This is a genomic window from Roseburia zhanii, from assembly GCF_014287635.1.
Taxonomy (GTDB): Bacteria; Bacillota; Clostridia; order Lachnospirales; family Lachnospiraceae; genus Roseburia_B; species Roseburia_B zhanii.
The window spans coordinates 1-57,671 of the sequence record NZ_JACOPH010000012.1 but is presented as its reverse complement, the minus strand read 5'-3'; the positions used below and the strand labels follow the sequence as shown (position 1 = coordinate 57,671).

56 protein-coding genes, 2 tRNA genes and 1 pseudogene (1 of these 59 running past the window's edge) are annotated in these 57,671 nt (G+C 40.1%); 41 read left to right on the top strand and 18 right to left on the bottom strand.

The genetic code is table 11. The features are described from left to right. The 3 genes in view from H8S17_RS12300 to H8S17_RS12290 are tightly spaced (at most 26 nt apart) and all read left to right on the top strand, a layout consistent with a single transcriptional unit that may run on beyond the window. Positions 1 to 635 carry the 3' end of an O-acetylhomoserine aminocarboxypropyltransferase/cysteine synthase family protein gene (locus tag H8S17_RS12300; RefSeq protein WP_186867532.1) on the top strand. The gene continues 673 nt to the left of window position 1, outside the view, so 635 of the gene's 1,308 nt are visible here — the last part of the coding sequence; the start codon falls outside the window, past its left edge; the stop codon is at positions 633 to 635. 26 nt (positions 636 to 661) lie between these two features. Further along, positions 662 to 1,444, top strand: coding sequence for a HesA/MoeB/ThiF family protein (locus tag H8S17_RS12295; RefSeq protein WP_186867531.1), 783 nt, complete (start codon positions 662 to 664; stop codon positions 1,442 to 1,444). Between the two features lie 14 nt (positions 1,445 to 1,458). Continuing rightward, a complete protein-coding gene (locus H8S17_RS12290) occupies positions 1,459 to 1,872 on the top strand; it encodes a Mov34/MPN/PAD-1 family protein (protein ID WP_186867530.1) in 414 nt (137 codons plus the stop codon). 433 nt (positions 1,873 to 2,305) lie between these two features. Here the strand turns inward: H8S17_RS12290 and H8S17_RS12285 are convergent. Continuing rightward, a tRNA-Gly gene (locus H8S17_RS12285) sits at positions 2,306 to 2,376 on the bottom strand. Positions 2,377 to 2,388: 12 nt separating this feature from the next. Continuing rightward, positions 2,389 to 2,461: transfer RNA gene (locus H8S17_RS12280), tRNA-Phe, on the bottom strand. Between the two features lie 216 nt (positions 2,462 to 2,677). Between H8S17_RS12280 and H8S17_RS12275 the strand changes: the two genes are divergently transcribed. After that, entirely contained in the window at positions 2,678 to 3,748 is a 1,071-nt protein-coding gene (locus H8S17_RS12275) for a glycosyltransferase (protein WP_186867529.1), read from the top strand. 4 nt (positions 3,749 to 3,752) lie between these two features. On the opposite strand, the gene H8S17_RS12270 is transcribed toward H8S17_RS12275, so the two are convergent. Then, positions 3,753 to 4,508 carry an inositol monophosphatase family protein gene (locus H8S17_RS12270; protein WP_178050916.1) on the bottom strand — a complete coding sequence of 252 codons (756 nt, stop codon included), beginning with the start codon at positions 4,506 to 4,508 and terminating at the stop codon, positions 3,753 to 3,755. 14 nt (positions 4,509 to 4,522) lie between these two features. Then, a complete protein-coding gene (locus H8S17_RS12265; RefSeq protein WP_186867528.1) occupies positions 4,523 to 5,872 on the bottom strand; it encodes an MATE family efflux transporter in 1,350 nt (449 codons plus the stop codon). 270 nt (positions 5,873 to 6,142) lie between these two features. Here H8S17_RS12265 and H8S17_RS12260 point away from each other — a divergent pair, with 270 nt between their 5' ends. From H8S17_RS12260 to H8S17_RS12240, 5 genes and pseudogenes are all read left to right on the top strand, one after another. Beyond that, positions 6,143 to 7,090 (top strand): DMT family transporter, encoded by a 948-nt coding sequence (locus tag H8S17_RS12260; RefSeq protein WP_186867527.1) that lies wholly within the window; start codon positions 6,143 to 6,145, stop codon positions 7,088 to 7,090. Continuing rightward, complete coding sequence (locus tag H8S17_RS12255; protein WP_186867526.1) at positions 7,087 to 8,313, top strand: class I SAM-dependent rRNA methyltransferase; 1,227 nt, start codon at positions 7,087 to 7,089, stop codon at positions 8,311 to 8,313. The genes H8S17_RS12260 and H8S17_RS12255 overlap by 4 nt, the downstream gene beginning before the upstream one ends. Positions 8,314 to 8,435: 122 nt before the next feature. Further along, complete coding sequence (locus H8S17_RS16755; protein ID WP_279287812.1) at positions 8,436 to 8,558, top strand: hypothetical protein; 123 nt, start codon at positions 8,436 to 8,438, stop codon at positions 8,556 to 8,558. 188 nt (positions 8,559 to 8,746) lie between these two features. Then, positions 8,747 to 8,881, top strand: a pseudogene (locus H8S17_RS12245) (MerR family DNA-binding transcriptional regulator); the annotation flags it as partial. 261 nt (positions 8,882 to 9,142) lie between these two features. Continuing rightward, positions 9,143 to 9,397 carry a hypothetical protein gene (locus H8S17_RS12240; RefSeq protein ID WP_186867525.1) on the top strand — a complete coding sequence of 85 codons (255 nt, stop codon included), beginning with the start codon at positions 9,143 to 9,145 and terminating at the stop codon, positions 9,395 to 9,397. Positions 9,398 to 9,530: 133 nt separating this feature from the next. On the opposite strand, the gene H8S17_RS12235 is transcribed toward H8S17_RS12240, so the two are convergent. Then, positions 9,531 to 10,601, bottom strand: coding sequence for a serine/threonine protein kinase (locus H8S17_RS12235; RefSeq protein ID WP_330595758.1), 1,071 nt, complete (start codon positions 10,599 to 10,601; stop codon positions 9,531 to 9,533). 262 nt (positions 10,602 to 10,863) lie between these two features. Here H8S17_RS12235 and H8S17_RS12230 point away from each other — a divergent pair, with 262 nt between their 5' ends. From H8S17_RS12230 to H8S17_RS12205, 6 genes are all read left to right on the top strand, one after another. Then, entirely contained in the window at positions 10,864 to 11,325 is a 462-nt protein-coding gene (locus H8S17_RS12230; RefSeq protein WP_186867524.1) for a hypothetical protein, read from the top strand. Positions 11,326 to 11,360: 35 nt separating this feature from the next. After that, entirely contained in the window at positions 11,361 to 11,846 is a 486-nt protein-coding gene (locus tag H8S17_RS12225; RefSeq protein ID WP_186867523.1) for a hypothetical protein, read from the top strand. Further along, positions 11,830 to 12,816: a DUF4352 domain-containing protein gene (locus H8S17_RS12220; protein ID WP_186867522.1), complete on the top strand. Its 987-nt coding sequence runs from the start codon at positions 11,830 to 11,832 to the stop codon at positions 12,814 to 12,816. Before H8S17_RS12225 ends, H8S17_RS12220 begins: the two co-directional genes overlap by 17 nt. Before the next feature lie 24 nt (positions 12,817 to 12,840). Further along, a complete protein-coding gene (locus tag H8S17_RS12215; protein WP_186867521.1) occupies positions 12,841 to 13,209 on the top strand; it encodes a hypothetical protein in 369 nt (122 codons plus the stop codon). A 143-nt stretch (positions 13,210 to 13,352) separates the two neighbouring features. Then, positions 13,353 to 14,870, top strand: coding sequence for a 23S rRNA (uracil(1939)-C(5))-methyltransferase RlmD (gene rlmD, locus H8S17_RS12210; protein WP_186867520.1), 1,518 nt, complete (start codon positions 13,353 to 13,355; stop codon positions 14,868 to 14,870). A 24-nt stretch (positions 14,871 to 14,894) separates the two neighbouring features. Next, on the top strand, positions 14,895 to 15,140 hold the full coding sequence (locus H8S17_RS12205; RefSeq protein ID WP_055199743.1) for a DUF6061 family protein: 246 nt from the start codon (positions 14,895 to 14,897) through the stop codon (positions 15,138 to 15,140). Between the two features lie 51 nt (positions 15,141 to 15,191). On the opposite strand, the gene H8S17_RS12200 is transcribed toward H8S17_RS12205, so the two are convergent. The 7 genes from H8S17_RS12200 to H8S17_RS12170 all read right to left on the bottom strand — a co-directional run bounded on the left by H8S17_RS12200 (position 15,192) and on the right by H8S17_RS12170 (position 23,291). Next, positions 15,192 to 17,837 carry an ABC transporter permease gene (locus H8S17_RS12200; RefSeq protein ID WP_186867519.1) on the bottom strand — a complete coding sequence of 882 codons (2,646 nt, stop codon included), beginning with the start codon at positions 17,835 to 17,837 and terminating at the stop codon, positions 15,192 to 15,194. A gap of 15 nt (positions 17,838 to 17,852) precedes the next feature. Beyond that, positions 17,853 to 18,524, bottom strand: a complete 672-nt coding sequence (locus H8S17_RS12195) for an ABC transporter ATP-binding protein (RefSeq protein ID WP_117760539.1) — start codon at positions 18,522 to 18,524, stop codon at positions 17,853 to 17,855. Positions 18,525 to 18,659: 135 nt separating this feature from the next. Next, a complete protein-coding gene (locus H8S17_RS12190; RefSeq protein WP_117554469.1) occupies positions 18,660 to 19,559 on the bottom strand; it encodes a sensor histidine kinase in 900 nt (299 codons plus the stop codon). Further along, entirely contained in the window at positions 19,552 to 20,229 is a 678-nt protein-coding gene (locus tag H8S17_RS12185; protein WP_117554470.1) for a response regulator transcription factor, read from the bottom strand. The genes H8S17_RS12190 and H8S17_RS12185 overlap by 8 nt, the downstream gene beginning before the upstream one ends. Positions 20,230 to 20,245: 16 nt before the next feature. Next, on the bottom strand, positions 20,246 to 21,418 hold the full coding sequence (locus tag H8S17_RS12180) for a sigma-70 family RNA polymerase sigma factor (protein ID WP_186867518.1): 1,173 nt from the start codon (positions 21,416 to 21,418) through the stop codon (positions 20,246 to 20,248). A 46-nt stretch (positions 21,419 to 21,464) separates the two neighbouring features. Further along, entirely contained in the window at positions 21,465 to 22,163 is a 699-nt protein-coding gene (locus tag H8S17_RS12175) for a hypothetical protein (RefSeq protein WP_117576312.1), read from the bottom strand. Between the two features lie 18 nt (positions 22,164 to 22,181). Next, positions 22,182 to 23,291: a DUF6076 domain-containing protein gene (locus H8S17_RS12170; protein ID WP_117576311.1), complete on the bottom strand. Its 1,110-nt coding sequence runs from the start codon at positions 23,289 to 23,291 to the stop codon at positions 22,182 to 22,184. 222 nt (positions 23,292 to 23,513) lie between these two features. On the opposite strand from H8S17_RS12170, the gene H8S17_RS12165 reads away from it, so the two are divergent. The 16 genes from H8S17_RS12165 (at position 23,514) to H8S17_RS12090 (ending at position 40,809) form a co-directional block, all read left to right on the top strand. Further along, positions 23,514 to 24,134 (top strand): CHC2 zinc finger domain-containing protein, encoded by a 621-nt coding sequence (locus H8S17_RS12165; protein WP_117576310.1) that lies wholly within the window; start codon positions 23,514 to 23,516, stop codon positions 24,132 to 24,134. Beyond that, on the top strand, positions 24,109 to 25,500 hold the full coding sequence (locus H8S17_RS12160) for a DNA primase family protein (RefSeq protein WP_117576309.1): 1,392 nt from the start codon (positions 24,109 to 24,111) through the stop codon (positions 25,498 to 25,500). The genes H8S17_RS12165 and H8S17_RS12160 overlap by 26 nt, the downstream gene beginning before the upstream one ends. Positions 25,501 to 25,881: 381 nt before the next feature. Further along, positions 25,882 to 27,171 carry a plasmid recombination protein gene (locus H8S17_RS12155; RefSeq protein WP_186867517.1) on the top strand — a complete coding sequence of 430 codons (1,290 nt, stop codon included), beginning with the start codon at positions 25,882 to 25,884 and terminating at the stop codon, positions 27,169 to 27,171. A gap of 15 nt (positions 27,172 to 27,186) precedes the next feature. Next, positions 27,187 to 27,372 (top strand): hypothetical protein, encoded by a 186-nt coding sequence (locus H8S17_RS12150; RefSeq protein ID WP_021683581.1) that lies wholly within the window; start codon positions 27,187 to 27,189, stop codon positions 27,370 to 27,372. Between the two features lie 89 nt (positions 27,373 to 27,461). Continuing rightward, the gene (locus tag H8S17_RS12145) at positions 27,462 to 27,692 is read left to right on the top strand and encodes a helix-turn-helix domain-containing protein (RefSeq protein ID WP_040894231.1); all 231 of its coding nucleotides are present in this window, start codon (positions 27,462 to 27,464) and stop codon (positions 27,690 to 27,692) included. After that, on the top strand, positions 27,673 to 29,631 hold the full coding sequence (locus H8S17_RS12140) for a recombinase family protein (RefSeq protein WP_186867551.1): 1,959 nt from the start codon (positions 27,673 to 27,675) through the stop codon (positions 29,629 to 29,631). Before H8S17_RS12145 ends, H8S17_RS12140 begins: the two co-directional genes overlap by 20 nt. A 209-nt stretch (positions 29,632 to 29,840) precedes the next feature. Then, on the top strand, positions 29,841 to 30,068 hold the full coding sequence (locus H8S17_RS12135; protein WP_117854749.1) for a MerR family transcriptional regulator: 228 nt from the start codon (positions 29,841 to 29,843) through the stop codon (positions 30,066 to 30,068). 175 nt (positions 30,069 to 30,243) lie between these two features. Then, a complete protein-coding gene (locus H8S17_RS12130; protein WP_186867516.1) occupies positions 30,244 to 31,851 on the top strand; it encodes a DNA primase family protein in 1,608 nt (535 codons plus the stop codon). Positions 31,852 to 32,925: 1,074 nt separating this feature from the next. Further along, positions 32,926 to 33,483: a ParA family protein gene (locus H8S17_RS12125; RefSeq protein ID WP_186867515.1), complete on the top strand. Its 558-nt coding sequence runs from the start codon at positions 32,926 to 32,928 to the stop codon at positions 33,481 to 33,483. Between the two features lie 125 nt (positions 33,484 to 33,608). Next, entirely contained in the window at positions 33,609 to 33,863 is a 255-nt protein-coding gene (locus H8S17_RS12120) for a plasmid partition protein ParG (RefSeq protein ID WP_186867514.1), read from the top strand. A gap of 45 nt (positions 33,864 to 33,908) precedes the next feature. Beyond that, on the top strand, positions 33,909 to 35,249 hold the full coding sequence (locus tag H8S17_RS12115; protein WP_186867513.1) for a DNA cytosine methyltransferase: 1,341 nt from the start codon (positions 33,909 to 33,911) through the stop codon (positions 35,247 to 35,249). Then, positions 35,239 to 36,177 (top strand): hypothetical protein, encoded by a 939-nt coding sequence (locus H8S17_RS12110; RefSeq protein ID WP_186867512.1) that lies wholly within the window; start codon positions 35,239 to 35,241, stop codon positions 36,175 to 36,177. Before H8S17_RS12115 ends, H8S17_RS12110 begins: the two co-directional genes overlap by 11 nt. Positions 36,178 to 36,483: 306 nt before the next feature. Then, positions 36,484 to 36,819, top strand: a complete 336-nt coding sequence (locus H8S17_RS12105) for a hypothetical protein (RefSeq protein WP_117854765.1) — start codon at positions 36,484 to 36,486, stop codon at positions 36,817 to 36,819. A gap of 178 nt (positions 36,820 to 36,997) precedes the next feature. Next, positions 36,998 to 38,575 carry a hypothetical protein gene (locus H8S17_RS12100; protein WP_186867511.1) on the top strand — a complete coding sequence of 526 codons (1,578 nt, stop codon included), beginning with the start codon at positions 36,998 to 37,000 and terminating at the stop codon, positions 38,573 to 38,575. A 17-nt stretch (positions 38,576 to 38,592) separates the two neighbouring features. Then, positions 38,593 to 38,886: a hypothetical protein gene (locus H8S17_RS12095; protein WP_055249256.1), complete on the top strand. Its 294-nt coding sequence runs from the start codon at positions 38,593 to 38,595 to the stop codon at positions 38,884 to 38,886. A gap of 189 nt (positions 38,887 to 39,075) precedes the next feature. Continuing rightward, positions 39,076 to 40,809: a recombinase family protein gene (locus tag H8S17_RS12090; RefSeq protein ID WP_186867550.1), complete on the top strand. Its 1,734-nt coding sequence runs from the start codon at positions 39,076 to 39,078 to the stop codon at positions 40,807 to 40,809. A gap of 150 nt (positions 40,810 to 40,959) precedes the next feature. Here the strand turns inward: H8S17_RS12090 and H8S17_RS12085 are convergent, their stop codons facing one another. From H8S17_RS12085 to H8S17_RS12065, 5 genes are all read right to left on the bottom strand, one after another. After that, on the bottom strand, positions 40,960 to 42,237 hold the full coding sequence (locus H8S17_RS12085) for a tyrosine-type recombinase/integrase (RefSeq protein WP_186867510.1): 1,278 nt from the start codon (positions 42,235 to 42,237) through the stop codon (positions 40,960 to 40,962). Positions 42,238 to 42,371: 134 nt separating this feature from the next. After that, a complete protein-coding gene (locus H8S17_RS12080) occupies positions 42,372 to 42,695 on the bottom strand; it encodes a hypothetical protein (protein ID WP_186867509.1) in 324 nt (107 codons plus the stop codon). Between the two features lie 23 nt (positions 42,696 to 42,718). Then, a complete protein-coding gene (locus H8S17_RS12075) occupies positions 42,719 to 43,093 on the bottom strand; it encodes a hypothetical protein (RefSeq protein WP_186867508.1) in 375 nt (124 codons plus the stop codon). 212 nt (positions 43,094 to 43,305) lie between these two features. Then, positions 43,306 to 43,620, bottom strand: coding sequence for a helix-turn-helix domain-containing protein (locus H8S17_RS12070; RefSeq protein WP_186867507.1), 315 nt, complete (start codon positions 43,618 to 43,620; stop codon positions 43,306 to 43,308). Between the two features lie 202 nt (positions 43,621 to 43,822). After that, positions 43,823 to 44,191, bottom strand: a complete 369-nt coding sequence (locus H8S17_RS12065; protein WP_186867506.1) for a helix-turn-helix transcriptional regulator — start codon at positions 44,189 to 44,191, stop codon at positions 43,823 to 43,825. A gap of 321 nt (positions 44,192 to 44,512) precedes the next feature. On the opposite strand from H8S17_RS12065, the gene H8S17_RS12060 reads away from it, so the two are divergent. From H8S17_RS12060 to H8S17_RS12015, 10 genes are all read left to right on the top strand, one after another. Beyond that, on the top strand, positions 44,513 to 44,677 hold the full coding sequence (locus tag H8S17_RS12060) for a hypothetical protein (RefSeq protein ID WP_186867505.1): 165 nt from the start codon (positions 44,513 to 44,515) through the stop codon (positions 44,675 to 44,677). Beyond that, on the top strand, positions 44,668 to 45,060 hold the full coding sequence (locus tag H8S17_RS12055) for an ATP-binding protein (RefSeq protein WP_330595763.1): 393 nt from the start codon (positions 44,668 to 44,670) through the stop codon (positions 45,058 to 45,060). Before H8S17_RS12060 ends, H8S17_RS12055 begins: the two co-directional genes overlap by 10 nt. Before the next feature lie 30 nt (positions 45,061 to 45,090). After that, positions 45,091 to 45,387, top strand: coding sequence for a hypothetical protein (locus H8S17_RS12050; protein ID WP_243238080.1), 297 nt, complete (start codon positions 45,091 to 45,093; stop codon positions 45,385 to 45,387). 12 nt (positions 45,388 to 45,399) lie between these two features. Further along, on the top strand, positions 45,400 to 47,034 hold the full coding sequence (locus tag H8S17_RS12045; protein ID WP_186867504.1) for a recombinase family protein: 1,635 nt from the start codon (positions 45,400 to 45,402) through the stop codon (positions 47,032 to 47,034). A gap of 224 nt (positions 47,035 to 47,258) precedes the next feature. After that, complete coding sequence (locus H8S17_RS12040; protein WP_186867503.1) at positions 47,259 to 47,852, top strand: hypothetical protein; 594 nt, start codon at positions 47,259 to 47,261, stop codon at positions 47,850 to 47,852. A 171-nt stretch (positions 47,853 to 48,023) separates the two neighbouring features. After that, positions 48,024 to 48,980, top strand: coding sequence for a hypothetical protein (locus H8S17_RS12035; RefSeq protein ID WP_186867502.1), 957 nt, complete (start codon positions 48,024 to 48,026; stop codon positions 48,978 to 48,980). A 120-nt stretch (positions 48,981 to 49,100) separates the two neighbouring features. After that, positions 49,101 to 51,572, top strand: a complete 2,472-nt coding sequence (locus H8S17_RS12030; protein ID WP_118591419.1) for an HD domain-containing protein — start codon at positions 49,101 to 49,103, stop codon at positions 51,570 to 51,572. A 563-nt stretch (positions 51,573 to 52,135) separates the two neighbouring features. Beyond that, the gene (locus H8S17_RS12025; protein ID WP_148445552.1) at positions 52,136 to 53,038 is read left to right on the top strand and encodes a hypothetical protein; all 903 of its coding nucleotides are present in this window, start codon (positions 52,136 to 52,138) and stop codon (positions 53,036 to 53,038) included. Then, the gene (locus H8S17_RS12020; protein ID WP_186867501.1) at positions 53,035 to 53,973 is read left to right on the top strand and encodes a DUF1848 domain-containing protein; all 939 of its coding nucleotides are present in this window, start codon (positions 53,035 to 53,037) and stop codon (positions 53,971 to 53,973) included. The genes H8S17_RS12025 and H8S17_RS12020 overlap by 4 nt, the downstream gene beginning before the upstream one ends. A 541-nt stretch (positions 53,974 to 54,514) precedes the next feature. Then, positions 54,515 to 55,435 (top strand): penicillin-binding transpeptidase domain-containing protein, encoded by a 921-nt coding sequence (locus H8S17_RS12015; protein WP_243238079.1) that lies wholly within the window; start codon positions 54,515 to 54,517, stop codon positions 55,433 to 55,435. 461 nt (positions 55,436 to 55,896) lie between these two features. Here the strand turns inward: H8S17_RS12015 and H8S17_RS12010 are convergent. Further along, a partial coding sequence (locus H8S17_RS12010) for a BlaR1 family beta-lactam sensor/signal transducer (RefSeq protein ID WP_186867500.1) occupies positions 55,897 to 57,671 on the bottom strand: 1,775 nt, incomplete at its 5' end.

The window sequence follows — 57,671 nt, the reverse complement described above, 5'->3', positions numbered from 1 at the left end:
GTGGTGTGATCGTGGATAGTGGTAAGTTTGACTGGGAGGCAAGTGGAAAATTTGCATCTTTAACAGAACCAAACCCAAGCTATCATGGCATCAGCTTTACAAAAGCAGTAGGACCGGCAGCATTTGTGACAAAGATCCGTGCAATTTTATTAAGAGATACAGGAGCAACAATCTCTCCATTCCATTCATTTATCTTCCTGCAGGGACTTGAAACACTGTCACTTCGTGTAGAGCGTCATGTAGAAAATGCATTAAAAGTTGTAGAATATTTAAATAAACATCCACAGGTAGAAGCTGTACATCATCCGTCTGTTTCCACAGATCCAATACAGCAGGAATTATATAAGAAATATTTCCCGAATGGCGGTGGTTCCATCTTTACATTTGAGATCAAGGGAGATGATAGAAAAGCAAAAGATTTTATCGACAATCTGGAAATCTTCTCACTGCTTGCAAATGTTGCCGATGTAAAATCTTTAGTTATCCATCCGGCATCTACAACACATTCCCAGTTGAATGAGGAAGAATTGTTAGAGCAGGGAATCAAACCGAATACGATCCGTCTGTCCATCGGTACAGAGCATATCGATGATATCATTCAGGATTTAGAAGAAGCATTTAAGGCAGTAGAGTAAACCTCGTCATCACGAAAGGATAAGGAATGACAGAAGAACAGAAGGCACGCTATGCCAGACATCTGGTATTAAAAGATATTGGCGAAGCAGGGCAGGAAAAATTATTAAACAGCAGTGTGTTGATCATAGGTACAGGAGGATTAGGATCTCCGGTGGCAATGTATCTTGCAGCAGCCGGAGTAGGAACGCTTGGACTTGCAGATGCAGATACGGTAGATTTTTCAAATTTACAACGTCAGATTATCCATCAGACAAAAGATGTTGGGAAGGAAAAAACGGAGTCTGCAAAGGAAACCATACAGGAGATCAATCCCGATGTAAAGGTGAACACCTATCCTTTCTTTGTAGATGAATCAAATATACAGGATATCATTGCGGATTATGATTTTGTAATTGATGCTACAGATAATTTTGAAGCAAAATTTTTAATAAACGATGCTTGTGTTTTAGCGGAAAAACCATTCTGTCATGGCGGTATCCTCCGCCTTGCAGGACAGATCATGACATATGTTCCGGGGCAGGGCGCATGTTACCGCTGTATGTTTAAAGATCCGCCTCCGGAGGGTGCAGTTCCCAATGGCAAACAGGCAGGTGTGCTTGGAGCAGTCGCAGGTACGATCGGGACACTGCAGGCAGTAGAAGCGATCAAGTATCTGGTAGGCTGTGGACAGCTTTTAACAGGAAGGCTTTTATCTTATGATGCACTAAAGATGGAATTTCGGACAGTCACATTGCCAAAAGACACCAGTAAATGTCCTGTATGCGGAAAACATAAGACGATACATAATTTTGTAAAATCAGATAAGTAAGGAAGAAGTATCTTATGACCATTCAGATACCAAAACAGCAGAAAAAAGAGATGCTTTCGTGGCTTTTAGAGGGACTTCCCAATGAAGCCTGCGGACTTTTAGCCGGTGTACGGCAAGATAATGCCATTGCTGTAAAAAAATTTTATGGAATGCATAATGTAGATGAAAGCAGTACACATTTTTCCATGGATGCAAGGGAACAGTTTGCAGTTATGAAAGAGATCCGGGAAAACGGATATATGTTACTTGCAAATGTACATTCGCACCCGGACACGAAAGCGGAACCGTCAGAGGAAGATAAAAGGCTTGCTTACGATAGCGGTATCATTTATCTGATCTGTTCATTTATGGAAAAAGAACCGGTGGTTAAAGCATATCGGATCATAGACCGTAAGCGGGTATCAAAAGTATCGATACAATATGAATAAGTAAAAATAAAACGTCGGAAAGTTGTCCGGCGTTTTTATTATATGATGCGGGTGTCAAACGGTGGCTTCAAGTTTTATAATTGGCAGATTGCACAAATCCGAGTCTATTTTGTTCCGTTGTACGAAAATAAGAAAATCTAAGTCTGCCTGAATTAGGTTGCGACAAAGTTGACGTGTACGTCTTAAATGCCCCGTCCATGGGGCATTAAGACTTTTGCTGCCGTCCATGGCAGCAAAACACTGTATATTAACAGGCAGACTAAGATTTACTAATTTTCTCCCAAAGTCACAAAAACAGGCTCGGCTTTGTGTAATCTGCCAGTCGCTAAGTTGTGAGCCACCGTTTGACACTCACATCTGTATAGGAAATTCCAACGGAATTTCCTATACAGCAAAAAAGAGATTGATGATTTCATCAATCTCTTTTCAGTAGAGCGGGTGATGGGAATCGAACCCACGTATCTAGCTTGGAAGGCTAGTGTTCTACCATTGAACTACACCCGCATGTGATATTAGTGCCCAGTTCCGGAATCGAACCAGAGACACGAGGATTTTCAGTCCTCTGCTCTACCAACTGAGCTAACTGGGCATATCCCTCACAGCAAAACTAATGATACACGAAGATGTTTGAATTGTCAAGAAAATTTCTGCAATTTTTTAAAAAAATTTTTAGGGGGATATTTTGGGAAACATTTTTTGACATTTTTATGGGGAGTATATAATATAGAAGTGTGTAGAATTGTAAAAGTGGTACAGCAATCTGGCAATTCATGGGAATATATCAGGCAGATACGGAGGATAACAAGTGGTTACGATCAGTTTATGTATGATAGTCAAAAATGAAGCAGATATATTACGCAGATGTTTAACATCGGTTGCGGATCTGATGGATGAAATTATTATTGTAGATACGGGTTCCACAGATCATACAAAAGAAGTGGCAGCCGAATTTACAGATAAGATCTATGATTATGTCTGGGAAAATGATTTTGCGGCAGCGAGAAATTTTGCATTTTCTAAGGCAGAAATGGAGTATATCTATTCAGCAGACGCAGACGAAGTTTTAGATGAGGTCAATAGAAATCGTTTTGCAGAATTAAAACAGGTATTGCTGCCGGAAATTGAAATTGTGCAGATGTATTATATCACGCCGCCGGAATATAATACGACAGCAAATTACCAGAAAGAATACCGCCCGAAACTCTATAAAAGGCTGCGGGAATTTGTATGGGTAGATGCGGTACATGAAACAGTGCGTATTGATCCGGTCATTTATGACAGCGAAGTCGAGATACAGCATCTGCCGAAAAATCTGCATAGCAGCAGGGATTTTCATCTGTTCAGGCAGGCATATGAAAGAGAAGGACAGTTATCGGATAAATTACATTCCATGTATGCAAAAGAATTATTTATCAGTGGGACAGAGAAAGATTTTAAAGAAGCGGAAACGATCTTTCAGGCAACCCTGCATACAGCCGGGAACTCTCTTGAAAAGCAAAGAGAGGCAGTCTGCGTTCTTGCCCATATCTATAGGCAGGAAAAACAGACAGATAAGTTCTTTTCAATGGCATTTAAACTGATGCCGGATGCTATATGTGCAGAGATCGCATATGAGATTGGCAGTTATTTTATGGAGCAGGCAGATCATGAAGAAGCGACAGACTGGTTTGAACTTGCAGCACATCAGACAGAAGCAGTCATTGATGTGCGCAGGCGTGGCAGAATGCCATTAGATGGATTAGCAGAATGTTATGGAAAGATGGCAGAAGCCATCGAAGCAGAAACACCATGGGAATTTGAGAAGATACAGTTCTGTCGTGAGCAGGCAGAACAATATCAACAGGAAGCAGATGAGTGGGAACTTCCTGTTTCATAAAAATTTATAAAAGATCTTCTTTAGAAATACCGCTGCCACAGGCAATGATGCCCTGTGGCTTTTGAAATTGTACAGGTGCATGGTCTGTGCCACAGATGTTTCCACCGGCTTCTTTGACGATCAGGGCACCAGCGGCATAGTCCCATGGACTTAAGCGTAATTCAAAGAAAAGTTCTGCCCGTCCGCAGGCAATGTCGCACAGATCGATCGCAGCAGAACCGCTTCTGCGCAGATCTAAGCAGCGTTTGAAATACTGATATGCCATTTCAAAAGCAGGCTGCCAGAGTTCTTCATAATAAGGGGAAGAACCAAAGAGCAGCAGACCATTTTCTAAAGGTTCTTTTGATACATGGATCGGTTTATGGTTCAGATATGCACCTTTGCCGGCAACTGCGGAAAAAAGTTCATTCCGGTATGGGTTATAGACAATGCCAAGATAAGGTTTTCCATCTTTTAACAGACCTGCAGAAATACAGCTGGTGTGGTTTTGTTTGATAAAATTCGTCGTTCCATCGATCGGATCAATGATAAACAGATATCCTTTGTCTGTATAAGTGTGTGCAGATTCTTCTTCACCCATAAAAGAGGCTTCAGGAAGGATGGCAGAGAGTTTTGAAAATAAAATCTTTTGCACCTGTGTGTCATATTCGGTTACAAAATTTGCCGCACCGTCTTTTGTATGGGTGAAGTCTGTGATATTTTCTGCATGTAACAGGATCTCTCCGGTTTCTATTATAGCTTGTTCGATTTGTTCGATCATAGGTAGTTTCCTCCTTAAGAATATTGTGCCAGTTGTTTTCTGCGGACAATGGCATAGCAGATCATATGGACAAAAGCAGTAATGATCCATGTGACCGGATAGGAAATATATAGTGTAAACAGGCTTCTGTGCCATTGAAAGATCGTAAATATCCATACGATCCTAAGACCGCAGGCACCAAGCAGGGACACGACCATAGGCATAAAGGAATATCCGATCCCACGCAGGGCACCGACCATGGTATCCATAATTCCGCACAGACAGTAAGTAGTACAGATCACAGAAAGCCTTAAAAGTCCAAATTGGATGACTTCTGGATCAGAGGAATAAATGGATAAAAGCGGAGTTCCGGCGAAATAAGCACCAAGTCCCATCACAAGACCGACCGTTGTTACCATGGCAAGGCACTGGAATAAAACTTTCCGGATACGGTCTTGTTTTCCGGCACCGAAGTTCTGGCTGATAAAGCTCATGGCTGTCTGGTGGAAGGTATTCATGGAAATATAAACAAATCCTTCGATATTCATAGCTGCGGTATTGCCAGCCATTGCAATGGAACCAAAAGAGTTGACGGAGGACTGGATCAATACATTTGATAAGGAAAATACCATGCCCTGCAGTCCGGCAGGAAGTCCGATACGCATGATCTGCATGGCCTTATCCGGTATCAGCCGGAGTTTATCTAAATGCAGCCGGCAACAGCCATCTAATTGTGTCAGACATTTTAAGATCAGCAGAGAAGAAATACACTGCGAGATCACAGTTGCAGTTGCAACACCGGCAACACCCATCTGAAAACGAATCACAAAAATCAGGTTAAAGATCACATTGATGATACCGGCACAAAACAGATAATATAACGGACGTTTGGTATCACCGATCGCACGTAAGATGGAACTGCCGAAGTTGTATAAGAGCATGAACGGCATTCCTAAAAAGTATATTTTTAAATACAGGGCAGCCTGATCTAACACATCAGCAGGTGTACCCATCCAGACTAAGATCTGTCTGGTTGAAAAAAGACCGATCACAAGCAGAAGGACACCGCATACCAGGCTTAATAAAATTGCAGAATGAACGGTTTCACTGACTTCTTTTTCTTTTTTTGCACCATAAAATCTGGCCGTTAAGACATTTGCCCCTACGGAAAATCCGATAAAGAGGTTCGTCAGAAGATTGATCAGGGCACTTGTAGATCCGACAGCTGCTAAGGCAGTATTGCCGGTAAATCTTCCGACTACGATCGTGTCAGCGGCATTGAATAAAAGCTGTAAAATGCCGGATAACATCAGTGGAATGGAAAATGTAAGTATTTTTTTGAATAATGGGCCATTTAGCATGTCGATTTCATAATTTTTCTTCATTTGTTCTTCCCCTCTTGACGTAAAAAATATCTATTGCTGATTTATTGTGTAAACAGGGAATATTTTCCCCTAAAACAAGTTGATATCTGCTTAAACAGTAATATTATATGCTTTGAATGAGGGAAATTCAAGAGAGGATATGTTACTGTTCACACCTAACAGTGTGACCAGCAACGATTAACACTATGGCGCATCAAACCATTTGACAGATGTTTCCGGTGCGTATAAGATGAAATAAGCTTATCATAGGACATACAAGAGGTGGAGGATATGGAAAAGAAAAACAGAATGCAGTCGACATTTGTCGTGTGGCTTGGTGCACTGATCTGCTGTGCATTATGGGGAAGTGCTTTCCCATGTATTAAGATCGGGTATCAGATGTTTGAAATACCGCAAGATGCAGTAGTGACGCAGATCCTGTTTGCAGGACTGCGGTTTACATTAGCAGGGATCTTAGTTATTTTAATAGGAAGTGTTTTATCCGGGAATCTGTTAAAAATAAACAGACAAAATGCTCCAAAGATCTTAAAATTAAGTCTGTTACAGACAGTATTACAATATCTGTTCTTTTATATCGGACTAGCGAATACGACCGGAGTAAAGGCATCGATTATTGAAGGAGTCAATGTATTTATCGCCATTTTTGTTGCCAGTCTGATCTTCCGGCAGGAAAAGCTGACCATGGGCAAATTAGCAGGCTGTCTGATCGGGTTTGCGGGAGTTGTGCTTGTGAATCTGAATGGAAACGGGCTGGACATGTCATTTCATCTAAATGGCGAAGGATTTATCTTTTTATCGACAGTTGCCTATGCTTTTTCATCCGTTTATTTGAAACGGTATTCTAAAACAGAGAATCCGGTACTCTTAAGTGGCTGGCAGTTTATATCTGGCGGTCTGGTGATGACCATTATGGGACTGTTGATGGGAGGAAAGATCACAAAAGTGACAGCAACAGGAATAGCCATGCTGTTTTATCTGGCATGTATTTCAGCAGTAGCATATTCCTTGTGGGGAATTTTGTTAAAATACAATCCGGTGTCAAGAGTGGCAGTATTTGGTTTTATGAATCCGGTATTTGGCGTGATCCTGTCTGCATTTTTGTTAGGGGAACGTGAACAGGCATCAGGAATAAAAAGCATCATTGCATTGATCCTTGTCAGTATCGGAATTTATATCACAGCAAAAGTAAAAGAAGAAAAAGTGGAGGAAACGAAATGACAACCGTAACACTGAAAAAGGGAGAAGGACGTACCATTAAAGCAGGTGGAGCGTGGATTTTTGATAATGAAATAGAAAGTATCAAAGGAACATTTAAGAATGGCAGTCTGGTAAAAGTAGAGGATTTTGACGGATATCCCATGGGAAGCGGATATATCAATCAGAATTCCAAAATAAGAGTCCGCATGATGACAAGAAAAGCAGATCAGGAAATTGATGATGCATTTCTTATGATGCGTGTTAAGAATGCATGGGAGTATAGAAAAACCTGTGTTGATACATCTTCCTGCAGGGTTATTTTTGGAGAAGCAGATTTCCTTCCGGGGCTTACTGTGGATAAATATGAAGATGTTCTTGTTGTGGAATGTCTGACACTTGGAATGGAGCAGTTTAAGGAAAAGATAGCTGCGATGTTAAGAGAAGTCCTTGCAAAAGATGGCATACAGATCAGACTTGTCTTTGAGAGAAGTGATGCAAGGGAAAGAGAAAAAGAAGGTCTGTCAAGATACAAGGGAATTCTCTGGAATTGTGACGCCATGACAGAAGAAGAGGCTCTTTTCTATGCCAGACATGTGCATATTGTAGAAAACGGTGTGAAATATGAAGTCGATGTCATTGATGGGCAGAAAACAGGATTTTTCCTAGACCAGAAATATAACAGACTTGCGATGCAGAAAATCTGTAAAGGAAAAAAAGTATTAGACTGCTTTACCCATATGGGAACTTTTGCACTGAATGCGGGAATCGCAGGGGCAGCAGAAGTTATGGGACTTGATATTTCAGAATATGCCATAGAACAGGCAACTGCAAATGCAAAGAGAAATGACCTTTCGGACACTGTAAAATTCAGGATGGCAAATGTGTTAGATGAACTGCCAAAACTCTATGAAGCTGGTAAGAGTTATGATGTGGTGATCCTTGATCCACCGGCTTTTACAAAATCCAGACAGGCAACAAAAAATGCCATCAAAGGTTACCGGGAAATCAATATGAAGGGGTTAAAATTAGTTTCTGACGGCGGATATCTTGCAACCTGTTCATGCTCACATTTTATGACAGAGGAGCTTCTTAAGAAAACGGTGAAAGAAGCTGCAAAAGCAGTGCATAAAAGACTTCGTCAGGTGGAGTTCCGGACACAGTCAGCCGATCATCCGATACTTTGGGCGGCGGATGAGAGTTATTATCTGAAGTTTATTATTTTTCAGGTTGTTGAGGAAAAGTAAGGACCAGAAAGTGGCGGAAATGCTTTTAAGCAGGTTTTCTTTTGGAACATATAAAAAACATATTACAAGATGATAACTTCAATCGTGCCAAACTCGACACAATGAAAACTAGGGAAGTTTTTATGAATTACGAATGCAAAATAACGGTATTGGAGACGAAGGTGTTTCCGGAAAATGAAGAAGAGAAAGAATGGCTGGAAAAACAGAACTTCCAGAATACAGCTGATGATGCTTATACCGGTTAACAACTTAGAATTTACAGTATTCCTGAACTCAACACAAATCCTTATCCGTGTTGTTCAGTTGTTCTTTTTTTGCTGGTATCATAAAACCATCAAATAAAGGAGAAAACTTTAAGTAACTGAATAAGCTGTCAAATGTGATAATATGTATTTAAATATACTCACGGAGGTATACTATGGATACATCAGATATCACCAATTACAAGCCAAAAGATTTTGCTGAATTGCTAGGTGTTTCTGTCAAAACGTTACAGCGTTGGGATAGAGAAGGAACTCTAAAAGCAAATCGTACTCCAACTGATAGGCGTTATTACACTTACGACCAATGAAATATGGGTAAATCCGTAATTATTATGTTTATGATGTGGGTGTCAAAAGGTTATAAATGGATATGAGTTTCAAGTTAATTTTAATGAAATAAAGATGCAGCTAATCGAATTAAATCAGTTTTATACATAAATTTTACAATCTTTTACATAATCATGATAGAAAGAAAGACTACAGACAGCTAAACTATAAGCACAGATACGAAAGATGGATTTGATAGCATAAAGATCCTTATAGTAAAGAAAGCGGGGAATGTGGTCATGCGTGAATTATGGAAGTTTGTAAATAAGAGAATTGAAGCAGATACAACGAAACAGAAAATATTTCTGATCCTAAATACGGTCATATGGTCAACAGCCACATTTTTAGCAGGAATTTTGATCGGACTGTTTTTTAAACTGTTAGGAAGGAATGTGTTATTAGGTGCATTGCTTACAGCGTGCTATGCAGGTGTATTTGTAGGATTTATGGGTGGATGTATTTTCCTTATGAGAAATACCACAGTACACAGATAATAAAAGAATAAATGCTCAAACTTTAAAGACAGCAGGTCAGATCGATCTGCTGTCTTTTTGCTGGAATATAGTACAGATAAAATTTACCACCTTAGCGGGGGCAACGGAGAAGGCCCTATCTATGGTATAATCTTTATACAGGAAAGAAAACTGCTTCAATGATGTACATTATAAAAATTAAACTGAAAAAAACAGCAATATTTAATATGGCAATTCCAATGTAGCGGACAAGCCGGTATTTATGCTTACATAGTGGAATGATCCGTTGTATATCAAGATAATTAAAACAGCAAAATACCATAAACAGCATTATGATATACATAGTAATTCGTTCAACCCAAAGGCGTGCACCATAAGTATTTTTTAATTCTGTAGAGAAACTTATGTAAGTGATCAGAATGTAACCTAAGGAAGCAGCAAGCATTTTCCATGGTGTTTTTGTACGAAAACCGGGCAGGATGTATTTCCTGAGAGGGTGTGGCAGGATATTTCGTGGTTCTGCCGGAACTAACAGGGACAATTCCTCACGCAGTTGTTGTATATTGCGAAAACGTTCTGCAGGTTTGATCTGTGTGCATTTGTGGATAATGGAGTCTGTATTCGAAGAAGTGTAATCAATGGATGAAAGCATTTCTTTAAACAGGATTCCAAGTGAATAAATATCGGTCTGTGGAGAAGATGAGCCAAATCCATATTGCTCCGGTGCAGCATAGCCCTGAGTCCCAAGTAGAACAGTATCTTCCACTGACTGGTCAGAGAAATATTTTGCAGCATTAAAATCAAGTAACATAGCACGGTTATAGTTTGTAATGATCACATTAGAGGGTTTGATATCTCTGTGAATGATCGCGGGATGCTGTGAATGCAGTTTTTCAAGGATACTGCACAGATCTAACATATAATGTAAGATATCGGATACGGACAAATCTTTTTGTTCTATTTTATCCTGTAATGAAGAACCGGAAATATATTCTTCAATGACGATAAGCTGAGCGGAATCTTCTATATAATCAATGATCTTTGGCGTACCGAGGATCGGTTTCGTATACAGACATTTATAAATATCAATATTGAACACATCAAGGATTTTTTTGATATAGATTTTTTTAGTTTCCTGATGCTGGACTAAATATATTTTATGGGGTTCATCTATGGCTGCTATAGTCTTGTAATAAGAGATAGCAAGACGGTGGGAAAGATCCACGTAATCATTCCTTTCATAATAAAGTATGGTTGTATTATATGAAATGAGAGTCAAAAGGTATTTTGCCTCTCATTTGATACACGAATTGTTCCGTTGCTACGCAACTTTCACAATTCTACACACATTCGGAATCCGTTGATTTCCAAGGGAAATCACTACTTCCTCATGTGTGAGCAGGTCAATAAGTCAGAACTCTTATCCTGCAAGCAGGAACGATTTCTGACTTTTGCCCCTTGTATCATTATATCAGATGGAGAGTATTATGCGCGAAAAAAATACAAAAGAGTTAGTAGATATTTTAGGAAAAACACATTTAACAGATTTTAACAGCTATTGTAATGAAAATAAAGAAAGCATGAATCTGGATGCAGATGCATTTCCGGTATACATAAAAAATCTGTTAGCAGAAAAGGGGATCACACAGCAGGCTGTATTTTTAAATGCTGACATTCCTGAACGATATGGCTATAAATTATTATCGGGAGAAAAGCATACCAGACAAAGAGATATCATTCTAAGGATCTGTTATGCGGCAGAGATGTCCTTAGGTGAAACGCAAAGAGCTTTAAGAAAATATGAAATGCCAGTCTTATATGCAAAGATTCCAAGAGATGCATTGCTGATGATCATATTCAATGAAAGACCCGGAAGTATTTTAGATGTCAATAACCTGTTAAATCAAAACGGAATGGAGCCTTTAAGGACAAGCGGGCTGCAGAACTAGAAGGTAAAATTACCACTGTTATGGGGAGAAGCAAAATGAGTATGATATGCTATAATGCTTTCAATCGTCTGAAAACAAAAAAATTAGATTTTTTGATCATAAACGCTTTTATGCCGATCGTTTTAGGTGGTCTGATCTATTATCTGATCTCACCGGATGTCATTTTTGTAAAAAAAATAGATGTATTTTTAGGTTGGGACAGGCACACAAATAGCATCATGGAAAGTTCGGTTATGATGAAGTTTGTCCGCAATTATCTGTTAGATATGATGTGGGCATATGCGTTGGTTTTTACATTGTTTTTTATTATGGGTAATAAGACAGCAGAGTTGTTAAAAATACTCACGATTACAACTGTTTTTTCAGCAGGGATAGAAATTCTGCAGCTGACACCATTTGTCAGGGGGACATTTGATATCTTAGATATTATTGCTGAATTTTTTGCTGGGATAGCTGCTGGTTTTATTATAAAATATAATTTCCACAAGGAGGAGAAAAGGAGATATGAAACGAATATCTAAAATATCCGCTGTAGCTGCATGTCTTTTGCTGTTTGCTGTGATGGCAATGGGAAGTGGATCGTCATCTGACAGCAGTTCATCGGCAAAAGCAGGTGAAGCAGGGCAGGATACCACGACAGAGCAGGGAACAGCAGCAGAACAGGATAGCGCAACAGAGGAAGCAGAGGTAAAAACAGAATATCATGTCGGTGATATTTTAAAAGATGGTGATGTGCAGATTGTTTATGCTGCAAGTGGTGAATATCAGGAAGAAAATGAGTATATGAAGCCGGAAGAAGGAAAAAAATGCATTTTTTTAAAGTTAGCTTTTGAAAATCAGGGAACTTCTGATCAGTCCATTTCATCACTGAATTTTGAATGTTATGCAGATGGTTATAACGCCGATACCCATTATACAGAGAATGATTTTTCAGCAACGTTATCGCCGGGAAGAACAACTGAGGGTATGTTAGTTTTTGAAGTACCACAGGATGCGCAGAATATTGAAGTGGAATATGAAACAAATTTTATCACAGAAGAAAAATTGAAATTTATCTATGATGGAGATAAGGATTCAGGATATGTGGCCAAAGCAGATACAGGAGCATCTGAAAATGCATATGCAGTAGGGGATATCGTGGAATCACAGAACTTAAATATTACATATCTGTCATGTGAAAACGACACAAGTTATAGTGAATTTTCAGAGCCGGCAGCCGGTATGCATTATGTTACTCTGACATTTGAGTTTGAAAATAAAGGTGACAGTGATGAAATGGTAAGCATGTATGATTTTGACTGTTATGCAGATGGCAAAAACTGTGAGCAGGCATATTTTAGAGATGATAATTTAACTGCCACACTCTCAGCGGGCAGAAAAGCACAGGGAACAGTCACGTTTACGGTGCCAGATGATGCATCTACAGTAGAAGCTGAATTTGTATCTAATATCTGGACATCAGACAGAGTTGTATTTACAGTCAGTGAATGATAAATTTTTCAGGAGGATTTTAAAATGAAGGTATGGAAGTTGATTTCGGGTATTTTATCAATGGTTCTTTTTCTGGTCGTAGCATTTCAGTCCTGCGCAGCAGGAGTAGCGAACACACTTGCAGAGAATGGAGAGGTTTCTGGTTCTGCAGGTATTTTGGTAGCAATTCTGATGCTTGCGGGAGGAATCGTTTCTGTTGCAACAAGAAAATCAGAGAAAAATGGTGGAAATATTGCATTGATCGTTCTGTTTGGTCTGGCTGCATTGTTAGGATTTGCTAATTATGGCAGCTATTCAGATTTAGCGATCTGGTCAGGCTGGTGCTTGTTAAACGCAGTTCTTGCAGTAGTTGCGATGCTCACAGGAAAAAAGAAAACAGATGTAGAATCATAGAGAGTACAAAAAATGTCTAAATGGAGCACTAAAAGCGAATTGGAGTAGAAACCATTTCTAATTTTCAAATTGTAAAGATAGAACCTGTTTGTTATACTACAAAGTATAATAAACAGGTTTTTGATATATAGTGAGGAGATCAGATGGACGCTAAGAAGAAACTTTCAGAAAAATATAAATGGAATGATGATAAAAGGGAAGACAAGGGAAAAGATACTAAGAAAAAGAATGATGTGAAAAAAAGCAATGTCTGTCCCTATGCGAAAAAATGTGGGAGCTGTCATTTTCAAGGGGTATCTTATGAAGAACAGCTTGCAAAGAAGCAGAAAGAGCTAAAACAGTTGTTGGGTGGATTTGGAAAAGTTTCAAAGATCATTGGTATGGAAAATCCATATCATTACCGGAATAAAGTACATGCAGTGTTTGGCAGACTGCGGAATGGTACGATTGTATCAGGAGTTTACCAGGCTGGTACGCATAAGATCGTGGATATTGAATCCTGTCAGATCGAAGATGAGATTTCTTCAAAGATTATCCGGGATATCCATGGACTGCTGCGTTCATTTAAGATCAAAACTTATGATGAAGATACGGGATACGGATTGCTTCGTCATGTATTGATCCGCAGAGGTTTTACAAGCGGACAGGTGATGGTCGTATTAGTACTTGGTTCACCTATCCTGCCATCAAAAAATAATTTTATAAAAGCAATCCGTAAACTGCATCCGGAAATTACAACGGTGGTCATCAATGTCAATGACAAAAAGACAAGCATGGTATTAGGTGAGCGGAATATTACAGTATACGGAAAAGGGTATATTGAAGATGAACTCTGCGGCTGCACGTTTCGGATATCACCGAGTTCTTTCTATCAAGTAAATCCTGTGCAGACAGAGATCCTTTACCAGACAGCCATGCAGTTTGCAGGACTTTCCGGCAAGGAACGGGTGGTAGATGCCTATTCCGGCATTGGAACGATTGGAATTGTGGCAGCGAAGGCGGCAAAAGAAGTAATCTGTGTGGAACAAAACAAAGATGCAGTAAGGGATGCAGTCACAAATGCAAAAAGAAATGAAGTCAGAAACATCTCTTTTTATCAGAAAGATGCTGGTGAATTTTTAGTTGAAATGGCAGAACAGAATGAAAAAGCAGATGTCGTATTCATGGATCCACCAAGAAACGGAAGCGATGAAGCATTTTTATCGTCAGTTGTGACAATGACACCGGATAAAGTTGTTTATGTTTCGTGTAATCCGGTGACGTTGGCAAGGGATTTGAAGTACTTAGTGAAGCGGGGGTATGAGGTGAGAAAGATACAGGGAGTGGATATGTTTCCGTTTACGGAGCATGTGGAGACGGTTGTCTTGCTTTCCAAGGGTGAGGTCGACTCGAAAAAGATTCGGGTTGAGTTCTCTTTGGAAGATATGGATATGTCGGAGTTCCAAGATGGAGCAACCTACACCCAGATTAAGGACTATGTGCTGGAGCATAGCGGGTTAAAGGTATCCAACCTGTATATCTCACAAATTAAGCGAAAATGTGGGATTGGGGTTGGTAAGAACTATAATTTGCCGAAGTCCGAGGATTCCAGACAGCCCCAGTGTCCACCGGAAAAAGAGAAAGCAATCCGAGAAGCATTCAAATATTTTGGGATGATCTAACATCCAGCAAAGTGGAGGTTTCTTATGGATAGGTTGATTTCTTGTGAGTTCAACATGGATAATGCCTGTGTGGAACTGAAATTCTTAGATGGCAGTATGATTGCTATTGATACAATAGCCGTGGAGAATGAGGTTGCTGACAATATGTATCAGCGGTCAGAGCTGGACTATCTAATCTACAATGACCCGATTGGATATGCAGACTTGATATTGAACGGAAACCCCGAAATTTATCTAAAAACTGTAACTGAATGTAAACCCTTAGATTAAAACTCAGCCCTCTGCCTTTTCATTGGCAGAGGGCCGTTTTTTGCTTAACAGTTATTGAGCATCCCTTAATTGCTCTACAACACTGCATTTCGCTGCGTTGTCATACATCATGCAAGGAATCAGCCACCCCAGCAGAAGAAATACCGGAATTGTCAGCAGGACAGGCAGAATGGTGAATCGATACTCAAAGAACCAGAACATACTGCCCAGCATTTTTCCCGCAAGAGGTCCCACCGCCAGCGACAGAATAAAGGCCGCCGCTACAGAAGACATTGCGTAAAACAACCCCTCGTAGATCAGCATGGTTTTGAGCTGCCGGTTTGTCATTCCTACAGCCTGAAGCACAGCAAATTCACGGCGGCGGGAAAGAATACCGGTCATCATGGCGTTGAAGAAATTTAAGAGTCCCACCAGCCCAATGATAGCACAGAGGATACCACCTACCAGAAGGAACATCTGCCGGAACTGAGCAAACTCAGAGCGAGCCGTGGCCTTGCTTTCATACATCAAGGGTGAAAACTCACCGGCAGTAAGCTTCGATAGATATTGCTCTGCTTCGGCCTCGTCAACTTCGTCCGCTGTGTCGAACAGGTAGAGCATCGGAATGGCCGCACCACCGCTGTCCCTCTGTGCGGTATCCACAGACAAAACCGCCTCATATCCAATACCATCATAACGATAACTCATGGAAAACGGAAGCTCTACCAAGGCGCAGACCGTGTACTCTACATCTCTGGCTCCATACAGTTTTTCCTGAAGGTACTCCTCCGGTGTATCTTCGGTGCAGAGTTCCCCGGTGCGGCTGTCGATATATTTCACATCGTCCGTATAGGTAGCGGTAATCGTGTCTCCCACCTTGGGGTAGTATTCAGGATTGGGCAGATTGCCGTAGTCATCTAAGGAAACCGCAATGGCAATAGCGTTATTGTTTGGCTCCAGCATAGGAGAAATATCTCCGTCGAATACTTGCAGCTTGTCAAACAGGCTGTTATCCAAAGCCTCAATTCTGGTCTTTCCCATCACCATATTGCCCCGGTGCTCCATGCGGCTCATATGGCTGTCCACCTGCTCGGCGCTTTCGAACCATGCATAGTCCTGCCGCAGAGCATCCTCCGTCATCCAAAGATATACGGGTTTTCGCACAGCATATCCCGTGCCGGAAAGACTGGACTTTGTGTTTGCTGCGATCTCTTCGATCTGTTCCGGCGTGATGAATTCATCTGCCGGGTTGTAATGGAAATAGTCGGGCGTGCTGACGATAAAATCGGCGCAGGTCATGAAGGATACATACTTCTCCATGCTGAAGCCGCCCACAAAGGCACACAGTGCATTGAACAGCGTCACCGACAGTGCCAGAGACACCACCACCAGCACCGTCTTTTTTTTGTTTCGTCCCAGATTGGCAAAGGCCATCTGATGGAGCTTCGCTCCCCGGGTGCTGCGCTGTTTTTTCTTGGTCTGCATCGCATCTGTATATTTGGTAGCCTCCACCGGAGAAACCCTGGCTGCCATTTTCCCGGGCTTGGAGCAGGACAAAAGCACCGTCAGCAGGGCAAACAGCACGGAGCCAACAAAGATCACAGGCGAAGTGCTGATGGTGGTGATGCCTGCATCCAACTGGGTGGAGCGCAAGACAACAGGCACCAGAACAGCGCCAATGCCATAGCCCAACAGCAGCCCCGCCGGAATGCCGATCAGACAAAGCAGAAGTGCCTGCTGGCGAATGATGCGTTTGAGCTGCCGGGGCGTTGTGCCAATGGTTTTCAGAAGCCCGTAAAACCGGATATCCCCCGCAACAGAGATCTGGAAAATGTTATAGATGATAAGATACCCGGTGAAAATCACCAGCAGCAAAAAAGCTGCTATGGCGATCACAAGTTCCGGATCGAGCTGCGACTCCAGCTGGGATGAGGTATATCCCCAGTTGACGCCGATCCGGACGCTGTTGGGATCGGTATAGCTGTCCCATGTGTAGCCGAGATCGGTATCCACCTGCTCCATCTGCCCTTGAATGTTTGTACTGGAAGCCATCATGACATTCAGGTCAGTGCGGAAGGGCTGTAAACCTGTTTTCACTGCCTGCGCTTCGATATCATCTGCGTAATCACGGCTGATGTTGATGTAATGAACAGGCATTAGTTCATCATAGTCCCAATAGCCCACCAGCGTAAAGGTATCTGTTACAGTAAAGGCGGTTTGATCCTTGTCCGTGATGGAATAGGAAATCGTGACCTCTGCGCCCAGTTCCGGCGTCACGCCAAGCAGCTGCAACGCTGCCGTATCCATGGTCACCTCTTTGCCGCTTTCAGGCATCCGTCCGGTAGTAGGGGTGGCATAGCTCCATTTGGTGCAGTTGGCATCCATGTAGCTGATCTCTGCCGGCGTTTTGGAAAAGACACCATCCGCAGTGATGCCGATCACCTTCCGTGCCCCCGCAGACTTTACCTTCGGGTGGGCGGCGATACGTTCCGCCTGCTCGGGGGAAACATCCTTAAAGGTGCCGTGTGCATAGCCGCCTACCTGCCGAAACTGGTAGGTTTCATAGCTGGCGTTCAACGACAAGACAATGGTGAACATGGACGTAAATAGCAGCGTTGTTAGCGCAATGGCAAAAATGGCGATCAGATTGCGGCGGCGGTTCGCATAAAGAGATTTTAAGCTGAGCTTCCGAATACATTTTCTGTTTTTGACATTCATCGTAACCACCTCCCGTTAGTTCTGGGAGACGATCCGACCATCTTCGATACGGATAATGCGGTCTGCCATCTGTGCAATTTCTTCGTTGTGAGTGATCATTACGATTGTCTGGGCGAACTTTTGACTGGTGACTTTCAAAAGGCTCAATACATCCTGACTGGTTTTGGAATCCAGATTACCTGTCGGTTCATCTGCCAGAATGATAGCGGGTGCTGCCGCCAGCGCACGGGCAATGGCTACTCGCTGCTGTTGACCGCCTGAGAGCTGATTGGGCAGGGCATCCAGACGCTCATCCAGCCCAAGGGTCTGCACGATCTGCTGTACGAAATCCTTGTTGACCTTGCCACCGTCCAGCTCAATGGGTAGAACGATATTTTCATACACATTCAGCACCGGAACAAGATTATATGCTTGGAACACAAAGCCGATTTTCCTGCGACGGAAGATGGTCAGCGCTTCCTCCTTCAGGGAGAAAATATCCTGTCCGTCCACCATGACCGTGCCACTTGTAGGGCGATCCAGCCCGCCCAGCATGTGCAGCAGCGTGGATTTGCCGGAGCCGGATGTGCCGACAATTGCAACAAATTCGCCCTTCTTTACACTTAAATCAACTCCATCCAACGCATGAACTGCGTTATTGCCGGAGCCATAAATCTTTTTCAGGTCTTTTGCCTGTAAAACATCCATAAATGAGTACCTCCATGAAAAAATCTGTATGTATGAAAGGAAATCATCCTTTGATACATACAGATTATCGCATAGGAATCTTTCCACATTCTTTCCGGCGGAAAATGAAATCTAACAGTTTTGATAGAATTGTTGTTATTTCGGCAGAAATATGGAAAACGTACTTCCTTTTCCCGGAACGGAAGCAATCTTGATATAACCTCCCTCGCCGGATATGATCTGTCGGGCAAGGTATAAGCCGATGCCGACCCCTTCCTGCTCCTGAACCGCCTTTGAGCGGTAAAAGCGAGCAAATATCTTCGCTTGCTCAGTTTCCGGTATGCCTGAACCGGTATCCGATATATCGATCCTTGCAAACATTTCGTAACTTACGGCAGAAATCCTGATTGTGCCATGCTCTGTATATTTGATGGCATTGTCTACGATATTCGCCAGCGCTTCCGCTGTCCATTTGAAGTCGAATACAGCAAAAGCATCGGTATCCTGCAGTCGCAAAGACAATCCTTTTTCAGAAGCCTTGGCGGCATATTGTTCTACTACGCTTTCAAGCAGCGGCTGCAGCGCTGCTTGCTGAGGGGAGAGTGAAATGATCCCGTTTTCCAGTCTGGAAAGCTTTACGAGAGAATCGATCAGAAATCGCAGCTTTTCCGATTGTTTGTACAGCGCCTCCACATTTGCCTTCGCCGATGCAGGCAGAGTTTCCTCCATCAGAAGCTCGCTGTATAACAGCAGGTTTGCAATCGGCGTTTTCGTCTGGTGGGAAATGTCCGCAATCAAGGTTTTGATTTTGTCTTTTTCCTGCGCTATGTTTTGAGAAGATGCTTCTGCGGCGGAAAGATAGTGCGCAAACTTTGTTTCCAATGCAGACAGCTGGCTTTCATCAAAATTGGTTTCAGAAAAGGAGCCGGTCATGGCAGCGTCCAGCATCCTTTCGATTTCTTCCATCGTTTTTCTGGTCTTTCTCCGCTCCCATAACACAACAGCTGCCGCCGCCAGAAAACACAGCAGTATGATCACAATACCGGTTTTATTCATCTTTTGTCACCCAGCTATAACCGATTCCATAGACGGTTTTAATGTATTTCTGTGCACCAAGCTTATCCCTCAGACGCTTGATCGTAACAGACAAAGCATTTTCATCCACATATTCTGCGCCATCTGTCCAGATCCGGTCGACAAGGTCTCCACGGGTCATGGTTCGACCACGATTTTCAACAAGCAGACGCAGTAATTTTTGTTCTGTTTTACTCAATTCCACTTTGGAATCTCCCACATAAAAGGTCATAGCCTCAAAGTCAAAGTGAAATAGATCCATATGGAACGGCGCATTTTTATGGTTTGACGCTTGCTTTCGCAGTTGGGTATTCACCCTTGCCCGCAAAACCGAAAGAGAAAAGGGCTTGGTAATGTAATCATCAGCGCCCCTCTCCAGTCCGTCTACGATGTCCAGATCGGTGTCATTGGCAGTCAGCAGAATAACAGGAATATAGGGTGTGTTTTCCTTGACCTCCCGGAGCAACTCGAGCCCGCTGCCATCCGGCAGATTGATATCCAGCAGGATCAGGGATACACCGCCGCAAAGAAGCTGTTCCTTCGCCGCTTTTAGGTCTTGGCAGGAAATGATCTGACGGTCATCTGCTTTCAGTGCTTTACTTAAACCCTGATTCAACCCTATATCATCTTCAATAATCAATAATTGTTCCATGTATCTCACTCCCTCGTTATTCAAAGGCCACCATTATTTCCTTGGGTAATTTTTCGTTCTCACAGTTCAGAAGATAGGCGATTGCTCTGCTTGCAAATTTGTTTGTTTTCACTGTATCCCAATCGGCAAGCAAAATGACCTCTGCCTTGCCGTTCTCAAAATCTAATGATATTTCGCCCCATTCGCCGTCGCAGTCTGCCTGATATTCGTAGATTGCGGCGGCGATTTTCTTTTTTCGCTTAATCTTGGATTTCTGTTTTAGCCGGACTGCATGGATTGCGCCCTCGGCAACCAACAATTCCGTCAACTTGTCCACTGCTTTTCGGTAGGCTCGTTCTGCACCGCTGGCTGTACTGCCCTCAAACATAACCGCCAGTTCTTCAAAGGTGGGGCGGTCTTTCCATGAACTGACACGCCCACAGGTCATGCAAATTGCTAACCGTTTTTCGAGCAAGGTCTGTTCCCGATAATTCAGTTTCTCAAATGCCCGCTGCACCTTTTCTGCCTGTATGCCGTTCCAGAGGATATCGGTATAGTTCCAGCTATCGTCAAGGGCTACATCCTCGCCTGTTTCTTCGCCGTTCTCGTCTGTGACATAGAAAGGCTGCTGATTGCGGATTCCACGGACAACTTTCAGATATTCTTCCGCAAGGGCAAGATCGCAGTTGTATTTCTTGGAAAATTCGTTGACCGCATCCTTGGTATTGTGGTACAGCCAAGCCATTGACCGCACCATTTTGTAATTGGTCAGAGAGGACACCGACCATTTTTCTTCGCCCATGCGAAAACGGAGCATAGCATCCCGGATGAACGGGAAAATGTATGTAGCATACTCTGCACCCTTGGCAAGGTCATAGTCCATCAGCTTTTGGAGCATTTGCTCCCGGCAGGAGAGCTTTATATCTATAAATCGGTCTGTGTCGTACAGATCGCCGCCATCCACACCGAGAAAGTCTTTGATGCGCTTGTTAAGCTGCGGCTCGTAGTGGTGTAGGAAGAATGAGAAATATATCAAATTCTTTTCCTGCAAGGCAGACAGGATATATTCGTTCAGATTGCCCACCGCTGGAGGCTCCGGTTCCAGTTGAAAGATGCGCTCTGCCGCATAAGGAATGATGCCGTCACCGTGCGGATTGACAGCGTGTTTTGGTATGTATCCGGTCATGTCCCATGAAAAATCACTCAGCATAGCGCACCTCCCTTCTAACAAATGCTTTCTGAATAGTAGCCTGATTTTAATTCTCAGATTGTGTTTCTTTTGCTTCTACTTTTACAATCATACATAGGCTTTGAACTGCATTAAAGAGACGGATACAATCCATCTCGTCAATTTCAAAATCCGATCTTCCATGTAATAGCCAATGCCTATTTATCGTTTCAGGTTCATCGGCAGAGAAATCGCTTTTTTGATACAGATTTCGGATGAAGTTGTTATAAGAAATCCATACATGTTTTTGAATTGTACTTCCTGTTGACGGGAAGGTATCGACCTTCTTTTGACAAACTTTCATCATCCTTACATCTTGTTTGTCATCGCTAAATTCTGACAGAATACCCTCGATAACCGAGAGAAGCGATGTTGCACAAACAGCATACAATTTATTTTGAAATGCTTGCCAGCACTGGTCTGTGAGATTTTTCAGTCCTTCTTTAATGGGAGATGCTTTGATTCCGTTCACCATATCTTTGGTTTTCTGAAAATCTTCTGTTGTAAAAAACCATTTCAAAAATGCATTGATATCATCCAATTTGTTCGTGTTTGCTATTGTTTTGACTGCGTAAATATTTAATTCTGCGGGTAAAGTCCACCCTTCTGTTGATAGCTTGCTCACAACAACATCTAATTCTTTATCAAATTCCTGTACACTTTCTTCAGCCTTCTTTGAAATAGCTTTTTGAATAGCCTCCATTTGTTCTTTCGTTAATTCTAACATTCGTATAACCCTCCGAGTTTAAGTGTTCCTATAATTTAGACTCTCATTTAGCAAAGCAGCTTGTCCCATTTCCTTTTCGTAATCGCCCTTGGCATAGGCTACATTGCTCAATGCCCGGAGCATCTTATCTTTTGCCAGCTTCTTCATAACCTCCGCAAGATCAGCGTCCAGAGTACCACGCTTCACATAGCGGTTTATGGTATTCAGCCGTTTCTCATAAATCTGCTTCAGCGGATGATCGTCCGCAAGTTCTCGCTGTTCTCTACCTTTCAGATTACCGATCTGACGGCAAGTGCGGTGCAGCTTGTCCCCCGGTGCATAGCCACCGCAGTATTTGGTGTGCCTTGCGTTGGTGGTGAGGAACCACTTGCCGCAGATTTTGCATTTTTTCGGGGCATGACCAACACATAAGCCCTCAAAAAGATCAGACCGGAACATCCCTACAAAGGATACATAGTGCATCCGCTTGACCAGCTTCGCAACTTTTTCGCCGGGACGGATGACCGATATATACTGAACGGAATTATTCAAAGTAGACATCCAGGCATTGCCCTCCATGATAGAGAACTCCGGCGGAAAATAGTCGCCGAACATTTTTGCAAAACCCTCTGCGGTGCGGTCTGCTTCGTTTCCGTCCGATTGTTCTGCAAAATCAAGCATGGCCGTTTGGTATTCCCCAAGGGAGTATGCCAGATGCCCGAAAACTGCGGTATAGCGTTGGAGCATCATCGCATCGGTAAAGTTCTGGATTTCTTCAAATTGCAAAGAATTGGTTGCGGCTTTTATGGCAAACTCCACATATTTCAGCGCATTGTCCACAGTAAAGACTTTTTCAATCCGTTCTCTGTGCTTTGAGATATTCATATAGGAGAACGGCGGTGTTTGACTGAGAATATCAAGCATCGTCAGAGCAGCTTCCTTTGCAATAGGACAGAGTGCAGAAGCATCCTGTCCGGCGTTTAATATTCCAAGCAGCAGATTGATTTTCTCGCATTGCTCGTTTATTTTTGCAATGGTATTCACAGGAACATTCAGTGCATCACAGGCAAGCGTACCGACAGGAAATGTTTTGCTCTCATATATGACCGTATCCTGCCAGAAATCCAATGTCATCAATTCTTGATTCATGCTTGCCCTCCTGTCCTGTTTTTTCATTTTTCTAATTATATCATGTAAATGTGAAGAAATCTACGTCCTCAGATAAGTTGTCCTGTTTTTTGAAACAGGATTGTCCTGTCATTAGCCTGTTTTTTGAAAAATCCGTCATAACCATAATAGAAGGAGCGAAGCACCTGCCAATCACGGCGGGTGCTTCGTGCTTTCCAGAATATTATGAACGGAGGGTTTTCTATGACAATCTATGAAACCATCAAGGCGGCAATCAGCGTCAAGCAAGCCGCCGAACACTACGGGCTGAAAGTGAGCCACAATGGCATGGCTTGCTGCCCGTTCCACAACGACAGGCATCCGAGCTTGAAGCTGAATGAGGACTATTTTTTCTGCTTCGGCTGCGGAGCCAAGGGGGACGTAATCGACCTTGTGGCAAGGCTGTTCGATCTGAGCAGTTATGAAGCAGCGCAAAAGCTGGCTGCGGACTTTGGACTTGACCCAAAACCGCCCACTGCCGCAGCTATGATCAAGCCGAAGCGTCCCTATATCCGTCAGTTACGGGAGGATGAAATGCTGTGTTTTCGGGTGCTGACGGATTATCTGCATCTGCTGGAAGATTGGAAAGTACGATACGAACCCAAGACACCGGAAGATGCTCTGGATGACCGTTTTGTGGAAGCCTGCCAGATGCACTGCTATATCGAATATATGGCAGATGTGCTGACGGTGGGTGATCTGGAAGAACGGGTGGCATTGGTGGACAAGCTGATGCAGGACGGCAAAATTGCTTTTCTGCAAGAGTACATCACACGAAAGAAAAAGGAGGTGGCGCACCATGGCGAAGAACCGGAAAACGCCTGATATGAATTTGCCTGTCTGGTTTGACGGGCAGAACATCAACGAAGCTCTGTTTTGTGAAGAATTTCTGCAGGAGCGCAGAATCATCTTCGCAAACGGAGCTTTTTTCACGCCCAATGGTCGAGTGACGGACGATCTCCCTCTGCGTGGGGAGATTTACGACAAGCTGAAATTCTGTGCCGTAAACAATATCCCCCGGAAGATCACCAACATTCTGGAAGTGCTGAAACTGGAAGCGCAAGTGCCGGACTTTCCACCGGAGCAGGATCGGATTCATTTGTCCAACGGTACGCTACTGCTGAACGGCACATTTACCGAGGGCAGACCGACTATCGTGCGAAACCGTCTGCCTGTTGTTTACAATCCTCATGCACCTACACCTGTGACCTGGCTAAAATTTCTGGATGGGGTGCTCCATGCGGAGGACATCCCCACTTTGCAGGAGTTTATCGGCTACTGTCTGATTCCTTCCAACAAGGGGCAGCGCATGATGGTGATTAAAGGCAACGGCGGCGAGGGCAAATCCCAAATCGGTGCGGTGCTGTCCGCTATATTCGGCACGAATATGAAAGACGGCAGCATCGGAAAAATTTCCGAAAACCGCTTCGCCCGTGCTGATCTGGAACACATCCTGCTGTGCGTGGATGATGATATGCGGATGGAAGCTCTGCGCCAGACCAACTATGTAAAATCCATCGTGACTGCACAGGGCAAAATGGACTTGGAACGCAAGGGCAAGCAGAGTTATCAGGGCTGGATGTTTGCTCGGCTGCTTGCATTCAGCAACGGCGATCTGCAAGCTTTGTATGACCGCAGCGACGGTTTTTACCGCAGACAACTTGTGCTGACCACCAAAGAAAAGCCCATGGACAGAGCCGATGATCCTGACCTTGCAGAGAAGATGAAAGCTGAAGCCGAGGGTATCTTCCTGTGGGCATTTGAAGGCTTACAGCGGCTTGTTGCCAACAACTTTAAGTTTACGGAGAGTGACCGTATCCGGGAAAACCGGGAAGCGGTCAAGCGTGACAACAACAATATCTTTGATTTCATGGATTCCGAGGGATACATCCAGCGTAAAGCGGATGCGTCCATCAGCTCCAAGGATTTCTATGAAATCTACCGGATGTGGTGCGAAGAAAATTCCCTTGCACCGCTGAAAGCCCGCAGCTTCAGCGACGCCATGATTGCCAATGCCGGGAGATTCAATCTGGAACATTGCAACAACATCACCAACTCTGCCGGACGGCGGGTGTGGGGATTTATGGGTGTGGAAGCTGTGGCAAGACCTCATATAAATGGGTTTTACGGAGATTCGCCGTGTACGTACGTACCGGAGGACATTCCGGAGGAATGGCGGCAGGTCGAGTAAATCCCATTGCTGGTACGTATGTACGCAGCAAAAGAGCGTGAAACGCTCGTTATAGAAACAGCACACATCCTCTCGTTCGGGCTGTTTCTATGTTCACAGGCTTTTGAAAAAGTGTCTGTGGACACCGGCTGCAAGAGGAAGTTGACACAGAACAGCTTCATGCAGACGGGGCTGACCATAGGAAAAGGCGCAGACATTTTCGCCTTGGTCAGCAGAGGTCACCGCAGTGACCGCATTCCCCCTCGGGAGAGCCCTCGGAGAGCCCACGGCACTTTGCAGCCAGTATGGATGAAAGTGTCATAGTGGGTTATTACACTTTGAAAAAGTGCTTCTCCGTAGCTCCCCGCTGTCTGCAAATCCCAAAGAAAGGGCAAAAATTCAATGGCAAGAAATGATGGAATAGATCGTACCGTAGCCCGGAATCAGGACTTGGAAACGCCTGCGGATGTGGCGAAGGTACAGGAACACAATGAGCGTGAAAAGGACAGCTACAGCAATCAGGACATCGTGCCGGAACGCACTTCTCTGAACGTCCATTTCAAAGCACCCACGGACGATTATGTAAAAATGTTTGAGCAGATGGAACAGGATGGTGTGATCTCCACCAGAGGTCTGAAACCCGATGCCGTCAAATACGGCGAGCTGGTTTTCGATGTGAACTCCGCTTACTTCTACAACCGCGGCGGCTATGAATTTGCAAAACAATTTTATGCCGATGCCTATAAAGCCGCTGCGGAGATCGTAGGTGGTGAGCAGTATATCCTCTCCGCTGTGATGCACGCCGATGAGCGCAACCGAGCAATGTCCGAAGCTTTGGGCGAAGATGTGTACCACTACCACCTTCATGTGGTTTATATCCCGGTGGTGGAAAAGCAGATACTTTGGTCGAAGCGATGCAAGGATGAAGCCCTCCGGGGAACCGTTAAGGAGGTCATCACACAGGTCAGCCGCAGTAAGAAATGGGAGTCCAAGCCGGTGCTTGACGAGGACGGTAATCCAATGTTGAACGCAAGAGGAAAAAAGATTTTGAGGTCATCCTACAGTGTGTTGCAGGATGACTTTTTTCATTTCATGCGAGTTGCCGGATATACCGATCTGGAGCGTGGAGAACGTGGAAGCACCGAGGAACATCTGACTGTGACCCAGTTCAAGGTGCAGGCAGAACAGCAGCGGCTGGAAGCTGTGACCGGGCAGGTGGCACAGGCAGAACAGAATTTGGAGGATGCCAAAGCTGACACAGCAAAACAGAAAAAGAAACTGGAATCTTTGCAAAAGGAAACCAAGGCGGCAAAGACCATTGCGCTGACAGTGCAGGACATTGAAGTAATGGGCAAAAAAGCCACATTCGGAAACAATATCACACTGACACCGGATGAATGCCGCACACTCAAAGATTATGCTGTCAGTAGCTTTGCGGAAAAGGCAGAGAAGATCAAGTACAAGCAGAAATTCGAGCAAGCGGAGAAAAGTGCAAAAACATGGAAGCAGCGGTACGATGCGCTGCATGAACAATATCAAGAGCTGAAAAAGAAAGCCCAACCCTTTCTGGATGCACTGGAAATCGCATCCGAAAAGGTTCGGGCTTTTATCAATTCTATCCTCATCAGAGGAAAGCAAACACAGGAACACGAACACCCTGCCCGGAAGCGTGGACAGGATATGGAACTTTGATGGAGGAATCGCCTATTGAAGAAATATTATGAGGAAGCGAAATATAATGCGGCATTTGACCGCTGTGTGGATGTTATGAGCCAGATGCTCCAGAAATATGGACATCAGGTTTTGGATAAATTGGAACAGGACGCACCGCAGGGAGTGGAGCATTCCGAGGAAAGTAATCAAGCGCAGCTTCTGACGGATAAGGCTGCGTAAAATTTGCAATGTACACGTTGCGTATTCGTTGCGGCTATGCTATAATGATTACGCAACGTGTACTTTTTGCTTTTATGGAGAAAAGACGGATGGATTGTAAAAACAGAATTATTAAGTTGCGTGAAAGCACAGGACTGAACCGGAAAGATTTTTGCAAGCTCGTCCATATCCCTTATCGGACTATGACCGAGTGGGAATTGGACAACCGCCATGCACCGGATTATGTGCTGTGGCTTTTGGAGTATTATATCCGCAACGAAGGACTTGTGGTAAAAGAAATGAATGAGGGAGGTGGAGATTCTGAAAAAGAAACAACTTAAATGCTATCTTTATACAAGAGTGTCCACCTCTATGCAGGTTGACGGGTACAGTTTGGATGCCCAGCGTGACAAGCTGCGGAAGTATGCGGCATACGAGGATATGATTATTGCCGGGGAGTATTCTGACGAAGGCTTTTCCGGCAAGAACATCCAAGGGCGGCAGGACTTCCAACGGATGCTGAACGATATCCAGGACGGCAAAGATGATGTTTCTTATGTGCTGGTCTTTAAGCTGTCCCGATTTGGCAGAAATGCGGCGGATGTTCTGAACTCTTTGCAGCTCATGCAGGATTTCGGTGTTAATCTGATCTGCGTGGAGGATGGCATCGACAGCTCCAAGGATGCCGGAAAGCTGATGATCTCTGTGCTGTCTGCGGTGGCAGAGATTGAGCGAGAAAATATCCGCACACAGACAATGGCAGGACGGGAGCAAAAGGCTCGTGAAGGCAAATGGAACGGCGGTTTCGCTCCCTATGGATACAAACTGGAAAACGGAAACCTTGTCATTGCAGAGGATGAAGTGGAAGTAATTCGTGTCATTTATGACCGCTACATTCACACTAATGAGGGTGTTGCAGGAGTTGCAAAATATCTGAACCGCAATGGTTATGTAAAGAAACTAAGACAGAATAACACCATTCCGGGATTTTCAAGAGATTTTGTGAAAAATGTATTGTACAATCCTGTTTATATGGGAAAGATTGCTTACGGCAGACGAAGAACTGAAAAGAAACAGGGTACAAGAAACGAGATGCACGTGGTTGAGCAGTCGGAGTTTCCGGTTTATGAAGGACAGCACGAAGCTATCATTTCTGAAGAGGATTGGTATCTGGCACAGGAAAAGCGCAAGATCAATTCCTTTAAGCGGGAAAAGGTCAACAATCCAGACCACGCACACATCCTGTCCGGTATCTTGAAATGCCCATGCTGCGGCAAGAGTATGTACGGCAATATCGCCAAGGCACACAGCAAGGACAAGAAAACACGGTATTATTACTACTGCAAAAATACGGTTACACCCACAGGGCATGAGTGTAGCTTCCGGCTCAATATCGAGCAGACGGAAATCAATAAATTTGTGGCAAAGATCATTTCCGCTATGGTCAATAATCCCCGATTTGTAGAAGCAATTCAAGCGAAAATCGGAACGGCGGTTGATACAGAGGATATGGAAAAGCAGATCGCCGTTCTGCAAGGACAGCTAAAGCAAGCCTTTGGAACGAAAAGCCGCTTGGAGCGTCAGATGGATACCTTGGACATCAACGATGCCCACTATGACAGAAAAATTTTGGATTTGCAGCGCCGATATGATGAACAGTATGATACGATAGAGGAAATCGAAGTTCAGATTGGCGAATTGCAAAGTCAGATACGCAGCATCCAGCAGGAGAAAATCTCCGGCGATAACATTTATCGGCTCTTACTGGCATTTGATGAAGTCTACCATTCCGCAACGGAAGCAGAACAGAAAGAGTTTATGAAAGCCTTTATCGAGCGAATTGAGATGTTCCCGGAAAAGAGAAAAGACGGAAGCTGGATAAAGAAGATTGTATTCAATTTCCCTGTGCCTATTGATGGCGAGGAAGTGAAAGAACTTCCCTTGGAAACTGAAACAACAGTCGAGACGGTTTGCCTTTTGGGTAGGAAAATAGTCAACGATAAGAATGTTGAGTATGCTCATGTTGATTATGAACCAAAAGATGCAGAGTATCTGAAAAGTGCTAAGGGTTCAGCGTCATACAGAGAAATCAAAAAGTGGATTAAGGAACAACATGATGTTTCTGTATCAAATCTATACATTGCTCAAGTAAAAGACAAATTAGGCTTTGGGAAGCGTGAAAATTATAATAAAGGTGCTGACGGTCATAGAGTACCGAACTGTCCAGCTGAGAAAGAAAAATTGATTCTGGAAGCGTTCAAGCATTTTAGAATGATATAAGAAAAAATCAGAATGAGAGAAAGTGGAGAACATCTGCTTTCTCTTTTTTTTGATGTTCTGAAAAAAAATTTTTTGAGCTGGATGCGTTGCTAGGCAACACGTTAAAAGTAAATGACACATAATTGGGTAGGAAAAGTATTGCAATTAGAAATTCAGTGTGCTAGACTTTTATTAAACCGTAAGAAATACAGTAAAATGGAGGAATAAAGATGGCAAAGCAAAAAGGTTGGACAAATTCAATTCCTGTTCAGGAAAGAACATTTCTTACCCAGAGAGAGCTTAGTAGATATACTGGCATCAGCTATGATTTAGTTAGAAAATATGTCAAGGGTGGGGAATTTGAAGATTATATTACAGTAGGAAAACAGAATAAAGTTATGGTTGATAGAATTGCTTTTGAAAATTTCCTTAAAGCAAAGAAACACATTGAAAAATAAAATTACATAAAAAATAGCAACTGTGAGTGGCATCACTGTTGCTATCAAGGAAGTTACCAAGAACTTCTTTCATTTATTATTTATGCTCATATATTAGCATATTTTCTTGGTGACTTCAAGAGAAAAACAGAAGATTCATGAAAACATGAAATCATGAGAAAGGACGTGTTGATATATGACATACGAAAATTTAATTTTAGAAGCAACAGATGATATTTTGGATAATTTTGTAGGTACATCGTTTGTGCCGAGTGTGGTTTCAGAGGATGTTATTAACGCTTGTAATAATGAAATCATTATGGAAAACACAACTCGTGTACATACGGGTTTTACGAAGTATAAACAGTTGACTACCTTAACAACGGTACAGGTTGCAAGGATTTTGTTGAAATTAGAAGAAGTAAAACAGATTGATACAGGAACTGATGTGCACAACAATGATAAATTGTTATTAGGTGTGTATCAGAAAAGCGGTGATGACAGAGGAACATATATCACAGGAAATACAGATTTGCGACGTTTAGCACGTAATTATAAACCGTCAATGACTACAAAGGAATTCAATGAAGTGTGTAGCATGTTGCATGATACAGCACCAATTGTTAAACGTTGTGAAGAAAAAAATCTTGTTGCTGTTAATAATGGTATTTTTCATTATGATACAAAAGTGTTGGAATCATTTACACCAGACTTGGTATTTTTGACTAAAATACCTGTTGATTATAATCATGCTGCTCAGAATATTGTTATTCATAATCCGATTGATGGTACAGACTGGGATATTGAGAGCTGGATGATTGATATGTTTGATAATGATACAGAAGTATCGGAATGCTGTTGGGAGTCAATCGGAGCTTGTATTAGACCATTGCAAGGATGGGATAAATGTGCATTCTTCTATGGAGAAGCCGGAAACGGTGGTAAAGGTACAATTTGTTCTTTGATTCGTAATTTGCTGGGTAGAGGTGCAGTTTCGTTGCCTTTATCTGATATGGACAAGCGTTTTAGTTTAGAACCAGTATTACATGCAACAGCGATTATTACAGATGAAAACAAGGTAAATGAATATCTGGACGATGTGAGCAATCTTAAAGCACTGATTACCAATGATGTATTATCAATCGAAGCAAAGTTCCAGATGCCTGTGAGTTTCAGATACAAAGGATTTATGATACAGTGCTTGAACGGTATGCCGAAAGTAAGAGATAAATCCGATTCATTTTACAGAAGACAGTTGTTCTTGCCGTTCTTTAAGTGTTTTACAGGGAAAGAACGTAAGTATATCAAGAATGATTATCTGAAGCGTAAAGAGGTTCTTGAATATGTATTATACAGAGTGTTGAACATGAATTATACAACATTGAGCGAACCTGCAAAGGCTAAAGAGCTGTTAAGAGAATACAAAGAATTCAATGACCCTATTAGACGTTTCTTGTCTGAAATGTTGCCAGAATTGAAATTGAATAGAATTCCAATGACAATGTTGTATGATTTATATAATGCATGGTATTGTAAACAGAACAATAATAAGCCTGATGGAACAAATCAGAATACTTTTACCAGACAGGTAAAACAAGTCATTAGTGATTATACAGCGGAGTCAGGGTTTGTGTTTGCAAATGATACAAAGATTAACTTTGATAAAGACAATTTGGAACCATTGTTAAAAGATTATAAATTGTATCACTGGATTGATGGAAGATATTCAGAAGCGGATAATTTTGGCGTTAGAGTAGACCCTGCAAAGAGTGGAAAATATAAAAGCGTAATTATGCGTAAGTAATACATAGAATTCATGTGCGAAGGAAGTAACGAGCAATCGTTACTTTTTTTGTGCATGAATTTCACTGGGGGTTGGGGGTGTAGCCACCAAAAAAAGAAAATGAAAGCGTGATACAGTTCATGTTGAACATAAAAATGGTTCCCCTTTGGTTCCTCAAGATGCGTCATTGAGCATAGATAGTATCAAAATGATACAAAGCGAAAATGGCTCATTTTGACTTGACAAAGATAATATCAAAATGATGCTAAGTACAGCAAAAAATGCTCGAAAATCGTGTTTTTGGGTGATTTTTTGTAAAAAGGGGAACCAAAGGGGAACCAAGGGGGAACCGCTGAATCCGTTGGTAGACAACGACTTTAGCAAAAAGTTCCCTTTTACAAAAAAACAGGGGGAACCAAAAGGGAACCGCTGAATCCATTGCTGGATAACACATTTATACAAAAAGTTCCCTAAGTTCCCTTTTTTTTAATAATACATACGTGAGAAACATATAACATGCTTTTCTTTGTATGTCCATTATTATTTTTATTTTTTTTTGTGGGAGGGTGAAAAAATTTCTATATAAGAGTTCAGAAAAAGGGGAACTTCAGGAACTTTTCCGTAAATCCGTTGGTGGGTAACGGATTTGAAGTTCCCCCCAGGGGGAACCAAAATTATTGATTTTAACTTATGAATTTCGATAAATCTGTTGCTGGACAACAGATTTGAAAAAGTTCCCTTTTGGTTCCCCTTTTCGGGAACCGTTATTTCCATACCGGGAACATTTTCAACACTGTATGATTCTATCATCCATTCATTTCTATATGTAATCAGCAGAACAATTCAAAACATATCGTTTAACACGCCGTATGACCTCACCACGCGTATAAAATCATGAATCTGTAAAACTATTCGATTTTCTAAAAAATCTTCACTACGGGCTTATTTTCAATTAAATACGGCATATTGAAACATGATAGCAATTTTAAATGTGTATTTGGGTAGGAAAAAAACAGCTTGAAATTCACTGCGTTATCATGATATAATGTTTTCATGAAAACATGAAACAATGAAATCATGAAAGGAGCATGAATCATGAAGAACATATTGATTATCAACCGTAAGGGCGGTGTTGGTAAGACATTGGTTGCAGATGAGCTTGCTTTTGCTTTGGATGTCAAGAATGTTCCGTATTGCTTTTATGACCTTGACGGTCAGGGCGGTACACTGCATGAACCTGTTGAAATGGATAATGCGGATATATCAATTATTGATACACCGGGTTCATTACAAGGTGAAATGGGTGAATGGGTCAAGGATGCGGATGTGGTTATTGTTCCGATGCGTCCAAGTGTAACGGATATGCCAGCTACGGAAACAACGATTGACCTTGTAAAGCGTAATGCACCAGATACACCTATTGTGTATGTGGTTAATGGTACAAATAGATTTAAAGCTACAAAGGAATTTATGGAATTTTTCAAAGAAGAACATAAAGATGAACCAATCTATTGTCTGCCACAAAGTGAAGCGTTTGTACAGTCAAGGCTTGCAAATCAGTCGGTGGTTGCATATAATCCAAGGCTTCCAGCTGCATTGGCTACAAGCGTGCTGACACATGGCGTATGGAAAATCTTAAAATTGAAATTCTAATGAAATCATGATAAAATGAAATCATGAAAATTGAATTAGCAGTAGTAGCCGACTTTGTGGGATATGTGGGTAACTCGTAGAGTTATCCATATTTTCCACAAAGTTCAGAAAGGAGATTTTAAGATATGACTGAAAATAGATTTAAAGCTCGTCAGCAAAAGCGAGCTGTTGAGGAAGAATCACGTCTGGAACAGGCAAAGGGTGGAACTACATCTGTATCTGGAAAAAATCATGGAAATCAGAAAATGGTTCCTGTCCAGTTCTATATGACAAATGATATGAAGAAAAGATTGAAAATGTATTGTCTGTCTAATGATACAAAGATGACAGATGTTTTGAATAAAATGACAGATGAATTTTTGAAATCACAAGGATTTTAATGAATTCATGAAATCATGAAATTGTAAAAACAAGGAGAAAATGATATGGTTAGAAAGAAAAAATACACAGTTGGGAGTGTGTGTTCAGGTATTGAAGCCGCATCTGTTGCTTGGAAACCACTGGGATATAAATTTGAGTGGCTTTCAGAGATAGCAGATTTCCCATCAAAAGTATTAAATCATAAATATCCAGATGTAAAAAATATAGGAGATATGGTTGAGATTCCAAATAAGATAAGAAATGGTGAAATTGTGGCTCCAGATATAATTTGCGGTGGCACCCCATGTCAGGCATACAGCTACGCAGGCTGGAAAAATGGTTTAAATGATAATAGAGGAAATCTTACATTAAAATTTGTTGATATTATAGAAGCAAATGATGAAGTAAGAGCAAAAGCAGGGTTGTCAAAGACAATTGTATTTTGGGAGAATGTTGAAGGCGTTTTAACTGATAAAACTAATGCTTTTGGTTGCTTTATTTCATCATTAGCGGGCTTACCTGCCGTTATGAAAAATAATGGTAGGTGGCCTGCGGCTGGGATGCTTAGGGGTCCAGAGCGAAATGTAGCTTGGCGAGTATTGGATGCAAAATATTTTGGACTTCCACAGCAGAGACGAAGATTATATGTCATGGCAGGTGGAAAAGATTTTCAGCCTGAGAATGTATTATTTGAAGAACATAAAAATAAATCATTACCAGAATTTCCGGATTATCCTTTGACATTTCAAAAAGATGGGCATTTTTTTGAGATTTTTCGTGGTTATACAGATTGTTTGTATTCATCATATGGTACGAAATGGAATGGAAATGCGGCTGCAAATAATGGTTCGTTATTTGTTGTTCAAGATGATAGACTTAGAAGATTGTCTCCGTTGGAATGTGAACGTTTAATGGGATTTCCTGATAATTATACCCAAATTACAGGTGCAAGACGAACCAATAGGTATCAAGCAACGGGAAATTCTTGGGCTGTTCCGGTTATTAAGTGGTTAGGAAAAAGATTAATGAATCCTGCCTGCATTCTTTCACAGAATCCAATTCCTATGAAAAGTGACAATGATATGGAATATCATGATTTTAGCAAAGGAATAATTCAGTTGAATAGTACAGAGTGGTTGAATTGTTCAAGTAAGCCTGAAAAATGTATTTTTGGTGATATGTCGGAAATTGTATCAGCTGATGCTCCAAAAGAAATTTACATTTCGCCCGTTGGATGTTATGGTATTCTTAGACGAAGTAGAGAACGAAATCTTGCAGTTAACGAGCGTTTGGAAATCATTTTGGATAGAATTGCTAGAGAAATGTCGGTTGATGATATTGAAAAATATTCATTACGTCAACAACGTGGAAAATACAGTTTAGGAGGCAAAAAAAGTGAGTTATGATTTTGAAAATAAAACAGTAAATAGGAATATAAGAACATCTAATTTATTTAGAATTGATAAAATGGAAGACTATTATCTTGCTGTTAGATTTAAATATCAAGGCTATATTTGGAATGGTGCAGTTCCAATAAAAGCGAAATATCAAGGTGTAGATATTCCGCTTACAAAAGATGATGTTTTTGAGTGGACGCAATCTTGTTATGAAGCATTAGACCCAGGGAAATATGGTGTTTGGCAAGCACAACAGACAGCATTTTGGGATACTACAAATGCAGAAGATACACATCTTGTTTTTGATGCGTTGAATGGAACAGAACCTATTACAAAATGGCTGTGTCGTAAATGTGGACCTGTTCCAAAAGTTAATCCGCAGGCTGGTGCAAGAATTAAGAAATTAAAAGAGTATGGGTATCATATTGCAACAGTAAAAATGGAATGTAGTGCTTGCGGACGAAAACAGTATTTTGATTTGCTGATACGATTACCAAGGCATCCTGCTGATAATCAAAAACGTTTTTCAATTTCAGTAGCATTGAGAAATAAAATTTTGAGTACATTACCTTTAAAGGATGCTTGTTTTGAAACAGTATTGCAACCTAATGAAGCAATAATCGACCATAAATTTCCTTCATCAAGATGGGTGAATGGTGAAACAATTAATGAAACGGATATGCCGGTAGAGGACATTCAGAAAAAGTTTCAACTTTTGACTAATCAAACTAATTTACAAAAAGAGCGTTATTGTCAGCGTTGTGTGACAGAGGGCGTAAGAGGTGATTTTTTTGGAATTGAATGGTACTATGAGGGTGACAAAAATTGGAACGGAACGTCAAAAGCTGATGAAAATGGTTGCATTGGGTGTCCATGGTATGATTTACATAAATGGAAAGAAGAATTTAACAAACATTTGAAAGATGAAGAAAGATGAAGAAAGATGAAGATGTATGATATTAAAAAATTAGACTATCTTCATGGAGTGAAATCTGTTATATTTACATTGAACAATTAAATAAAAAAGTTCACGAGAGAATGTCCGATATGAAAAAATATCTACGCAGTACGGTGTAGAAAACCGAATTGTTTACGGACGCACAGCTTCTGGCAGAAGCGTATTCTGAAATAAAAATACGTGAGAGACGCAGCGGTGAGCAGATGATGGAAACTTATTGTTTCTTGATTCTGTTCACCGTTTTTTATTACAAATTTTTTTGATAGAAAGTTGAGGTAAATTTTTATGAACAAACGTAGTAAAAAAGAAAATGAATTATTAAATTATCTGAGTGAAGATGAAAGAAAAGTTTATGAAGAATTTGAAGCAAAGCTGAAAGCAAAAAGAGATGTTGCTGTAAAAAGACAGAAGAAAGAAATCAACTTCTGGAAAGAAATTGATGAACGTGAGGAAGAAGTTTATCAGCACATTCTTGAAAATCGCAAAGCGAGAAATGCAGAGCAGAAAACAGAACCTGTTCAGACACAAATTTCACATCAGGAAGAATCTGTTCCAGTTGAAAATGTAGTTGAACAGGAGAGAGAAAATGTTACAAATCCATTCTACGGACAGAATCAGTAAAGAACATTTTTTCAAGCCCCGCAGGGTCGGGGTAAGTCCAGAAAGGGGCAGACAGCCCCTTTTGGCGAAAGAAAACCTTTGATGCGAAGCGTCAAAGGTTGTATTGAGCAACCTTGGCAGAGGCAAGGTTGGAAACAAATACGGATGCGGATATATTACAGGAAAGGAGATGGACGAGATGGCTGAAACAATGACAGTATCATCATCGCAGGGTCATACAGCAGAATGGCACGACCAGCGACTGACTACACCGGCAAATGCAGATGTTGAATTGAGTTCAAGAAATGAGTTTTGGATTGGCGATATGAATTCAACAGATGCGGATAAATTTAATGAAATTTTTCAAGATTCAGTGGATGATTTTAACGCAAAGCAAACAAGACCATCACGAAAAATGGGTGCGGAATCTACAAGCCCAGAACGACAGAAAAGTTATTATGATGGTGTTGTGGATGGAACATTTTGCTATGGAAAAGGAAAGCAAAAAGAAACACCGATTCAAGAGGTTGTTTTACAGATTGGAAATAAAGATGACAATGGTGTGACAGATAAAGATTTTGATATGGAACATTGGAAAACATTGAAAAAATCTGGACATGAAAAAGAAGCATCGGAGTATGCGATTTCACATTTGAATAAAAGTGAAAATACAGAAAGAACAAAAAGAATTCTTCATAAAGCAGTTGAAAGAATTGCAACATTAGACCCTGAACATTTAATTGTCATTCGTGCGACATATCATGGAGATGAACCATGTGGAACAGGTCATGGTCATCTTGCATACGTGTTAAGAGCAACAGGATATGAAAAGGGTATGGAATCAAGAGTTGCAAGTGTGAAAGCACTTGAACAGATGGGATTTAAAAAGACAAAAGAATCTGAATATGGAATTGTACAGTTGCATGAAAGATTCAAAGAAATCATTGAAGAAGAAATGATAAATGATGCACTTGAATATGGCTATGAAGCAATTCAAAGAACACCTGATTCTGGTGAGCATAGAAAGCGTTCAGATGTTTCAGAATTTAGAGAAATGGCTGCGGAAAGACAGGATTTGAAAGAATTACAAATGGAAGTCAATGATGCAGTTGCAGATAATCAATTAAGAGAATTTGCTCTGGAACAGAGAGAAAATAGTGTCAAACGACAGAAAGCATTGAATGATGAAAAATCAAAAGAAATCAATGACAGAGATGAACAAGTTCGCAAAAAAGAAATGGCATTTTCTGAGAAAAATTCTGAATTGATTCTTAGAGAATCGAATGTTCTTATTAAGGAATCAGAAATTGATGAGCGTGAAGAAAAATTGAAAAAGAAGCAGGAGCAGGACGAAAAAGATTTTCAGATGAAAGAAGATAAGATGGAAGCTCAACAACGTGTTATTTCACAACGTGAAAAAAGCGTTTCTGAAAGAGAAAATTCAGTTGATGTAAAAGAAAATGAGGTTGCTCAAAAATCAGCAGAATATGGTAAAAAATTAGTTCTTCTTGATTCTTTGATTGATGATGTACAATCTTATAAATCCCCTGTTTCTGTTGCAAAGAATGTTTTGGAAATTTTGAAAGAATCAATGAATGAAAAAGGTAAAAGAGTTACAAGTGATATGATTGGTGTTCTGACAAGAAATACAGATATGCTGAATAGAAAATATCAGGCAAAAATTAACGAAACAAGAGTGAAACGTGAACAGATTCAGCAGGGTACATATTTTGATATGTCTGATGAACAAGATGAACGTGGAGATAGAAGTTTGTAAGAGAATGAGGCGTTTACATGAATGAAAATACAAAAAAATATTTGTATGTCTATGGTGATTTAGATTATCAAATCAGAGATAGAATTGATGTGTTGAAAAAAGCATTAGAGGATGTAAGAAATACTCTTGGAGAAATTTGTGAGGATGAAATCGAATGTGGTCATGTAGAGACAGGCAAGGACTGGCTGGACTATCATAAAAAATACAGCAAGGCAAAAGAAGAGATGGAAGAATTGTTGAGAACGGTTCAGTCTGGAAGACTAAAAGATTACATGGAAGAATTATGGAAAGTTCCAGACATTGATTTATAGTAATGGTCGCTCCCTGTACAGGGAGCGTGAATTGAAATGACATTGATTGATTTATAAATAAAATGGCATCTGGGAAATCAGGTGTCTTTTTCTTTGCTTTCAATCATGTAGAAAAATGTTGAAAGAAATGTATCATTGATATATAATAGAAACACGATATTGACTAAAACTAAGAAAGTGGGTAGGAAAATGGCGAAAAGGAAGTTGAATTGCTATATATATACGAGAGTATCAACAGAATTACAGCTTGATGGATATTCGTTAGAAGCTCAAAAGGAACGACTACGGAAAGAAGCAAGTCATCGAGGAATGAGAATTGTTGGTGAATATTCAGATGAGGGAAAATCAGGTAAAAACGTTGCTGGAAGACCGGAATTTCGTAAGATGCTTGCTGATATTAAATCTGGCAAAGATAATGTTGATTATGTACTTGTATTCAAGCTCAGTCGATTCGGTAGAAATACGGCTGATACACTGAACAGTCTGCAATATATGGAAGATTACGGAGTGAATCTGTTGTGTGTTGAAGACAATATAGATTCTGCTGGTGCATCTGGAAAACTGATGATTTCAGTGTTAGCGGCGGTTGCTGAAATCGAGCGTGAAAATATCAAAGAGCAGACAATGGCTGGAAGACAGCAAAAGGCACGTGACGGCTTGTGGAACGGTGGTTTTGCTCCATACGGTTACAAATTGGTTAATGTAGATGGTCAGAAATCAAAGATGCTGGTTGTTGATGAAGAAGAAGCAAAGCTGATTCGATTGATTTATGAAAAGTATTTACAGGGTATGGGCGTAAATGCGGTTGCAAAATGGCTTAATGAGAATGGATACACAAAGACTGTGAGACAGAATGGAACTGTTCCTAACATATCAGCTCATTTTGTAACGAATGTGCTTGATAATCCTGTCTATTGCGGAAAGATTTCGTATGGACGTAGGAGAACTGAAAAGATTGACGGTACTAGAAATGAGTTCCATGTGGTTAAGCAGGACAAGGAATCATACAAGCTGTATCAGGGGCAACACGAAGCAATCATTGATGAAGATACATGGTACAGAGTGCAAGTGAAACGTAAGAAGAATGCTTTCAAGAGAGAGAAGACACATTCATTATTGCATGAACATATCTTGTCAGGAATTATAAAATGTCCTGTGTGTGGTTCGTCAATGTATGGTGTGGTAAATCGTAAGAAAAAGAAGGGTTCTGACGAATTCTACACTGATATGTGGTATTATCTTTGTAAGAATCGAAAAATGGTCTCAGGGCATCTATGTGACTATAAGAAGCATATTAAACAAGATGAAATCAATGCAGAGGTCATACAGCTTGTAAAGTATGTTTTTTGTGGCGAAAACGATATGAAAGACCAGATTCTTAAAAAGCTGGGTTCTGATGATTCTTTGAGTGAATTATTACAAGAAAAAGAACGTCTTACGAAAGAACATGAGAAGCTGGATTCTAAGAAATCAAAGCAGTTACGCAGAATCAATGAGTTGGATATTGATGATGAATTATACGATGATTTGATGAAGACATACAGAGCTGGTGTGCAGGAAATCAATGAACAGATTGCTATAATAGAGAATCAGATGTATCAGAATGATTTGAGTATTGAAAATGCTCAGGGTGAAAATCTGTCGGCTGAGGTCTATAAAAGAATTATTGATGAAATGTTAGACCACATAGACGATATGCCAGACAGTGATAAAAAGCTGATGATGAATCTGTTGATTGAGAAAGTGGAAATTTATGAAGAGAAGCAGAAAGACGGTCGTTGGGTGAAATCAGTACAGTTCAAGATTCCATTAAATGTTGATGGAAAGCTTGTTGACACAATGTTTTTTGATGATGAAGATACAGAAAATTCCCTATCCAATGAGAAACATGTTGAGACAGTCTGTTTATTATCACGTAAATAAGCGGTTTTACAGGCTTTTATGAGTGGAGTTCAGTCTATTTGCCACCCATTTGCCACCCTAATTCTGAAAAACATCATTGAACACAAGAAAAGCACTGAACCCGTTGAACTATTGCCGGATTCAGTGCTTTTTCAGGTCTTTATGTAGTTGTTATGATGTTTTTGCCTGTGTCACCTGTTCAAACAGATCAACAGAGCGTTCAACCATCTTTTCAGTATCATGCACATAGGTCTGCAAGGTGGTTTCAATGTTGGTGTGTCCCAACCGGGTCTGTATGTCCTTCACATCCGCACCGTTTTCAATCAGCAGTGTGGCGTGGGTATGCCTTAGTGAATGATAATCAAAGGCAAGCAGTAGTTCTTTATGGATGACCCTTGAACAGAATTTGAAGGAATCAGTTGAAGTATATTGACCGTTTTCTGCAATGCAGACCATGCGAACCCGTGGCAAAGGCGAATTGATACACTTCTGAATTGGAACTATGCGCTTCATATCATTGCCTTTTTCATCCTTTTCAACCTTGATGACATGGATGGTGTAGTATTCACCGTACTTCATTTCATTTTTTGCCTGTCTGACCTTTTCTGCTTTCAATGCCCGGTACAGGGTTTCACCAAACTTCACGGTTCTGTTTGATGTTACAGTTTTGGTTGTTCCAAAATACCATGATGACTGCAGTTCTTTCTTACCCTTCTTTTCAACAACCTTCCTTACATCTGCCCCAAAGTTACGCTTTACAATCTGTTTGTTGACGCTGATGGTGCGGTTATCGAGGTCTATATCATCCCAAGTTAGGGCAAAAGTTTCAGAGATACGCAAACCAGTATAAAAACCAATCATAAGCGGAATATGATAACGGGAATCAGACGGGAAACGGTCAATGATTCGCTGCCATTCGTCCAAGGTCAAAATAATGCGTTCCCTTGGTGCTTTTTCAACCTTGGGGAATTTGACATACTGCATAGGATTTGAAGTGATGTAGTGCATTGGTTCAACAGCATAGTTTAGTGCTGCACTGAATACGGACAAAATGCCGATCATGTGACTTTTAGAATTGCCGTTCATTTTCAGTTCAACGGCATATTCCTGTAATATTGCCGGGGTGATCGCTTTCAGTCTATATACACCGAACTTTGGAATCAAATGCCCTTGAATGATTCTTAAATAACCGACTTGTGTATTATATTTCAGGTTGGTTTTGCAGTACAGATCAAACCATTGGTTCAGGTAGTCTGCAACCGTAATTTCATTAGGTTCAAAAACTGACCCGACATTATTGTATTCATTCAGAGCCTTGGCAAGTGCTGCTTCTGCTTCTTTCTTAGTGCGAAAACCACCCTTTTCCTTCCTTTTACGTTTTCCGTCAACTTTCCCAAGGTCAAAATAATATGACCATGTTGTACCTCTTTTTCGTGTTCCACCGTTCATAATATCATCCTTTCTGTAATTGAATTTATAGGTAATGGATGATATAATTAGGATTGCATAGCCTATATCATCCTATTCCTTGGTATAGAGTTATAGGAACCCTGACCGCTGCAACGGTTGGGGTTCATTTTTGTTCAGTTTTTACAATGTAATTTGATGTATTTTTCCCAATCTGAAACGTGTGTAATAAAATTTTCAACGTCACCTTCTATGGTTTTTGAAGTATATAACCCCTTCAAAATCTGCATCCAATGTTTTCTTCCTTGAAGTTTTATTTTACCCACAGGATAGGTTGCATAAAATACGGAAATACAACCGTTACTCATACGCTCTAAAAAGATATTAGAGTTTTCATCAGGTGATAAATAATCATACAGTGCATTGAAAAATAGTTCTTCTTGTTCATTTAATGTGAATTTTTTACCTGTATCAGATTGGGTTGATATAGAGTAATTCATTTTCATTCACCTTTTTTGTTCAGTTATAATTCAATGTGTGAAGGTGCTGCCGTATTGGTTGCATATTGAAGTGCAATGAACTGTTTATATTCTTTTGCAGTTCCCCAAAAAGCAAGCATCCCTTTGTCATATTCTACAACCAAGTAATACTTGTTGATTCCTGACTTTCCTGTTGTCCGGGCAGTACCGTGATACTTCTGCATGAAATTCTTTTCTTCCATTGCTGAAAATGACTTGATTCTGTTCATTGGAAGTGTAACCGTAGTTTCAGGCTTGATTCTTCTGATCTCAAACACATCACCTTTCACTTCAATTCTGCAAGGGTAATCAGTCGCAAACCCTTCAATTCCTTCATAGTGCATTACTGGTGTACCTGATTCCTTTTTCTTTCCAAACATATACTTTTACCTTCCTTTCTTGGTGTGTGGTTACGGTTACGGTTACGGTTGATGTTCTTATTCTTATATTTTTACTTTTTTATTTTTAATTTAGTATATGTAAAAAAAAATCTATATAAGAAAACTTAACTGTAACCGTAACAACTGTAACTTTGCCGTAAAATCAACGCTTTAGAACCGTAACTCAATGCGTAACCAACCGTAACGAACCGTTACTTTTTGTATTTTTGGTCTGATGATAAATCATCAAGAAATTGTATAAGTTCTGATTTTCCAAGTTCATTCAACTGGTGGTATTGGTTCAGTAATTCAGAATCACTGACTGATATTTCAGCACTAGTCAGCCATTCCATGCTGACATTCAACGCAACTGCTAAGTGATAGAGTGCATCAGGTTCAGGTGTGTGAACACCGTTTTTGTATTGGCTAATACTTGCCTTGTCAAGTCCTGACCGATTTGCTATATCAATCCACCTTAAACCACTTTGTTCCTTGGCTTGGATAAATCGTTGTTGAAATATTCCCATTATTTACCAACTTTCAAAAATATTGGCAAACGAACAAATGTTTGCCAATATTATTGTATCGCTACTTTAGTACGTGTGGCTGACGGGAGATGATCGCATGGACTATAAAGCACTTATTATAAAAATGCTTGAAAAAGCAGATGATAGGAAATTAAAACTAATCTACTGCTACATAAAAGCACTTCTTGGACTAGGTTGATGCCTAGTCCTTTTTGTCATGCAGCATAATCACCATTTTTTCTAATACTTCCCAATCCGATTCATCTAATGCAGAAAGCATTGAAATGAATCTTTTCTTAAAAGAATCATCTTCACTGGATTGTATCGAACCGACAAACGAAGCAATTTGTTCATCCCTTGTCTGTTTTATGAACATTTCACCCTGACCTGTTCGCAACCAATCTTCATTGACATTAAATTCGCGGCAGATAGAACGCATGATTGCGTCACTTGGAAGTGTTCGCCCCATTTCATACATAGCAATAGTATTTCTTTGAACACCTAACTTGTCAGCAAATTTTTGTTGTGTTAAATCAAGTTCTTTTCTTATTTTCTTGATGCGGTCTTTCAATATGTATTCACCCCTTTCTTGTTACTAATTATACAGTTAAAACCCCTTAACGTCAATAGAAAAAGTCAGTTATTTAGCAAAAAGTCACCTACTTAGTAAAAAACGCTTGACAATGCTAATTAGCTGACAATAATCGTCAGTGTAATAGCAAAGCAAGCAGGAACACAGGCAGTTTACTGAAAGGTTCAACAGCCGTGGAACAGATAGGGAACACCCCAAGAGTGGAAGCGAGAAACAATAAGCCTATTGAAGTGAGATGACACAGCACTTTGTTGTTACGACTGAAATGGTTAATTCAAAAATTTGTAGAAAGGGGTAGAAATGGATACTGGACTAATCATCACAAAATTATCGGTAAATCTATGTAATAACAACGTAGAAAAAATTAGTGAACTTTACAATTTATTAGGGGAAAAAGATAAAGCAAAGATAAAAACTGATTTAAAAACAATGTTGGCTGATAGTTATGTACTTCAATCGGCATAGCAGCCGCAAAAAAACGATACAGCACTTACTTTATAAAGTGTCATGATTTGATACAGCAACTTAAGAAAGCCAAACTGGAAAACCGTCTGGAAGCCAGACTGCGACACTTTTTTAAATATAAGCTGTTGATCATTGATGAACTGGGTTATCTGCCAATTGAAAAAAATGATGCAAAACTGTTCTTCCAACTAATAGATCTACGATACGAAAAACGAAGCACCATTTTGACAACAAATATAAATTTTAATTCGTTGGATGATGTATTTTATGATCCGGTCATTGCAAATGCAATTCTGGATCGGATCCTGCATCATGCACATGTAATAAACATCACTGGGAAATCGTACCGCTTAAGGGAATATATGATACAGGACGATGAATGAGCAAACTTGTACATTCTTAAATGATCAAAAATGTACATTTTGATATTGACATTTATACGGATGAAAGAAGAGCAGGAAAGCACAGAGACAGACCTGATAAAACTGCTCTATGAAAGGGCAGAGGAACGCTACCGGACACTGGAGGTCAGGGATGAGGAGTTCCGGGCAGAGGAGATCAAAAACATCCTTGCAGAGAAAAAGAAACTGGAAACATTTGATGAAAATTTATATAGAAAAATAATCGCACGCATCTGGGTGCATGGTGGAAACATGGCAGAAGTGGAGCTTATCAATGGGAGCCGTGTCACAGCCGGGTACAAGGATTAGGAGGGAGAGCAGATGGCAGAAACAGCAAAAAAGATCAGCATGATACCTGCCAAGGTGCAGTATGACCGGAATGTGAAACTGTCAGAGAAGAAAATGAAGGTCGCTGCCTACTGCCGTGTCAGTACGGAACTGGAAGAGCAGGACAGCAGCTATGAGGCACAGGTGGAGTATTATATTAGCAAGATATCGGAAAATGAAAACTGGAAAAATGCCGGCATCTATGCGGATGACGGAAAGAGCGGAACAAACACAAAAAAAAGGGCAGACTTTAATGCCATGATACAGGATGCCCTTGCAGGAAAGATTGACATGATCCTTACAAAGTCGGTCAGCAGGTTTGCGAGGAACACGGTAGACTCGCTGGTGACCATCCGAAAACTCAAGGAAAAGAATGTGGCGGTGGTGTTCGAGAAAGAGGGGATCAATACACTGGAGGGAACCGGTGAAATTCTCATCACCATCTTAAGCAGCCTGGCACAGGAGGAGAGCCGCAACATCAGCGGGAACATCCGATGGGGAGTCGTGAGGAAATTTGAAAAAGGCAAGGTCATCGTAAACTGCACAAAGTTCATGGGATACACCAAAAACGAGGATGGTGACCTAGTCATCGTACCCGAAGAGGCAGAGATCGTAAAGCTGATCTTCTGGCTTTATCTGGAAGGCTACAGTACCGGGAAGATTGCAAAGCATCTGGAGGAGCAGGGAATCAAAACGGCCACAGGGCAGGACAAATGGCATTCCACGGTAATAGACAAAATGCTCCGCAATGAAAAATACATGGGAGATGCATTACTGCAGAAAACCTATACGGTGGATTTCATGACAAAAAAGAAAGTCAAGAACACTGGAATCGTACCGCAGTATTATGTGGAAGATGACCATGAGGCAATCATTCCGAAAGAGCTGTTCTACAGGGTACAGGAAGAGATGATGCGGAGGGCATCCTTATGCAAGGCGGCTGTCACCCGGAAGAAGAACCAGAAAAGCAGGTATTCCTCCACCTATGCACTGACCGGCACGCTGATCTGCGGAAAATGCGGACAGGAGTACAGGAGAGTCACCTGGGCGAGAAACGGGAAAAATAAAGTTGTCTGGAGATGCAGCAATCGGCTGACCAACGGAGTGAAGAAATGCGGGGAATCCGAGACACTCGAAGAGAACGCATTAAACAGGGCGGTGATGGAAGCCATCCACAGGATCACAAGTGATGATATGGAATTTATGGAAGATTTCCGGCAGAACATCATCCATGTCATCGGGAGCTACAGCACCGCAAAAGAGTCCGGAGAATACGAAGAAAAGATAAAAGAAAAGCAGGATGAGATGGTGGCACTGATTGCAGAGAATGCAAAGACCGGCTCTTACACACCGGAGTTTGATGAACGCTACCGCACCATAGCAGAGGAAATCAATGCCTTAAAAGAGGCACAGAAAACAGCCAGAAACGAGAAACAGATGTCTGACAGCTATGAACAGAGAATCCAAGATATCGACCATTACTTAAGCACAAGCACCTGCCAGATACCGGAGTTCGACAATGACCTTGTCAGACGGCTGATCTCGACCATCAAAGTGGAATCCAGCGAGAAGCTGCTGATACAGTTCCAGTCAGGCATTGTCATGGAAAAGGAGATTCGATATGAGTAAGGCTGCGGCAGGAATGGCAGCAAGTAAATAGGAAACGTTGTTCCTGCCAGTTTATGGTAAGAATAAAATGCCCGATGATCCGGGCGTTTTATTGTTGGCATAAAAATAGGAAACAAGTGCAGAACAATAGGAATAGAAAATATATCACGAAAAATGAGTAAAAGAAAGTGGATATAGAAAAAGCAAAAAGCACATGAGGTGTGCGGAGAGGAGGAGAAAAGCGTATGAATTATGAGCAACTGATAGAAGAACTGAGGGAGGAAATGTTACAGCTTGTAAACACGAAATGTGATGCACTGCTCCAGATGTACCAGAGTGGGGAGTTGCGGACAGATATGAAAGATACAATCCGGGAAAGCAGTCTTATCACAGTGTCCCCGGCAGAACTGAAAGGGAAAAAATCGCTGGCAGTCCAGTTCGCGCGGGGAGAATGGATAGAAACACCTACATGGAGAAAGGTGGCACAAAAGATTTTGCAGGCCTGTAATGAACAGCCGGATATCCATGAGCGTTTTATGGAAATGTGTGGAAAAGTAGCCGGACGCTGGAGGACGATCCTTGGAAGTTCACCGGAAGAAATGGATGTACCGATAAAGGTGGATGAGGAACTTTATTTTGAGGGAAAATTTGACACCGAAGCGATGTTAAACATGTTAGAGAAAAAGGTGCTGGAACCGGCAGGGGTTGATTACAGCAGCATTAAAATCCGGTATATGGCAAAAGTGCAGGAAACAGCAAAAAACTTAGAGCATGTGCCAGAGCAGGATGCTTTGGAGCATGAGGAGCAGGAACAGCATGCACCGGTGCAGACAATGTAAAAAATGGACGGAATCAAGACTCCGAGTCTATAACAGGTTTGGAGTTTTTCTTATGTTCCTTTTCCAAATGTAAAAATTGATTGTATAAAAGAAATGGGTAAGTTATAATATAGGTGTGGTCAGATGCCTTTTTGGGGATGACTATATCTGTCACAAAAAGGAGGAAGGCCAGTGAATACAGAATTGAAAAATGCAGTGAAAGCAACAGATTCAAAAGCACAGTATGATACGAGTGCAAAGCGTCTGTTAGGACAGAAGAGCATACTGGCACATATACTGGTAAAAACAGTTGATGAGTTTAAGGGCATGAATCCCAAGGATGTGGTTGACTGCATTGAGGGAACACCACATATCAGTACGGTACCGGTAGAGCCTGGACTTACAAATGCAGCCAGCGAAAAAAATGGTGAGAGACTGGTCGGTTTCAACACAGAAAATGAAGAAATCAACGAAGGTCTGGTAAGATTTGATATCGTTTTCTATGTGCGCATGAGAGATGGATTGTCACAGATCATCATAAATGTAGAAGCACAGAAAGACGAGCCGACGGGATACGAAATCTTAAACCGGGCAATCTTTTATGTGAGCAGACTGATCTCATCACAAAAAGAACGTGATTTTGAGAATTCCAGCTACGATGACATTAAGCGTGTATATTCGATCTGGGTATGTATGAACATGGAAGAGAGCAGCATGAGCCATGTGCATCTCACAAAAGAAGATTTGATCGGTTCCTATCAATGGAAGGGAAATCTTGATCTGCTGAATATCATAATGCTTGGACTGGCAAAGAATCTGCCGGAACATGATGAGACATATGAACTGCACCGTCTGTTAGGAGCGTTGCTGTCACAGGAACTTACAATAGATGAAAAACTAAACATAATTGGAAATGAATACGATATTCCTATTGAGGAGAACTTCAGGAAGGATGTGAGCGTTATGTGTAACTTGAGTCAGGGAATTGAAGAAAAGGGTATTGCGATTGGACGTGCGGAAGGTGAAGCAGGACTTATTATAAAAATGTATAAGAATGGTTTTACAGCAGAGCAGATAGCCTCAGCCACAGATAAGGATATAGAAGAAGTGAAAGCGATTATTGCAGGGAAGGAACCTGCACTTGCATAAAGTTATGTAAGAAAAAGAGAGCCTTTGAGTTTAAATAACTTGGAGGCTCCTGTTATATTAGGAATATTGAAATTAGATGGATATTTGGAATTAGGTAATAACTAATAGAGAGTGATTAAGATGATAGAAAAAGTACAGGAAAGCCATTTATATATGTGGTTAAAGGAAAAAGATAGTAAATTTTTAAGTAAGTTAGATGAAACTATAGAATATGCTAATACGATATTACCGCAAATTAATAATGTTTTTGCAAGTTATACAGTTCATGGTGTAAGACATTCTATAAATGTGATGGAATATATGTATGCACTTGTTGTGGATATAAATAAATTAAGTGAATTAGAAGTAGCATTACTTATATATAGTGCATTGTTGCATGATATTGGAATGATTGCAAATGTGGACGAAATTAAGGAAATCAAAGCAGACCATGCGATATTGGGTGAAAGAAAATATAGTAAAGTACTTGAGAAATATGGGGATGAAATGACCGCTTTGCAAGAGTGCGTAAGGCCGGTACATGGTAAACGTGCGAGAGATTATATTGAGACAAAGATGGATGAAAGGTTATTTTTGATTCCAGAATCAACAAATATTTCATTTAAATCTGAACTTGCACAAATATGCATGTCGCATAATGAAGATTTTGAATGGATAAAAAAGAACTTGCATAATGATGAAAAAAAGGGACATTTTGATCTTAATGCACAGTATATCTCTGTGCTACTTAGAATATCTGACTATTTGGATATTGATGAGCAAAGAGCACCATTATATTTATATAAATATTTGAACCCAAAGGAATTTAGTGATTTAGAATGGAAACAACATTTTGTGATAGAGAACTATGATAAAATAAGAAGAAACCCTAAAACAAATGAATTAGAAATTTTCTTTCAGGGTACAAGTCAGGACCCATCTGTTCATAGAAAACTTTTAAAATACTTTGATGCTATTAATGGAGAATTAAAAAATGCTGTAGATTTATGTGAAAGTTTTGTAGACGAGAAATATCTATTACCATTAAAAACAAATGTAGTAAACCAAATTCAATCGAAGGGTTTTAGTTTTTCTGATTTAAGACTTTCTTTGGATTATAATGCAGTGACCAATTTATTGATGGGAGAGCATATTTATGGTGATAGAAAATATGGGTTAAGAGAATTAATACAAAATTCAATTGATGCATGTAAGACTATGGAAGAATCGGCCACTAAAATGGAAAAATTTAGATATCAAAATTATCAGCCATATATTTCAGTGATTTTGGACAAAGATCGAAAAAAAGTTATGGTTATGGACAATGGTAGTGGTATGTCTATAGATATTTTGAAAAAGTATTTTCTGAATGTTGGTGTATCTTATTATGCGTCAGATGATTATAGGCTACAAGATAGAGAATATTCGCCAATAGGGCATTATGGAATAGGTTTTTTGGCATGTTTTATGCTATCCGATAAAGTGGAGGTTAATACAGTTTATTATAATGAACAGAAAATGAATCGAATTTCATTTGAAAGAAACAGTGAGTACATATGCCTTACTTATGAAGATACTGTAAGACAGCAGGGAACAGAAATAATTTTAGATTATGACCAATGTTTAAGTGTGTTCAATAATAATATAGAAAGATTGGTATCTTTTATAGAAAATAATTTTTTGGATTGTGGAATACCGATTAAAATATCAACAATGGAAAAAGGTGTATCAATGCCATTGGAATGTAATATTAAGAGGATTGAAACAATAATTGCAGAAAACATATGTCTTTCAGAATACTTAAGTGGTATAGAGGCATTCATTGATTGTAGCTATAAACAAATAAATTTTGCAAAATATTTAAGTGACATAAATGGGTACGAGAGTTATTGCTATAATGAAGAGGAGTATTCGGTGGATGAAGAAAATATATCCATTAAAAACTTTGTTAAAGATGGGAAAATTACATTCTTGAAAATTCCGATTATTACAGAAGATGAAGAAAGTGAATTCCTTAAAGCCTATGATGTTTTAGAAGATTACCAAGAAGCACTTGATAAGATAGGAAATTATGAAGCTATAAATATATGGGGAGATGAAGATGAGTTTGAAGATTACGATTTTATAATAGAAGAGTCAAGTGAGAGCATTATTGGTGGATATACATTAGGCGGATTTAGAAATCAGTTTCATCATGGCTCTTTAACACCAGTAAAGCCAGAAATTATAAAAAAAGGGGTTGTCACAGGAGAATCAAATGCTGTTTTGCCTTATAATGAGGAAAATACATTTAAAGGAAGATTTAGTTGGGAAAATACTGATACATGCTATGTTAAGAATGTTTTACTATCAGGATTAAGGATTAAGATACCATATCTTGTTGATGGAGTAATATTAAAGGGAGCCGTTATTAATATTTTTAATCGAGAATTTATCCCGAATGTTTCTAGAAATAATATAAGTGCATCGCAACAGGAAAAATTATCTTATGCAATAGGAAAAGCAATTCATTTATGGATTAGAGATCATGCTGAATTATCTACAGAGCAAAAAGCTTTGTTAGATGTTTTTATTGAGACAAAATATAAAGAGACAAATTATTGTTTAAGATAGTAAATGGTTGGAATAATGCCTCCAAGTCCACAACAGATTTGGAGGTTTTCTTCTGCCCATTTTTATCGGGAAGTAATTTCCCCAATAAACAATTTATGGTACAATATCTTAGAAGTTATCATCAAGGGATGAGTAGTGGACCATAGAGAAAGAGCAGAGTAATCGTAAGCTGGTCTGGCTTACATCTAAAATACAATGCAATCTTTTGCTATGCAGGGGCATAAGAGAGAGCATCATGTCAATTTTTTGCAGCCTCGTCACAGAGGATTGCAACATTTTTCGCTCCCAGAGTAAAGTGAAAACTCTGGAAAGTGCATCTCAATTACCCTATCGACACATGTGGAGACGGTGTGCCTTCTGTCAAGAAAAGCCCAATAAATCAAAGGATTTCGCCATTTTTGGAGTAAAATAGATGTGTGTTTCTGTTTTCGTAGAGTGATGATATAATCGGAGATTTACCCCAGGGGATAGGCTTTGGAGAACGGGAAGTATACATTTTGGCGAAAGGATACTTTTTGACAGAAGAAAAATATAAAAGATAAATTTTATAGGGGAACTCAGGGATGATTACAATAAAGAATTATATTTCAATGATATATGATGATTTCAGAGAGTATATAGACCAAAACGTTAATTTATGTATGCTGAAAACATTAAATTATCAAGCTGGACAAAAGCCGGATTATTCAGACATACATATTCAACAATTATATTTGTTACGGTATGTTTTTTCATATGCCTTTGAATATAAAAGTATGTTTGATACATTATTTGCACGAGAAAAATTTAAAGATAGCATAGAGGTGGCATCCATCGGATGTGGAAATATGATAGATTATTGGGGATTGGTTGAAGCACTTGGTGAGATTGGAAGTGGAGAATGTTATATTAAATATAGGGGCATTGATACTATTGATTGGAATTATAAAATAGAAGCAAGAGAAAAAGATGAAGTCAAGTTTACAAAAGTCAATGCTGCAACTATTTTTCAAAAAACAAGTACGCTAATATCCAATGTATATATTTTCCCTAAATCTATTAGTGAATTTTCAAATGAAGAGTTTCAAGATATTTGTGAGAGTTTTAGAAAAAAAGAAATTCAAAGAGATAGAATTCATATATTAATATCTCTTCGTTCTGATCAGGGAAGTATGGATAGAGATATGGAAAGAAGTGAAAAAATCATATCAGCCATAAAACAGAATGGATTTATTACAGAAGATAATGCAACGACATTTATTCACTATAAAGATGAAGATAGAGGAATCAAAAAGATTGATTACAAGTTCGAATATCCGAATGAGGCTATTGAATTATTAACTTCTTTAAATACAGAATGTAGTACATATGTTAGTAATAGAGAAAATTGTACAAGTGATTGCAAAAATTTAAATAGATGGCCGGTGTTGAAAGCGAGAAATATTCGTTATCAAGTATTGACTTTCGATAGGAAGGATTCATTATGATATTAAGTGTGAGTAGAAGAACAGATGTGCCAAATTACTATTCAGATTGGTTTGTTAACAGAATTAAAGAGGGATTCTTATATGTGCGAAATCCTATGAATGCACATCAAATAAGTAGAATAGATTTATCGCCAGATGTAGTGGACTGCATTGTATTTTGGACCAAAAACCCTGCGAATATGATGGGAAAGCTGGAATGTTTGAAAGATTATGTATACTATTTTCAGTTTACTCTTACGGGATATGGTAAGGATATTGAACCGAACCTTCCAAATAAGAGAGAGGAACTTATTTCAACGTTTAAGGCATTGTCTAAAAAAATAGGAAAAGAAAAAGTAATATGGAGATATGATCCTATTTTGATAAGCAAGCGATATACAATGGATTACCATTTAAAAGCGTTTGAGGAAATAGCGAGTAGTCTTGCGGATTACACGGAAAAGGTAGTTATCAGTTTTGTTGATTTATATGCAAAAACACAACGAAACACTAAGGAACTTGGCATTAGGCAAATGACAAATGATGAGATGATTAGTTTGGCGGCGCAAATGGTACAAATTGCTTCAAAATATAATTTGGTAATTGAATCTTGTGCAGAGCAAATCAATCTTCACAATGTTGGTGTTCAGCATGGAAGCTGTATAGATAAAAAACTAATTGAGAAGATATTAGGGTGTAAGTTGATTGGTGAAAAGGACAAAAATCAGAGAGAAGAGTGTGGATGTTTTGAAAGTGTGGAAGTAGGAGCGTATAATACTTGTCTCAATGGTTGCAAATATTGCTATGCAAATTTTAATGATGAGAAAGTAAAAGAGAATGTAAGATTGTACAATCAAGCGTCCCCATTATTATGTGGAAATATCACTTCGGATGATAAAATTACTGATAGAAAAGTAAAGTCATTAAAAGACGCTCAACTTAGTTTTTTTGAATAATTAACATTTGGACGAGAGGGAGGGAATGGTTTCATGGGGTAAATTTTTTACCCCAGCCTAAAGTGAATTATCTACTTTCGCTATGCAGTATAAAATCAAAGTTCAGAGGAATATTGAAACTATTTGTCTGCTTTCAAAGAAACCTTGATTTCCTGCGGTTTGTTGGACATTAAGGAAAGAAAATGGACGTGTGTTTTGTAGTTCTTTGAATGAAACATTTGTATAATGAATCAGTGGGGTGGTGAGAGACTCTGCTGAATAATTGGCTTTTGCTAAAAGGTATCACTTTTGCGAAAATGTATGATACCCTCTGGCAGAAGCCTTTTTATATAAAGATAACTTGACTTCTAAATCTTACTGATGTAATATTTGCATGGATGTAACAGGCGCTCAAAAGGAAAATTTTTTTGTGTTGAAATCTTACACATGTAATAAAAGGAGGGTTGAGAAGATGGTTGTATTTAGAATGTTGATGTAAAAATTGTTCGTGGATTAGGAAGTAAAAGTTAAAAGAAGTTACAGAAGAAAGGAAGATTTTGGGATGAAACTAAAACGATGTATGATAATGGGTATAACTGCTTGCTTGATTATAGGAAGTATGTCAGGATGCAGTTCAAAAGAGAATGGAAACAGCCAATCAAATCAAAAGGAACAGACAATACAGATTAATCAAACCGAAGAAGAAATAAGTGAAAACGAGGATGTGAAGAATGAAGAGGAACTGCAGCCGATAACAGTCACTGTAGATTATGCGGAAGCGTTTCAATCAATCCAAGGGTGTGCAGTTATTTTGAATTCAGAAAATAATACATATACTTTTTATAATGAAGACAAATGCAGAACGAGGGTATCTCCTAATTCTACGTTCAAAGTAATCTCAGCTTTAATAGGAATTCATAATCAAGTGGTAACGTCAGAGGATAGTAAAATGGGGTATGATGGAATGAATTACCCAGTTGATGCATGGAATGCCGATTTAAGACTGGAAGATGCATTTCGAAGTTCTTGCATTTGGTACTTTAGAAAAGTAATAGAAGAGGTGGGACAAGAGACAATCCAAGAGGAATTAAACAAATTGGATTATGGAAATTGTGACATATCTGAATGGAGTGGAAGTGGTGTGAACTCTTTTCCAGAACTTAATGGTTTTTGGATTGAATCATCTTTGCTGATTTCTCCGATAGAGCAGGTGGAAGTTTTGCATAAGATTATGGAAGGGGAAACTATATATACAGAATCAGAGATAGAAATTCTAAAAAGCATTATGTTACTTGAGGCTAGTGATTCAAAAAAAATATATGGAAAAACAGGAACGGGAACAGACGGTACAGCATGGTTCACCGGTTTTGTCGAAAAAGAAAATACTAATATATATTTTGCTATATATTTAGATGATAATTCTTCGAATGAAATTAGTGGGACAAAGGCACAGGAAATAGCATTTAATATCCTAGAGGAGTAATCAAGAGAAGTTAAGATTTTACTATGTGTTGCTGGTATATTTATTGCAATGATAGCTGCACTTTGGCTTTGCTTCGTTTATGAGACGGATTATAAAAAGACAATATGCGATACAGCAATCTCGCCAGATAAAAAATATGAACTGATACTGGAAGCCGTTGGAGAAGCTGAGTGGCCATTTGGATCAGCTAGTGGTCGATTGATTCTTAAAGAAGGAAAAAACAAAATATCATAAGTGGGTTTTGAGTTACGGAATGATGGTAAAAGCATAAGCAGCAATTGTTGGAAAGTGACTTGGTATGAGGATTATGTAGAAGGCATTCTTTCTGGAGAGGAACAAGCTGATGAACAGATTCTCTTATATTTCAATGGAGAGAATGAGAGACAGCAGTTAACAGATGAAGAATAATAAAGAAGGTAAAGGGTCAAAGTGTTTCATTTGGAGAGACCCTTTACCTTTTTTCAATACCAGATATTCATGTCTGATAATATAGATAAAGCAATATCAGATGCTTTGCTTCCGGTAGCATTTTCAGTGGCTCCGATATTTAAGGCAAAGAAATATGTATTATCTGAAGTTTCGACATAGCCAATGAACCATCCGCTTATGTTCTCTCCATTAATATTTCCTGTTCCGGTTTTGCCGTATAGGTTACCGTTAGCAGTGGAAGAAAGTAATAAGGCATTCTTTACAGTCTGAATATTATCTGCATCAAAATTAAATTCATTGATGTACAGTCGTTGGAGCATTTCGACCTGCTCAATAGGAGAAATTTTGAGGGAAGATTCTGCCCAAAAGGAAGAAACACCATCTGACAGGTCATGATTGCCATAATTAATATATGTATAGAAGTCTTCTAAAGTTTCTAATCCGGCAGTTTGGTCTAATGATTGAAAGTACCAATTGACAGAGTTTTGAAATGCTGTAGTAAGGTTTTGATTGGCATTCCACTCTGCAATAGGGTATTCTTGCCCATTCCATGTCATTTCGTTTGAAGCCGAAGTTATATATCTGTTTTCCAAACCTAACAGGGCACTGTATATTTTATATGTCGAATCCGGCGAAATTCGTTTTTGTGCCATTGCTTTGTTATAAATTTGCCAACTGTCGGTAGTTGCATCAAACAGGACAAAACAACCCTGATAATCGTTAAAATATGATGATAAATCAATATAAGAAATATTGCTGTCGTTTTTATTTATTTGATAGGTGTTTTCTATTTCTATTGCAGCATTGACAGAAAGCATGGGCATAAATGTTAACAAAAGGCAGGCGATCAGAAAATAGGAGCAAACGCCCTTTACTCTTTTTATAAATGTCGGCTTTTCATAAGAGGCAATGTTGATAATTCTCCGTTTCATCTGCTCCATGTTTCCACCAAGGCCGGCAGCAAACGGAAAAGGAGTAAGTGAAACCTTCTCTGCAAAGTTAATCAATGTATTGCCATAACCTTCGTAAGCATCCTCTTCAAGCATTTTCAAAACGGAAGTGTCACAGGCAACCTCTCTGTCATTACGCATTTCTTTCAGTGCGTACCAGACAAGAGGATTGAACCAATATATTACTCCGGTAAGGTTCATCAGATAACTGGCAATAGCATCTTTGTGCTTATAGTGCTGCAGTTCGTGCAACAGCATATACCGCATATCGGATTCGTTGTAATCAGAAATCAGATGAATCGGCAGATAAATACACGGTTTCAAAAGTCCCACAATAATCGGAGATTTCAAAAATGCAGTACTGTAGATAGGGACATTTCTGTGAATTCCCATTTCCTCCAAACATCGATAATATAGTCTGCGTACTTCCGGGTTCTGAAGGGGAAGTGCAGATTTCTCCAAATTGCGTAGGCGGAGTGAGGATTTGATTACTAATATAATCATTGCAAAAATGCCTACAATCCATATCCCCAATAATATGTATCCGGCAATGGATGGTGTTTCGCTATTTACAGAAAGTGCGAAATCATTCATCCAGTCTGTATTTCCGGTCGGATGAATTCCCACAGCTTCTCCCATAGCGGTTGCAGTGCCGGAAGCAGGGGAGCTTCTTAAGCTACCAAGCCACGAGAAGATTTGTGGAAATCCGATGGGACGGAACGGTATAAAGGGAACTGCCAGCAACCCAAGAAGCAGGAACCACAGATTATACTGCATCCGGCTGGACAGGTTGTTTTTGAATATCCGCTTGGCTATCAAAAGAATTCCGATGATACCGCTGATAAATACATTGCATA

Excerpts from the sequence above, each read along its gene's own strand:
- H8S17_RS12295 (WP_186867531.1), top strand. The coding sequence starts at position 662 with ATGACAGAAGAACAGAAGGCACGCTATGCCAGACATCTGGTATTAAAA.
- H8S17_RS12290 (WP_186867530.1), top strand. The coding sequence starts at position 1,459 with ATGACCATTCAGATACCAAAACAGCAGAAAAAAGAGATGCTTTCGTGG.
- H8S17_RS12270 (WP_178050916.1), bottom strand. The coding sequence starts at position 4,508 with ATGATCGAACAAATCGAACAAGCTATAATAGAAACCGGAGAGATCCTG.
- H8S17_RS12265 (WP_186867528.1), bottom strand. The coding sequence starts at position 5,872 with ATGAAGAAAAATTATGAAATCGACATGCTAAATGGCCCATTATTCAAA.
- H8S17_RS12260 (WP_186867527.1), top strand. The coding sequence starts at position 6,143 with ATGGAAAAGAAAAACAGAATGCAGTCGACATTTGTCGTGTGGCTTGGT.
- H8S17_RS12255 (WP_186867526.1), top strand. The coding sequence starts at position 7,087 with ATGACAACCGTAACACTGAAAAAGGGAGAAGGACGTACCATTAAAGCA.
- H8S17_RS16755 (WP_279287812.1), top strand. The coding sequence starts at position 8,436 with ATGAATTACGAATGCAAAATAACGGTATTGGAGACGAAGGTGTTTCCG.
- H8S17_RS12240 (WP_186867525.1), top strand. The coding sequence starts at position 9,143 with ATGCGTGAATTATGGAAGTTTGTAAATAAGAGAATTGAAGCAGATACA.
- H8S17_RS12230 (WP_186867524.1), top strand. The coding sequence starts at position 10,864 with ATGCGCGAAAAAAATACAAAAGAGTTAGTAGATATTTTAGGAAAAACA.
- H8S17_RS12225 (WP_186867523.1), top strand. The coding sequence starts at position 11,361 with ATGAGTATGATATGCTATAATGCTTTCAATCGTCTGAAAACAAAAAAA.
- H8S17_RS12220 (WP_186867522.1), top strand. The coding sequence starts at position 11,830 with ATGAAACGAATATCTAAAATATCCGCTGTAGCTGCATGTCTTTTGCTG.
- H8S17_RS12215 (WP_186867521.1), top strand. The coding sequence starts at position 12,841 with ATGAAGGTATGGAAGTTGATTTCGGGTATTTTATCAATGGTTCTTTTT.
- rlmD (WP_186867520.1), top strand. The coding sequence starts at position 13,353 with ATGGACGCTAAGAAGAAACTTTCAGAAAAATATAAATGGAATGATGAT.
- H8S17_RS12205 (WP_055199743.1), top strand. The coding sequence starts at position 14,895 with ATGGATAGGTTGATTTCTTGTGAGTTCAACATGGATAATGCCTGTGTG.
- H8S17_RS12200 (WP_186867519.1), bottom strand. The coding sequence starts at position 17,837 with ATGAATGTCAAAAACAGAAAATGTATTCGGAAGCTCAGCTTAAAATCT.
- H8S17_RS12195 (WP_117760539.1), bottom strand. The coding sequence starts at position 18,524 with ATGGATGTTTTACAGGCAAAAGACCTGAAAAAGATTTATGGCTCCGGC.
- H8S17_RS12190 (WP_117554469.1), bottom strand. The coding sequence starts at position 19,559 with ATGAATAAAACCGGTATTGTGATCATACTGCTGTGTTTTCTGGCGGCG.
- H8S17_RS12185 (WP_117554470.1), bottom strand. The coding sequence starts at position 20,229 with ATGGAACAATTATTGATTATTGAAGATGATATAGGGTTGAATCAGGGT.
- H8S17_RS12180 (WP_186867518.1), bottom strand. The coding sequence starts at position 21,418 with ATGCTGAGTGATTTTTCATGGGACATGACCGGATACATACCAAAACAC.
- H8S17_RS12175 (WP_117576312.1), bottom strand. The coding sequence starts at position 22,163 with ATGTTAGAATTAACGAAAGAACAAATGGAGGCTATTCAAAAAGCTATT.
- H8S17_RS12170 (WP_117576311.1), bottom strand. The coding sequence starts at position 23,291 with ATGAATCAAGAATTGATGACATTGGATTTCTGGCAGGATACGGTCATA.
- H8S17_RS12165 (WP_117576310.1), top strand. The coding sequence starts at position 23,514 with ATGACAATCTATGAAACCATCAAGGCGGCAATCAGCGTCAAGCAAGCC.
- H8S17_RS12160 (WP_117576309.1), top strand. The coding sequence starts at position 24,109 with ATGGCGAAGAACCGGAAAACGCCTGATATGAATTTGCCTGTCTGGTTT.
- H8S17_RS12155 (WP_186867517.1), top strand. The coding sequence starts at position 25,882 with ATGGCAAGAAATGATGGAATAGATCGTACCGTAGCCCGGAATCAGGAC.
- H8S17_RS12145 (WP_040894231.1), top strand. The coding sequence starts at position 27,462 with ATGGATTGTAAAAACAGAATTATTAAGTTGCGTGAAAGCACAGGACTG.
- H8S17_RS12135 (WP_117854749.1), top strand. The coding sequence starts at position 29,841 with ATGGCAAAGCAAAAAGGTTGGACAAATTCAATTCCTGTTCAGGAAAGA.
- H8S17_RS12130 (WP_186867516.1), top strand. The coding sequence starts at position 30,244 with ATGACATACGAAAATTTAATTTTAGAAGCAACAGATGATATTTTGGAT.
- H8S17_RS12125 (WP_186867515.1), top strand. The coding sequence starts at position 32,926 with ATGAAGAACATATTGATTATCAACCGTAAGGGCGGTGTTGGTAAGACA.
- H8S17_RS12120 (WP_186867514.1), top strand. The coding sequence starts at position 33,609 with ATGACTGAAAATAGATTTAAAGCTCGTCAGCAAAAGCGAGCTGTTGAG.
- H8S17_RS12115 (WP_186867513.1), top strand. The coding sequence starts at position 33,909 with ATGGTTAGAAAGAAAAAATACACAGTTGGGAGTGTGTGTTCAGGTATT.
- H8S17_RS12105 (WP_117854765.1), top strand. The coding sequence starts at position 36,484 with ATGAACAAACGTAGTAAAAAAGAAAATGAATTATTAAATTATCTGAGT.
- H8S17_RS12100 (WP_186867511.1), top strand. The coding sequence starts at position 36,998 with ATGGCTGAAACAATGACAGTATCATCATCGCAGGGTCATACAGCAGAA.
- H8S17_RS12095 (WP_055249256.1), top strand. The coding sequence starts at position 38,593 with ATGAATGAAAATACAAAAAAATATTTGTATGTCTATGGTGATTTAGAT.
- H8S17_RS12090 (WP_186867550.1), top strand. The coding sequence starts at position 39,076 with ATGGCGAAAAGGAAGTTGAATTGCTATATATATACGAGAGTATCAACA.
- H8S17_RS12085 (WP_186867510.1), bottom strand. The coding sequence starts at position 42,237 with ATGAACGGTGGAACACGAAAAAGAGGTACAACATGGTCATATTATTTT.
- H8S17_RS12080 (WP_186867509.1), bottom strand. The coding sequence starts at position 42,695 with ATGAATTACTCTATATCAACCCAATCTGATACAGGTAAAAAATTCACA.
- H8S17_RS12075 (WP_186867508.1), bottom strand. The coding sequence starts at position 43,093 with ATGTTTGGAAAGAAAAAGGAATCAGGTACACCAGTAATGCACTATGAA.
- H8S17_RS12070 (WP_186867507.1), bottom strand. The coding sequence starts at position 43,620 with ATGGGAATATTTCAACAACGATTTATCCAAGCCAAGGAACAAAGTGGT.
- H8S17_RS12060 (WP_186867505.1), top strand. The coding sequence starts at position 44,513 with ATGGATACTGGACTAATCATCACAAAATTATCGGTAAATCTATGTAAT.
- H8S17_RS12050 (WP_243238080.1), top strand. The coding sequence starts at position 45,091 with ATGTACATTTTGATATTGACATTTATACGGATGAAAGAAGAGCAGGAA.
- H8S17_RS12045 (WP_186867504.1), top strand. The coding sequence starts at position 45,400 with ATGGCAGAAACAGCAAAAAAGATCAGCATGATACCTGCCAAGGTGCAG.
- H8S17_RS12040 (WP_186867503.1), top strand. The coding sequence starts at position 47,259 with ATGAATTATGAGCAACTGATAGAAGAACTGAGGGAGGAAATGTTACAG.
- H8S17_RS12030 (WP_118591419.1), top strand. The coding sequence starts at position 49,101 with ATGATAGAAAAAGTACAGGAAAGCCATTTATATATGTGGTTAAAGGAA.
- H8S17_RS12025 (WP_148445552.1), top strand. The coding sequence starts at position 52,136 with ATGATTACAATAAAGAATTATATTTCAATGATATATGATGATTTCAGA.
- H8S17_RS12020 (WP_186867501.1), top strand. The coding sequence starts at position 53,035 with ATGATATTAAGTGTGAGTAGAAGAACAGATGTGCCAAATTACTATTCA.
- H8S17_RS12015 (WP_243238079.1), top strand. The coding sequence starts at position 54,515 with ATGAAACTAAAACGATGTATGATAATGGGTATAACTGCTTGCTTGATT.